Source organism: Mesorhizobium sp. IMUNJ 23033 (assembly GCF_044778005.1).
Classification (GTDB): Bacteria; Pseudomonadota; Alphaproteobacteria; order Rhizobiales; family Rhizobiaceae; genus Mesorhizobium; species Mesorhizobium amorphae_A.
Map to the genome: position 1 here is coordinate 1 of NZ_JBJACT010000039.1, position 49,020 is coordinate 49,020.

Below are 49,020 nucleotides of genomic sequence, written 5' to 3' on the forward strand. Positions count from 1 at the left end.
CGACAACTCCGCAAAAGGAGTGACAGCCGCCAACGCTGCGTCGATCATTTCTTCGGTAATTTCGGTGCCGGCCTGTCGAGAATCTGATGACATTTTCGGTCCTAGTACGTCAAGTATATAATTAGGAATTTATTCCTCTGCGATTGCGCGCTTAGCGTTGGCCGCCGAAGGCCAGCCGGGCCGCAAGCCCGGCAAAGACGGTTCCCAGCAGGATCTGAGGCGCCCGCTGAAACCGCGTGCGCTTGGACAGTGCCGCACCGATCCGGCTCGCGGTCAGGATGACCAGGCCATTGACCATCAGCCCGATCAGATTGAGGACGGTCGCCAGCACCAGGATCTGCGCAGCCACCGAACCCGCCTGCGGCTGCACGAACTGCGGAAAAAGCGCCAGCACGAACAGCGCCACCTTCGGATTGAGCAAATTGGTCAGCAATCCCTGCCGGAAGATGCGGGTTTGCGAGTAGCGCGGCAGGCCGGCGACCGGTGTCAGCGCCGTGCCGTCGGCACGGAACGCTTTCCAGGCGAGATAGGCGAGGTAGGCCGCGCCGACATAACGCACGATGTCGTAAGCGATGGGAGCAGCAAGGAACAGCTGCGACAGGCCGAAGGCGGCGGCCAGCGCATGGCAGTATGTCCCGGCGGCGATGCCGATATAGGTTGCCAGGCCCGCCGCGCGCCCCTGGCTGGCGCTGCGGGATGCGATCAACAGCATGTCCGGCCCCGGCGTCGCGGTCAAAGCGAGGCAGGCAATGGCGAAAAGTCCGAGTGTGGAAAGGTCCGGCATGAGAGCTCCTGATCCATGGCCGGAACCGACCCGTACGCGATTCCCCGGCGGTAGCAAAGGATCTGAAATACGAATTGCCGCTCATTTGCCTGGACCGGCGTGAAAGCCTATATGCCGGGATCAAAGGACAAAGCATGGCCCGCATCTACAAGACCCGCACCTGGCACGACCAGCTTTCGCCGTCGATGGAGGAGATGGAGTTCCTGGCGCTGGAGGCCTACGCCCATCTGCCGGAGGAATTCCGCAAGCTGACCGGCGAGATCGTCATCCAGATCGCCGACTTCCCGACCGACGAGATCATGGACGATCTGTCGCTGGAGACGCCGTTCGACCTGCTCGGCCTGTTCGAGGGCCGCGGCATCGCCGAGCGCTGGAACCCGCAGACCGGCGAGGGCCCGAACCGCATCACGCTCTACCGCCGCGCCATCCTCGACTACTGGGCGGAAAACGAGGAGACGCTGGGCGACATCGTCACCCATGTGCTGATCCACGAGATCGGCCACCATTTCGGCCTGTCGGACGACGATATGGAGCGAATCGAAGAGGCGGCCGAATAAAGCCCCGCATCCTTGTCGACATTCGCTGGCTTCCACCCTGTGCGGCTCAGGACGGGCCGCTCAGGCGCGGCGGCGCGGGCGGCAGCACATCATCGGCGGAAATCGTCCGCGCCTCCGAGGGCAGCATGATCGGGATGCCGTCGCGAACCGGATAGGCGAGCTTTGCCACCCTGGAGATCAATTCGCCGCGCTCCGGATCCCAAGCCAGCGGCCCCTTGGTCAGCGGGCAGGCCAGCAGCTCCAGCAGCTTCGGATCGACCTTCTTTTCCTCACGCCCTTCCGCCACCATCGTGTCCCCTTCCCAGCGAGTTGCAGACCCCAGGATGTGTTGAGATTCAGGTCAGGCCGAGTCGAAAATGGTGGCTTCCGAGAACCGGAGCGGAGCGTACCTAAAGTACGTGAGCACCGGAAGCGCAGGAAGCCGCCGTTTGCAGGCCGGCATCACCTGAATATCTGCACATCCTACTGAAGACTGGAGCCAAAGTCCTCGTTCTCGCGCGCCAGCGCCATCTCGGTGATGGCGATCAGCGTTTCGGCGCGCGTCTTCAAATCCGCCGCCTCGAGCAGCGCCTGTTTTTCCGCCGGTCCGTAGGGCGCCATCATCGACAGCGCGTTGACCAGCATGGCGTTTTCGGCGCGGCTGACGCTTTCCCAGTCGGCCTCCAGATCATTGGCCTGCAGATAGGCGCGAAACGCCTTGAGCAGCGACGGCCTGTCGACCTCGCCCCCGACCTTGTCCTCGTCGAGATCAGTCAGAAAGGGGGTGATCCGGCACTGGCGAAACGGCGTCTTGGCGGCGGTTTCATGCGCAATGCGGAAGCGGCACACGCCCTGCAGCGAGATCAGGTAGCGGCCATCGCCACTCTCGGCCAGCGAGATGATGCGCCCGGCGCAGCCGACATTGCACAGCTCCGGCTCGCCGTCGTCGCGCAAGGCGCCATCGAGACTGGGCTGGATGATGCCGATCAGCCGCGATCCGGCGATCGCCTCGTCCACCATCTGCAGATAGCGCGGTTCGAAGATGTTGAGCGGCATACGGCCACCGGGCAGAAGCAGCGCACCGGCAAGCGGAAACACGGGGATCGTCGACGGCAGATCCGCGCCACGCCGGTAGTGCGCATTTCCCACCTGCACGTCAGTCCTCCCTTCGCCTCGGCAGTCCCAGAGCGGTTCACCGTTTCACGGAAACGCAGAACCGCTCTATCCACGCAATTCCGGACGGAAAACCGCTACGCACTTTTCCTGGAATTGCTCTAATCTGGCGCGCCGGCCGCCGGCCGCAAGCCCACCAGGCAAAAACAGCTGGCAAAGCGCCTCAGGAAAACAGCAGCGACGACAGTTTGCGCCGCGCCGCGAGCGTCGCCTCGTCGGTCATGCCCCAGGCTTCGAAGAATTTCAGCAGCTGCGCCTTGGCGCCGTCGTCGTTCCAGGTCCGGTCGGCCTTGATGATCGCCAAAAGATTGTCGGCCGCCTGCGTGCGCTCGCCCTTGGCGTTCTGGATCATGGCGAGGTCGAACCGTGCCTGATGATCGTCCGGATTGGCGGCCAGGCGCCGTTCGAACTCGGCCGGATTGCCGAGCGAGGCCGCCTGCGCGGCCAGCGCCATTTTGGTGCGCAGCGCGGCAAGCGCCGGCGCATCCTTCTTGGCTTCCGGCGCGCGGGCCAGCATGGCTTCCGCGCCTTCCGCATCGCCGGCCTCGAACAAAAGCTCCCCCAGCCCGGCGATCGCCTCGATCGTCTCCGGCGCCTGCTCCAGCACAGCATCATAAATATCGGCCGCGGTCTGGATGTCGCCGGCCTCGCGCGCTTCCGCAGCCGCGGCAAGCGCCTCGGCCACTTGCGGGGCGCCGCCAGCCTTGCCGCCGATCTTCTTGATGAACTCGCCGATCTGGCTCTCGGGAATGGCGCCCATGAAGCCGTCCACGGGCTGGCCGTCCTTGAAGGCGATGACTGCCGGTATCGACTGGATGCCGAGCTGGCCGGCGACCGAGGGGTGCTCGTCGATGTTCATCTTGACCAGCTTGACCGCACCGCCGGCGGCTTTGACCGCCTTTTCCAGCAGCGGCGTCAGCTGCTTGCACGGGCCGCACCAGGGCGCCCAGAAATCGACCAGAACCGGCTGCCTGCGCGATTCCTGGACGACATCTACGGCAAAGCCGGCCGTCGTCGTATCCTTGATGACGTCCGCCGGCGCCTGGCCAAGCGCGGCTTTCGCGCGCTCTGCTTCAGTGCCGCCATATTGCACGGTCGTGGCATACTGGCCGGCATTGCTGCCGAATTGGCCGCCGAACGGATTGTTGTCGCTCATGTCGTCGCCCTTCCGGTCGCGCCGCCCACCAGCGGAGGGACGCAACGTCCTTCCTAGAGATCAGTTTTCGCCATCCATGTGGCGATCATGCCGAGACTTTCAAGATAACAGCATCGTGTCCGGTTGCCTCGACGAATTTAACGAGATCGGCGGCAGCTATCGAGGTCGTCGCCTCATTGGTCATCGGATGGGCATTGATGACATCATGCCCCATCAGCTCCTGGTCGAGCACCACCTTGACCCGCCGCTCGGTGTCGTTGATCAGTCCGAAAACCGTGACCGCGCCCGGCGTGACGCCGAGAAGCTCCATCAGCATCTCAGGCTTGCCGAAGGAGACCCGGCTGGCGGCGCCGATCAGCTGGTGGATCTGCTTGAGGTCGACCACAGCCTCCTCGCCGACGCTGACCAGGAAGAAATTGTCCTTCTTGTCCTTGAGGAACAGGTTCTTGGTGTGGCCGCCGGGGATCTCGCCGCGCAGCGCCTGCGAATCGGCGACCGTATAGAGCGGCGGGTGCCGCCGCGTCGAGACAGTGATGCCGAGGTCGGCGAGAAAGGTGAAAAGCTCGGCTTCGGTCTTCGGCATAGGTCTTCTCTTCATCTCCAGCAGGGCCATGCCGTTTACGGCCAATGGTACCCTCCCGGCAAGGCCGTCCTGGAACGGACCGGCGAATCCTCGGTACCGCAAAACGGAGTCGGTCGCACTTGAGAGCTAGGCCAAAAAGCTCGTCATTTCCCTGTTGCAATCGCCGCGCTCTTCAGCCATATAGGCGCGGCTTGCGGCCCTAAAGCCGCGCGAGCGGGTGTAGCTCAGGGGTAGAGCACAACCTTGCCAAGGTTGGGGTCGAGCGTTCGAATCGCTTCACCCGCTCCAGTTTCCTTCCGGGGATCAAGCATCGAAAAGCCGCGGTTCGCCGCGGCTTTTTCGCATTTGGCACCTGCGAGGAACCTGGATAGTCAGGCATCTGTCAGAGTGTAAGGTTACCAGCAGGTTACCACCCTGACCCCTGTACCCGAATATTCTCACAAGGCGCTTTCTCTCAGCCGTTGTACGGCCCCTTCTCTTTGATGTGACGCTTGAGCTTAGAGTACGCTGACCCGAGGCTGCCCAGTGGATCCTTGGGGTTGAAGGTGTAGGTGATTGTTGTCATGCCTAACGTGTCGCTCGGCAGTTTTATCCCTTCTCCCCGAGGCTCGACCAGAATCGCTCTTTCGCGACCAAGCCGGCCCATGAACAATCCCAGTTCAAGAATGACATTGTCACGAGGGGCCGGCCACTTCTTCTCCCGGCTCTCAACGGAGTCTTCGCCAGTCGCGATTGCAACGCCAAAGTCACATTCGTCCAGTTTCGCTTCCAGAGATTCGAGGGCGTACTCAGACAATCTGAACACTCCGTCAGTCCAGAGAGAGACCTCGATGCCGTCATCATGGTCAAATCTCTCCCTGAGCGCCTCGGCTACGTCGAGGCCCTCCTTGGATGAGATTAGGAATACACGGGTTATTTCGTGGTGTTTTCCCACGTGCTTGTTGCGTTCCCGAAGGCGCTTTGCAAGCGATCGGGCGATAGACTGATAGATGATCGGGTGCTTCTGCCCGAGGGCGGCAAATGCCTCGCCCGAAACTTTCAGTGCGACCGTCGACTCTAGCGCCCGGATGGTAGCGGAGCGCGTTTGCGAGGGCTCGATTGCAGCCATTTCGCCAACGGCGCTCCCTCGACCCCGCGATGCTATGCGCCGACCGTTTACGATGATCTCGCATGCACCGGAGACGATAAAAAAAAGATCGTCGGTTTCATCGTCTTGGACGATGATATCCTCGCCTTTTTCGAACGATTTCACTTGTCCAGAGTTTATCACAGCCTCGATTAGCGGGTCCGATCCTCGCAGAATTTCTTGATCCTGCAGGGCAGCCCGCAACCGCCGCTCACCATCTTTCGTGTCGAAGCGCGTTCCCAATCGGTGCCTCCTTAAGCCGCCTTCTTCAAAGGGCAATCGTTCATCGTTCCGCAGCATTCATGGCCGGCGAGCTGCCTGTTGAATTCCGCCTCGGCCTTTTCCATTTTCTGGAGAGACAGCACGAGCAATGCGGCAGCCGCCGCGTGCTCGCCGCAAGAAACCATGGCAAGCGGCCGCGCTTGGCTCTCGCAGATACATGGGCGACGCAGTGCCACTACTCGCTTTGTCTCCTCCCATATCGAGACAACCCGCCTTTTCCCCCGCAGCAACCGCAACGCCCGCCCATTTGCCCGGCGAGTGCCTTTTGCGACGCTGAGGTTGCCTTCCCGCATAGCGCGTTCAATCGTACCCCCGATGATATTCGCAGCTTCCTCAGCGGCATGCTGATAGTGGGCAGCGTCTCCGTGGGCGCGCCCGCGCCTATTTGGCCAGCGACGCAACCGTGCCGCGCGAGCCTGCAATTTCAAAAATGCCACGACTGTAGCCCACCATTCTAAGGCGGCATCCCGAGTCTCGATCGCAATACCATCGACCGGTTGCCAGTAAAGGCAGAAGGTCCCGTCCACATTGATATGACGTTCGGGGCAAAAGCCTGGCAGATTTGTCGGCGACACCTCCCTAACAGTCGCCGACTGCCCACCGACCTCTACGTGCAAACCGTAGGTGATAACATCGCCACCAGTTCGAGCAACCGGCAAGCTTACTTCGAACCCCGATTTGGATGTTGAAAGCACGGTGGCGTGAACTTCACTAGCGGTGCCAACGAGAAGATCGCCTACCGTCGTTCGGGTCGCGTTAAACGACATGCACGTGCGGACGAATTGAAACCTCGGCAGCCCTTTTTATTGCAGGCGCTGCGGATGCCAATGCTTCGCTCCGCGATGCTTTGGCAGTCTCGTCCCCGTCATCTGCAAGGCCGTCGACAGCCTCATCGTAGCCAAGGCCCCTAATCTTACGATTTGAGCCAAATAGAGTGCGGATGGCCTCGGTCCCACTTTCGTAGGCCACAGGACCAATTGCGGTTTCCGAACCTGTGCACCGCAGTTGTTCAGCCTCGGCAGCGAAGGTGCCCCTACTGATCGAGCAGCGAAGTCGATCGCCCTGGACGCCTAGTCGGGTCGCTGTCATCCAACCATGCTCAAACCCAATGGCAAGGCCGAGGCCGTCTACATCGACCTCGGCGTCCGTAAGTTTCGTAAGCGCCAGCTCAAAGCTAGATCGAAGCCCACCCGCGCACAACGTTGCGGTGCTGATCGTCTGCTCTACACCCGTTGATTGCGCTGTACCTTCACAAAGTAGGGCATGGATGCAGTCTCCAATGAAGCGAACTCGACGACCTTTGAATTCGGTCGTAACGACCCGATCCAATTCGGCCCGAAGGACATGAAGAGCCTTCACGATATCTTTTGGCGATTCATCGATGTGCCGATCCACAAACTTAGTGAACCCGTCGATATCAGCGTATATGTTGATGGCCTCCTGTCTACGAGACGTCTTTGGCCCCAGCTCATCAAAACGGAGATCGTCGAGAGGTGGCGTGTGCCGGCTGAATTGAAAATCGTTGATAGAAGAATTTTCGAAATCCTTCCTCCAGCTACGGACTATCTCCTCCTTTGAAACTTCCAGCTTGGCTTTCTGTTGAGCGTCTTCAATCTCGCTTCGGGTAAGCCGGGTCGCCGCAGGGTTGTCCACTTCGTTTAGGCCAATTGCAAGCCGCGCATTGTTAGTTAGGAAGATTCCCTGGCGAGATCCGCCGCCCGCCATTTTTGCAGCCTTGTTAGCAGGTGATCCCAAGAACAAAGGCTCACGGCTGCCACGGCGTCCATTATTTACAGCGAGCGCTTCCCCGGTGTCGATTCCGACCCGAACTTCGGCGCTATCAATATGCTCATCGGCGTCGCCCGTTTCGGCGAGTACGTCGATTATCAGTTGGCCAACAGCTACTGCACGTCTGACGCGTTTCGCTTCGGCATCAGTGTCCGTATTGTACGGCTTCGCCACCACGGCGTGCAGGCGTTGGTTGTGGAAGTCGACACGTTGCACCTCGCACTCGGTCAGAATGCGTCGAACGGCGCGTTGATGGAGATTGAGGAAGCGAAGAGTTCGACGATGGCAGGTGACGCCCTCCTCGTCTGTGCAGTTCAACATATCGCCTATGTTCAAAATGTCGGCGTAAACATGTGCCCCAAAGACCTTGTACGCCTTGTTTGTGGGGATAGCCTCCAGAGACTTGTCTTTGGTGTACTCCATGACCTCGACGTTCTCGACGTCGTCGATCTTAGAGCCAATATGCTTCTCCGCACGCCCCTGGTTCCACGTCCGCGCCATCGCTGCGTTCCTTGTTTGGTGCATCAGATATCTCAGATTCGTCGGAGCGATGCGACTCTCGGAGGGACATTTTCACGCTCTTCTGCTCTAGCCAGCAGATGGGGGGATGTGCCCGTAACTTCAAGTAATGGCGCTGGGGTTTATACGATTTTTTGTTTCGAGCTTTTAGCAACAGGGCCCTGCTACACTGTAAAATGGCGACCCTCTCAACGACCTATCGTCTAGATTGGCTGCCAGGCATTGGACGGCAGACGCGACGGGCGATACCCATTAAGCCCTAGGATCCCCCACGAGAGCCTCAAGCATTACAGCCACACGCTCAATGTCATCTGCACGCAGCGCATTGACGGCTGCTGTCGCACGCTGCCGCACGAGCTCGTCGGGACTTAATTCCGCACCTCTGGCCATTAGCAGCGCATTCGGTGTCGTCGCGAGCACCGAAGCTATTCGGACAAGAGTTGATAAGTCCGGCTCCCGCCGCCCACTAACATAATTACCGTAACGCCGCTCGCTTAGTCCCGCCCGACGAGCCACTTCCGCGTTGGAAAGCCCAAGCTCCTCGGCACGGCGCCGGAGATTCGTCGCAAACAACTCCATACGAACGAAATGTTCATGACATCCCCCACGGGTCTATGTACGTTATGGCGTGACGAAACACGTCATTTCGTGGGTGCGAATGAAGCATCAATACGTTGGGGACATCAGCGACTACCGAAAATATGCGTTGCTGCGGGCGCTGTCGTGGGGCGGCGCCAATCGCATCGGCGTGTGTTGGATGCTAACGCCTTCCGACGGAAGTGCCGACGGCGGGAAGCTTGCCTATCTCCGGCAACCCGAGCGGTATCGGCAATTCGATCCGCAGCTTTTCGACATCTTGGCGCACGCGGCCGATGAGCCGGATCGTCGCCGGTTGCAATCGATCGAAGAAAGCGGCGCTATTGCGGGAGCTGCGTACTTCAACGAGCTTTTGCCCGACCATACGCCGGGCCGCGCCGCTTTCATGGACCGATGCTTTTCCGCTTTCGAACGTGCCGATGTCGTCTTCTTCGATCCGGACAACGGTCTGGAGACATCGCTGCCAAAGGGCCGCAAGAATTCCTCCAAATACCTCTACCTGGACGAGGTGGCCCGCTTCTACGGTTCAGGGAAATCCATGCTTGTCTACCAGCACTTTCCCAGGGTGGAGCGGCGGGCATTTCTTGCCTCTTGCATCGAGCGTTTGCGAAGCGTTGCGCCTGAAGCCTTGATCTGGACATTCACCACCGCCCACGTCGCGTTCTTTCTGGCTGTCCACCCTGAGAGCCCCGCTCGACTTGCTGCGGCAGCCAACGAGGCATGCGGGCTTTGGGACGAGGGTTTTATTGCTGGCCAATATGTCCGCTCAACGCGCCACGGGCGTCCGATAATTGACAGCGAAATTCGCATGTGATTTTTCAAACATCGCAGCATTTTCAATGACATGGTCTAACCACGATGCGTTTTCATGCTACTCTTATGTTGTCGGCACTGACGCTCGCCGCCTGCACTCCAGTTGAGACAAAGACGTCCTTGCTCTCACCGGCTACCGGCGCAGTCCGTTCGGCAGGTCCCGGCGATATCGTGATGAACTTCCAGTCCAGGCGTTCTCTACCCAACATCGTCGGCAAGGCCGACCTGTTTGGCCGCACGACCGATGCCGGCCACATGACAGTCCGCTATATCGGCACGCGTGGCGCACAAGCAGTGTTCGAACGGTCTGACGTAACAGTCGAGAGCAACGCAACCACGATGAGCGAAACGCCGCTCATTCTCCCCAATACCACCAACACCAACGTGAACGGCACGATCGGTGGAACTCCTGTCTCGGCGACCGCGACATCAACCTCCTTCCAATACATTCCGCCGCGTGGCTCATCCCAATACGCAACTGCGACGCAGCCGATCCAGATCGCGCTCGGGAAGGGTCAAAGCGTAAATGTCGAAGGCAGAACGCTGCGAGTTATCCGCGTGTCGCCTACCTCTGTCGACTATCGGATCGAGTAACAGTCGGCGTAGTGCGTAGCGCGTATTCGCTGTCGACCCTGACGAGGGCCAAACGGGTCCCATCGATCCATTGTACTATTGCCGCTGCAAGGGGGGAGGGTCGAGGTGCGCGCCTGGAGATGATGCGCATATACGAAAATGCGGCGATCGAGAGACGACCGCCGCATCGGGGAGGCGCAGCTGTGGGGTGGTGGGGGCGGCTTATTCCGGCTCGATGGCGATGTGATCGACCGACTCACACTCCCCAAACTCTTCGAGCGCCCATTCGATCTCGGTTGGGTCCAGTTCCATGACTTTCGCAGCGGCTTCGAGCGGCATCCATTCCTCATTGCCGGTTCGCTTGTCCCTGATCAGGATGTGCATCGATCTCTCCTACTGTCCAACAGGACAGTAAAACACGGCGAGAGCGTAGGCACAATTATATAAGCAATATCAACGTGTTGGCGTGATTCTGCTTGTTGCGCGCCTGCACTACCTGCTGCGCCGAGGCGTGTGCGGTGAGGGCCGGCGCTGCCCGCCACGGCTGCAGGCGTATAGCCGGCGGCGCGGGGCGTAGCCATGCGTAGTCCTAGCCGCTGTAGGCGCGGTCCAGTGCAGCGATGGCCGCGCTGCCGTCGCGCACGGCCTGGGTGTAGTGGCCGAGCGTCACAGTCGGGTTCGCGTGGCCAGCGATCTGAGCAACCAGGCCGATCTCGATGCCCCGAGCCTGCAAGGTCGAGATGAAGGAATGTCGGGCAGAGTGCGGTGTAACGTAGGGCAGGCCAAGCACCTTGAAGACGGGTGCCCAGTAGCGCTTTCGAAAATTCTGGTAGAGCAGCGGACCACCCCCGCCGATGCGAGGCTTCGGCCATTCCTGTAGTCGGCCAGGGCCGGGGAAGACGCGATACAGTTCCTTACCCGCCCTTGGGCAACGAACCCGCCATGCCAGCAGCATCTCGCGAAGCACGGCGCTCATGGGGATCTCACGGGTGCCGGCCTCTGTCTTTGTCATCTCGGTCAGCGAGCCGTCCCGCTCCTGTATGCGACGGATGCGGATGACGTTCTTGTCGAAATCCACCTCGGACCAGAGAAGGCCCAACTGCTCGGAGGGCCGAGTGCCGGCGAGGAAAGCGAAGGCGTAGTAGATGCCTTGCTCCAGATCGTTCTTGGCCGCTACGATCAGCTTGGCGATATGTTCGGTGGTCAGGATTGCCTTCTTGACCTTGTGGCGCGCCCTCGCCAGCCCGGTCGGCATGGAGGGCGCGCGGATGGAGAAGTCTTCCTCTGCCAGCGCCAGGATCGATTTGAGGTGCGACTTCGCACGGTTGGCGGTGTAGCTTCCACACTGCTCCGTGACGGTCTTGTGCCAGACGCGGATCACCGCAGTTGTCAAATCCGACAGCTTGATATGTCCGAGCAATTTGATGAAGCGGGCGTTCTTGGGTGCAGTGCCGGTCTCGGTGAAGTCGGCACGTTCTTGCCTGGTGCCGATCAGCAACGGCCCCCGGATTGCACCATACACCACCACCTTGTAGCCCATCAGCGTCGACGACTTGACGTTGCCCTCCTTGGTCTGGAGCCAGTGCTCGATGGCCTGTGCAACGGTTGGAGCCTTGCGCTCGTCCCTGTAGCTGCCTTCCGCGACCTTCAGCAGCAGCGAGTTCCGGAACGCCTCGGCGTCCTTCTTGCGGTTAAAGGCGCGGCGGCGGCGCTTCCGGGTAAGGGGCTCGCGATACTCACAGTAATATTGTGGATAGAGAGCGACTTTGCCGTCGCGCAGCTTGCGGCGACGCGTTGCGGTGGTGATGGAAACGTTGAAGTCATTCATCGCGTTGCTCGTCCAAAAAGAAAAAAGCGGGAACGAAAACACGCGTCGGTAACCAGCACAAGTAATCGCCGGAGCGGCCAGCGAGCCCGTGAAACGGCCCTAACTGTAACCAGACGCGTAACCTCGACATGTTGGGAAGGCCGAAGCCGCGAGATAACGCGGCCCCGGATATCTCGGATTCCTCGACCACCGAGGTTGAAATCGCGGCGGGCGAAGACCTCAGGTCGGACGGACGGACGCCTGTAGGGCACCGGCATAGGGGGCTGCAGTACACACGGCAGGCATATACCTCTCTCCCTCCCATAGTGTGTAGGTGTCCGTCCGTCCGGGGCGATCAATACGGTGCGTCCACACTCGGCAGCGGCTCCTCGGGCAAATAGGAGAGCGGAATGCCCGTCGCTCGCTTCTTCCCAAGCATCGCGAACTGCACCGGGTTCCGAGGGATGAAGGCACCGTCCAGCTTGCGTAGGGCGCGTTCCCAAGCCCGCTGCGCCCACGGTGTGCCCTGAAACACTTGCTCCATCGCCGGAGCGCCGTTGACGATATAGAACCCTGCCGCCTCTCCCTCGGCATCTAGCCGCATGCCGTAGCTCGCGACGATCCGCTCTGCGTTCGCAAAATCGTTGAGGCGATTCCGCTGCTTGTCGCGGAGGCAAGCGAGCCAATGGCCGAGGGGATAGCCGTCCACGACATGAGACAGTAGGTGATCGAAGCATTCCTGCGCATCGTCCCGATAAACCTCAAGCGCATGACGCTCGATTGCCGGCGCATACTCAGCGGCAAGTGCTTGCGCTTCCTCGTCTTTGGGAATCCTGCCATTCAGAGCGACGAAGCCCGCCCCGATCAGAATGCTCATGTTCTGTCTATGCCGCCGATCTCCCGTCAGGTGAATGTCGATGGCGTCTGCGGCGGGCTGTACCAGATGGGCGAACCCGATCATGTGGTGACACCATGCCGAGCCCGTCGTGCGGAAATATGCCTCATCCTCGGCGATGCGCTTGGATGCCTCCCGGTCGTTGTCGTGCATCAGCAGTTCCAGCATGGTGATGCGCGACTGGTCGGCCGGCGACATACCACGCGGATTGATAGCGCTGAACAAGAAGGTGGTCCGCAGGCTGAAGCTCATCGCCTTACCTTCAGGCGTCCCCTTCAAGACCGGGGTGTCGGCTGACGAGGCGCTGCGGGCAAGCCGGAGGATGTTCCTCAGGGTCGAGCCGTTCTGGTCGCTTTCGAACTCGTCCAGCAGGATCGGCAGGCTATCCGGTCCAAGGGTCTGGCGGATACCAGCTTCCGTGCTTTGACCGTCGGCTGACACCGCGATCGGGTTCAGCACGATGGAAGCGATGGTGTGGATGGTTGTCTTGCCTGACCGCGCGGGGCCGTAGACGAAGGCATGGGGCCGCCACACCAGAGCGCCGCAGATCGGGGCCATCGCGAGCCAGCCGAACAGCAGGCCAGCGTCCTGAGGATTACGCCAGTTGTAGAGGTTGAGGTTATTCCTGAGACGCTGCGCATCGAAGGACTGTCCGTCGTCAAGCGGAATGTCCTCAAAGCAGAGGTAGAGGAACTTCGAACTTTCGACGGGCTGGCCGAGATTGGTGATGACCTTGCCATTCTCAAGCCAAATGCCCCGACCACGAATGCGCAACGGATTGAACGGCCCGGCCCTGCGGCAGGCTTTCATCAGCGCTTCACCGGCGGCACTGAAGTTGGTCGACCCTGGCTTCGGTCCTGGGAACCGCCGACGCCAGAACCCCGACTCTGCCAGTCCGAGCAAATATTGCCCGGAGAGAAGCTGCTGCGCGGATGCCAATATGACGATCTTGCGCACTGGGTCGAGCAGCGCAAAGTGCCCTTCCTTTGTGAAACCCAGCGGCTTCGGGCCAAAAGCACCAGGGTCGTATACGATGCCAAGCTGTATCGGTGATGTGATGCTGCCGCGATGCGGGCAGCTGTCACAGAAGCGCTCGTTGCCGAGTTCCGAGCGGATCGAATCACAGGTGCGGGGGCCAGCTTCCTCAAGCGCGCGCCTGAGTTTCTTGTCAGCCTCACGCTGGCTATAACCGGGGTGGTGACCGCTATATTGATGGAAAATCCGCTCACCGTCCTTGCAGCGCGCCGTAATCGAGGCGATGGCATACCAGTTGGGCTCATCAGCTGTTGCCGCGCCGTCCTTGGTGTAGTGATTGTACCAGGGACATTCTTGCCGAATCACCGAATATTGGCGCGCGCGCCGCGAGAGGGACTTCAGGTGGCCACGGCATATTGGACGGCACGGAAGATCAACAATCTGGCTACCGACGTCAGTTCTAATACGCTTAGACAAGTGCGGAAATCGGTAAACGGTGGAGTGATAGGTCTTGACCACACCCGGCTTTGGCTAGCCAGAGCCCGTCAAGCATTTGGCCCAGCATTGAGTGCTGCTCATCTCGAGTCTGCCGGGGTGGAAGGGGATGCTGCTTCCGAGGAGCTTGAAGCAGCGCGAGATATCCTCGGGGAGTTGGGCTTCCTCACCGTGCCGCAGGGCGCCTTGGAGGCCGCTGAAGAATTAGAATCGGCCGTAGACTCCGCGGTGAAAACTATTCAACGTTCCGAGGGTCTTCCTGACACGGGCCTTGAGGAGTCTAAGCTTGAGGGGGTCGACGTGCCGGCGTTGCCGGAGGAAGTACTGTACGACATTACAGATCCACAACTTTTGGCCGTGGATCCTGAAGAAATCATCGACGTTCCACCTCAGTAGCGGACCATACAGCTTATAATGTATACCGCCCCGTGGGATCCACTAGCGTCGCGACAATTTCAGCTAGTTGCAATTTAGATGCCAGCTGCGAGTTTCAATTGTTTGCGCTCCAAATAGCGTTTGTCGCATCGATTGCCATCCTAACGATATACGGATTCTGGCTTTACTATCGGTCAGTCGGTTTATTTCCAGGAGAGCCTCTAACGCGACGTCAACACTGGCTTCAAATATCCACTAGTATAAGCGACGCTGCTATATTGCTTCTGATTCCACCGTTTATTGCCGCCAATGGCACCGCACCATTCCTAGTCTCCTATTTTGTCGGGCGCCTGGTCATACCGGCGTTGGTACCACCAGGCTATGACAGCGAAGGGTCCTTGCTACAACGCGTCGCTCAAACTATCCAAGACTTCGTCTTTGACAGCGTCTTTTCAAAGGCTGCTGCGTTGATTTTTGTGGTCATAATCCCCTGGGTGATGGGACGCCTAATCGGCGAGCCACCACTGGTTCAAAGTCATCTGGTTTTCCTTGCGACACACTTCCCCCCGCCATCTTTACAGGCTTATTCGAATTTCAGTCCTCACTCATTCTCCATGAGCGGGTGGTTTTATGTTGCATTGATGGCATGGCTCCCGCATCGCTTCGTAGTACAACTCGGGCTTCGTCGTGCGATTATTGCCAGCATGGCTGGTATACTCATGATTGGGCGGATCGATCTCGCGACCCAAGCTGCTCTCGATATTGGCGGCGGTTGGTCCGTGAGCCCCTTGGACGTGGCAGTTGCGCTATTTAGGGTGCCTGTTAGCGTTTGTAGTTGACGCGGCAGTTCGATCAAACGGCACGCCGACAGGCGCCCCCCGTCATAATCCATAGGGGTTACTCCGGGTTGAGATAAGCCGCTAGCACAGATCGGGTACTCACTTGCACTCCGAAGTTGCTCAGCACACCGAAGTGAACTGTGACGACAATTCAATTTCTCGCTTGCCAAGGTTGGGGTCGAGCGTTCGAATCGCTTCACCCGCTCCAGTTTCCTTCAGGAAATCAAGCGTTTAAAGCGGCTGCCGAGAGGCGGCCGTTTTACTTTGGCGCCCGTGTCGCCACCATGTCGCCACCATGTCTGTTTTTGAACAATATTCTGTCCAGCGTCTTGCCTCCGCAAACTCGCGACACTGATTTAGGCCGAGAGCTCACGAAATGTTGCGAATTGTTACGAAAGTTCATGTTCGCACTCAAGCCATTGATTCATATCGTGAATCTTACAGCGACGAAGTTATAGGTTCTTTTAGGACTATCCTCCTATCCGCGCTGTTGCCAACAATCTGAAATCGGTACTTCTATCCCTCGGTGTCATGGAGAAACACTGATGGTGACATCGCAAACGCAACTTACCCGCCACATGCTGCGTACCGAGCACGTCGCTCGAATTACCGGGTTGTCCGCCTCGACACTCACGAAACTCCGCCTCACTGGTGGCGGACCGCACTACATCAAGCTCGGCCGCACGGTTGTGTATGACCCGGCGGACATAGAGGCCTGGCTCAGCGCCAATCGGCGTAGCTCAACTTCTGCTTCTCTGAGAGATCACAGCGGCCCGCCTCATTCTGACGCAAACAGAAAGGCCGGGCGTTCGGCAGAGCGCTCGTAGCTTCCCGCACAACAACTGTGGAGAAATCTTGTTGCCCAAGAAAAGACGTAACTTGCCGCCCTTTTTCACCGAACTTTACCTTCGCGCTTTGGAAAGAAAGAAAGATCAGAAAAAGCCGAGCAAGCCGGCCGTCCTCAACGTTGGCGAACCGTCGGCCGATAATAAAGCGCCGAAGCGAAGCCGCGTTAGACTAACTGATCACAAAGGCCGTCCATCATGAGCGGCCATTGCCGAAACGTAGACCTTCCATGGTTCGGGCAAGCGACAATCGGCTACGACCATATGCTGATTGGAACCGACACCAAATTTGACGACCTTGCGGCTGCGCTGCCCCTGCCTGAACTGAGTCCGGCATTCCACCAATTCCAGTTCTATCAGCATATGGAGAACCCTTACTACTGGTCCGAAATCAACCTAACCTGTTCCCCGGATCACGATGGTTTGTCGGTCTTGCAGCTGTACGAGTCGGCACTGGGCAGCAGATACGCCGCCAAGGAAGTCGAGGTCGCATTGGATATCGCTTGCGAGTCATTCGAACAGGTTGCCTCAACCTTGCTGCGACTGGTTGGGCTTGTATTCAAACACCACCACCGGCGACGCCACATGCGGGTGGCATATGAGAAAGATCAGGAAAGTCCGCCGCCGGGGTGCCTGCCGCTTCCGACATTCTACTTCGAGATGGGAAATCTGGTGTTTGCCTGAAGCTCTACTCGCGGGAAGTGAAACGGCTGGGCGACCAGTATGGCGGCCATATCGCCAGGATAGAATGGACGCTCAAAGGTCAGGCCATCACCCGTCAACTTGGCATCGCCTCAAGGCGGGTGAGCGACCTTATCAAGGCCGACCTGTTGGACTTCGTTCGGCGGAACCTTGTGGTTGCGGAAACTGATCATGCGCGCTTTGGTGCACTTTTGTTACCAGGGGCAAAACTGAAACGCTTGGCGGCGCGACCGCCCGACTCTCGATACATGCCACGTGGAGTGACTGCGAAAGAGTACTGGTCGCGGCGTGCAAGCTACCTGTACCTGTCCACACGAGCGGCACGAGACGCCGACCTGCTTGGCGGCGAGGAATGGCAACAACGGTATGTCAGGAAAGCCCGGCGCAGATCAGCAAAGAATTGCAGGCAGAGGAACAGGCCCGCCTACCGAACCGGCCGAAACACGGACCCAAGCCGAAGGTCCGTTTCTCAGACTACCAGCTGGGAAAAATCATCAAGAAGCGCCGTATCGTGCTCATACTTTAATAATAGAGAGCCACGATTCACAAAAAGCCTTATCATGCCCTTGCTAATCAGACACTTAGTCAATTTAAGACCGACTACGAACACGCGATAGATGACTTTCTAAGAACGACGGCCTAGGACATGACGCTCACCACAGATCGCCATCACCCACCGACGATTTTTGGTCGTGTGGGCGTCTGGAAATTCCCTTCCAAGGAAAAGAAACATCCACTGGAAGGGATTGTACCCTTCACTTCATGGGAGATTGCCCGGTCTCACATCACGCGCCGAAGCTCGCATTGAAGCATGCTCTTTTCTTACAGGTCAGAAAGAACTGACCGGCTATGGTAGGTAGGCTTGGGGGCTCGGCTGCCCTGTGGCAGCGACAAATGCCCTGACAGGGCGTTCGCTACTCGGCTGCTGCCTTGCAGGGTCAACGGCCCCTTCAAACTGCCTGGCGGGCTTGTATGAGCGCAGCGCCCGCTCGCCTTAGAACAACTCCCGGCGTGTGCTGCGTACCCCAACGGGGGTCTAAGACCATGCAGCGCAAGAAAGCACCAATGGATAGAACCACCAATGCCATGAAGACACACTGTCCGTCATCAGCCTTCGCAGCTTCCACGCTCCGACCTCAATGCCTTGTTGCGCCAACTGAGAGACCTCCACATGCTTACCCGAATGCACGGGGGGAGCACATGGCTGCTCAGCGGGAACACGCCGGCGAACCAACTCTTGGCTAAATCTGGAAACGGCTCGGCTACCCATTTGGATTGTTCTGTTGTCGTGCCAGCGCGGCGAGTGGAATTGCTGCACCGAAAAAACGATCACGCCTGAGGGGGCTTTCACGAACACCGGCGGCAATTCAACGACGCATCACCCCGGTCGTTCGCCTCGTTGATCAAGACCTATGTGCTTGATGCCACATGGCGTCGGGCACCACGACGAGCTTTCCGACGAAAGACTTCCTCATAAAATCTTCTTGGGCACGATGTAGGTTGGACAACCGATAGGTCGCCGCGACGACAGGCCGGAGACGGCCCTGCTCGATAAAGTGAATCACGCGGTCGAACGCATGCCGCGATCCTTGGGACGACCCGTGAAGTTCGAGATGCTTGATGTAGAGGGTTCGCAGGTCGAATTGGACCACCGGCCCTCCGATCGCCCCCGCCGTGGTGTACCGGCCGTGGGGTCGAAGTGCCCTAAGAGCAAGGGTGAAGAACTCGCCGCCTACGACATCGGCAACGACGTCCACGAGTTCGCCTCCGGTCGCCGCCAAGAGTTGCTCGAAGAGGTCGCCTGATCCCCGAGTGATGACCGCCTCGGCTCCGAGCCCAAGTAAGGCTTGCTCTTTGCCGGACGAGACGGCTGCGTATGGAACGGCGCCGCGTGCACGGCAGAGTTGGACGAGGGCCGACCCTACGCCGCCTGACGCGCCGGTGACGAGTACTCGTTCTCCCGCCGAGACCCTGGCCCGGTCGAGCATATGCTCGCCAGTATGATAGGCACAGCAGAAGGTCGACAATTCGACATCAGACATTCGGGTATTGACCTGACGCGCGTTGAGCGCTGGAACTGTCATGTACTCTGCATAGCCGCCATCCCTCCCATGGCCGATATAGTCGATGTCACCGAGATAATCGGGATTGGGTCCATACATGTTGAAGTCGACGAGCACCCGCTCTCCGACACGCGAGGAAGACACGTCAGGCCCGACTGAGACAATGGTGCCTACTGTATCGCAACCCTGAATGCGGGGGAACGGCAGCGGGGGTCCGTCGCGACGCCAGGACGAGGCTGCCGTTGGGTCGGCATCGGAACCGTATGCAGCCTGCCGGACCCATATATCTGTGTTGTTAACGGCGCAGGCCGATACCCTGATCAGCACTTCATCGTCGCCTGGTCGGGGAACTGGATGATTGTCGACATAGACCAACTTGTCCATTTCCCCGTGGCCCGTAAGAATCATGGCCTTCATCACGTCGGGCGTCGCAACAGGCATCGCATCTCCTCCTGCCCTTCTAAGGGTGGCCGTGCGCCCTACGTCACTCTTGCGGCGCAGCCACCAGTATCTTTGCATGGACCGGGTGATCTCGCAGCGTAGCGAGATCGGGGTCAAGCCGGCACCAATCGGACTCGTCCGATCCGAGTGGCCGCAGGTAGTCTGAGAGAAATTGCGCAGCCTTGTCGCTTTCTCCGAGCAGAGCATAAGTGCAGGCTGCATTGAACTTCGTGTTGTGGTCGTCCGGGTCGAGTGCCAAGGCCCGCTCGATCCATTCGCGGGCCCGGTCGGAGACGCCCAGGGCTGCCAGCCCGCAGGCGCCAACCTGCAAAGGAGCGGGATTATTCTTGTCCTCATCGAGTTTGGTGCCGGCACGGTCGACGATGATGTGGGCAACTGCCTTGGCCTCAGCGGTACGGCCCAGAGCCGAGAGGGCCTTCCTGAGGAGGTTGGGTGATCGGAAGTCGTCCGGGTGGAGTGTCACTGACCGTCGGAACAACTCTTCGGCCCGCTCATAGGCCCCGCGCGCAAAGGAGAACCTGGCAACCGCCAAGCAGACCTCGTGCGAATCCGGATCGATCGCAAGGGCACGCTCAAAGGCTACAGCAGCTTCATCTGGCCGACCGGCGAAGAAGAGTGCGTAGCCCTGGGCCGTATGAGCCTCGGCCAGACTTTCGTCCAGGTGGAGTGCGTAGCCGCAGACGCCCAAGATCGTTGCGACCAGGACGTCTTCTCCATGCCAAGACCGCAGATAGACATCGCAATCAGCGATCCCAGCAAAGGCCCGCGCGAACAAGGGGTCATGCTCGACGGCCTGACTGAACAGAAACCGGGCCATGCGGAGGGATTGATGGGTTCGCATGTGTAGCGATTTCCGGCCCTGCAGGTAGAGGTCGTAGGCTACAAGGTCGGTCGTAGGTTTCTGGACGAGCGTGCCCTTCTCGTGAGGCATAAGGCGCACCTTGAGCTGTTCGACAATCTTCCGAGCAATTTCATCCTGGATCTCGAAGATATCGGTAAGGTCGCGGTCATAACGCTCTGCCCACAGGTGGCTTCCGTCGCGGCCGTCGATCAACTGGGCGGTGATCCGGACTCGCGCCCCAGCCTTCCGGACGCTGCCCTCAAGGACGGCGGCCACGTCAAAGCGGCGGCTCACCTCCTGCACATCAACCGCCTTGTTCTTGTACGTGAAGACCGAGTTGCGTGCGATAACGCGAAGGCCGGCTAGTTTGGAGAGATCAGTGATGATGTCCTCGGTGATGCCATCGGAGAAGTATTCCTGTTCCGGGTCGCCGCTCATGTTGTCGAAGGGAAGGACCGCGATCGAAGACTGCTTGTTCCCTGTCGTCGATGTCTCGGATGCGGCCCGAATGGCCAAAGGGGTTTCGACGACGTGGAAAACACGTACGGGACGCTCAATGTTCTTAAGGGTCATGTCTCCCGCGTCCTCAAAGGTCGCATCGGTGCGGTTCCCAACGTGGTCCCGCACCGTGCCCGAGATGGCGATGCCACCTGGCCTTGCGACGCCTTCAATCCGAGTGGCTACGTTTACACCGTCCCCGAAAATGTCGCCGTCCTCGACGAGGATGTCTCCGAGGTTGATGCCAATACGGAAATCGAGACGATGGTCAGCCGCCGCGCCGACATTGCGCAGCCGCATGCCGCTCTGAATCTCCCTGGCGCAGGTCAGCGCGCTCACTATACTCGGAAACTCGACTAGTATGCCGTCGCCAGTTAGCTTGAATATTCGGCCCAGATGCCGAGCGACGCTCTCTTCGATGAGTTCGGTCCTGTGCGCTTTCAATGCGGAAAGTGTCCCGATCTCGTCATTGCCAACGAGGCGGCTGTAGCCGACAACATCCGCGGCCAAGATAGCACTGAGACGGCGTTCCATGATCGTCCCGAATAAGGTTCAGGCGATGGTAGCACATTTTGCGCCCTTGGGCGCTCCTGGCGAGTACACGATGTCTCTCGGGAGTTCGGTCTGACGATGGCACGTCATTGCACGCTGTTGCCAACCGCACCTACCGCAACGGCGCCCTTGCCCTCACTCGTCAACAGTACGATCCGCGCCCGCCAAACCACCTTCTGCGGCGTATTGCGACCACGAACCCAACCCTCAAGTCTTGCCCGGTCAGCGGCCGAGAGCCCTCGCTTGAAGCGTGTGGGAGACACGTCAAGATGCGCGCATCGTTCTTGCATTGTTGGCCTATCGCCCACACTAGCGCTTGAGGGTTCTCTGTGATCGCGACGACCAGTTGCACTGGAGCGTGGCCTATGGAACGTCCCTTCCAAGGAAACGAAACATCCACTGAAAGAGATTGTACCCTTTGTCGTGGGGATTGGCCGATCTCCCACCACGCGCCTGAGCCCACTTTAGAGCATGCTCTTTTCGTCGCGACTTCTGCGCTGCGGAGAGGAACGATACTGCACTGGTGGGCTTGGCGGGCTGTTGGCCTTGTCTTGGGCCGACAAATGAAATTCCGAGTGAAATCAGCTCTGACGGAGGCGACTCGCGCGGTGTGGTAGAGTCCATTTTGGGGCCGCCAAGGCTCATCTCGAAGTCATTTTCGAAGCTTCATCGAAACGGATCCTATCGGGCGTGATTGTGGCGACGACTAAGAAAATGGACAGCCCGCCGCCACCATCGGACGCGATCTGCTTAGCACAGGTGAAGGACGCGCGGACGGGATTTGGAAGGACAATCTTCTCGCACTGAATGAGTGCGGCTGAGACGGCGACACCCTCGTTACTATCGGGGCCTGCGCGGATTGTCGCGGGCCCCATTAGCGGGATTGATCCTCCGCGATTCGCATGAACTCGTGAAGATCCGCGCCAATAGCGCGACTAATCCAAATGAACTCGGCCACATCGAGTCGGCGCTCCACCCAATTCAAACTTCGAGACGAACGTCGGGCGACCGAGGCGCTCAGTGACGGACCTGCCGACGAGCAGCCTACAGCCTGCGCCCATCTCCACTCTACCCAATACTCACGACTTCCATTAGCATTCCCTAATGTCCGCTCTCTCGTTCAGCCCCAAGGTCCCTGTGAAGACCAATGCCGGTCACCGACTTCTGATCAGCGACGTACAGGCTGCGTCCAAGGAACTCCTGACATGGACCGAGCGTGGCCCGCACTGGAACCGAGCGGCACGCGTTTGCACCGCCGCCCTGACTGGCAATGCGACTCCGCAGGAGGCCAGGAGGTGCTTCAGGATTGCCGCCATAGAGAATGGTCGCCTCCTTCCCCGCATTGAAGAAGAAAACTGAATACCTATGCCGCCTCTGCCACCTTCGTCGGTCGCCGTTTTTTCCTGGCACTATGGTTGATTACGATGTTGGCCGTGCGGACGAACGACAAGACGGGCCCAACGGCCGCCGGCTGGCATATCCATAGGCCCTTCGCGCATCTTTGCTAATTTGCCAAAATGGCCATGGTCCGAGGCGATAAATCGGATGAACCCCGAGTCAAATCCGGTTGAGACAGAACGCTTGCGTCTGGCGCGGTAAACCCGTCAACGGCCGCAGGCATCTGCGCGGCGAGGAAGGCTTGCGACACGCCTCGCCGCAGGATTTCCGGGAGGTATCGGTGGCACAGGCCACTGGGCCATTTGGTCACGTCCTCACGATCCTCAGCCTCGAAGAACCCCATGGATCAGGACCAAATAGACGACCGGGGCAACGAGCAACCAGCAGATGGCCATTCCGATAACCACGGCAATGCCCAAGCGCTCCGCTCGCCTGGAGATGTCAGCGAAATCAGCCTCACTTGGGATGAGATCAAGGATGGAGCACTCACTGGCGCCAGGGGTATGATTGTCGTTTGCAGGTTGGCATGCGGCATCAACGTTTTGATTGCGCGACGAGATATGGTTCACACTTCGGCCTCGTTAAATCGGTGCCCGCCGCCGGGGGACAACAGCGGGCACCGCGGTTAACCGCCGATGAAGGGACTTCATACTCGGCAGTCCATTCCAATGTCTTGGCGAGGCATCGGTTTCCACCCTCAGGCCTTTGCCGCTGAAGCTGAGACTTCAGTCGGACCCTCATAGGACCGTAGCCCACAGGCGGAACGAATGGCCTTCAGGCGCCGTTTGCATCCGGTCTCAGGAACCTTTCATGCGCGAGCCGCTTTGTGTGCATGTCCAAAGCCGTCGAACCCCCCTTATTGCCAAAGGGTAGCCCAGATCGGGAGGCCAACTGCGAAGTCGCCATGGAAGCGGCATTCGCAGCGCTGGTGACTGCCTCAGAAGCGCAAGGCTGGACGCCGCGCGAGACGGCTGCATCCTTGCTGAAAATCGCTACGGAGCATGCCCGGCAGTTCAGGCTTGCGCCGGCTGAACCGCCAAGGTGGCAAACGCGAAGAGGTATATTGATCGCGTGTGCCGCGCTCGTGTTTTTGCTGTGTGCCGCCACCGTTTGGTGGATGCTTAGGTGAAATCGGAACAAATGGGATCGACGCCGGTTAACAATCGAAGGGACTGCGACGAGTGCGGGAAAATGGTTGATCTCTTGAACTTGGAATTGGCTAAGGCGAGACAGCGCGTGAAACGAGCCGAGAACTCTCTGAAGCGCGCGAATGAGTTGCTGGACGAGGATTGCGGCGTCGGAATCAACATCGCGTTGTGCAGCCGGATAAGGTCCGAGCAAAGGCGTGTGGTCGAGGCGAGGGAACGCCTGACGAAGATCGATCCCGTCAGCATTGACAGCGTCCGCGCGGGTTGAACCATCCGGTCGCCCAGGGGGCGACTGGCCCCAACCGGCCTGGCTGCCTCGACGCCCGGTGAAACTCTCCGTCTTTGTCGGCATGTTCGTCGACGACGGCAGTCTGGCGCGGCTGGCGCTGGTCCTGATTGCCGCGATCACCGCGGCGGTAAAGCTGCTGGCCTTGCCGCCGCTCGTCGGCGTCCTGGTGCTGGTCGGCTGCCTGGCCATCCTGCTGCACAGCGTTCGCCGCGCCGCGGAGCACAAGCCAATGATCACTGATCAATAGAGGGTGAAAAACACCGGCAGCATGGCGCATCTGTCACGCTCGAGGATCGCCATCCCGGTCGACGGTCGCTTTCCCCGAGCGCCGATCACTCAAAGCATGTCGTCGAGGCTCCAGTGATTGTTCCAGCGGGCATCGATCTCGTCGTCGACATTCTGGTAGCGGATATCGGTCGAAAGGCGGATGCGCCTGTCGGCGCTTCGATTGGTCGTCGAAGCGTGGATCATGAACGGTGAGTGCAGAACCACGTCGCCGGCCTCGTAGTCGGCGACCAGCCATCGCGTGTCGAAGCGCTCGGCCATGTCGGGAAGATCCTTGGACACCCAGCCGCCCTCGGTCATGTTGCGATTGAAGGCGCTGATCCGCTCCTGCGGCGCCAGAGCGGCATTGTCCTTTTCGAAGCGGGCCTCCATCGCCGTCCCGATCGCATGGGAGCCTTCCAGATAGGCAAGGCCGCCCATCTCGACCGGCGTATCGCCGATCGGTATCCAGGCGGTCACCACGCGGCTCGTGCCGCCGCGCAGATAGACCAGATCGTAGTGCGCCGGGGTTGCGGCCGGCGTTCCGGGCTGCGTGAACCGCATGAGCTTGCGCTTGTGCAGATAGGACAGACCGCCGAGGAATTGGTCCATGAAGCCGGAAAGGCGCGGCTGGGCGCAAAAACCTTCATAGGTGGCCGAGCGCACCAGTGACATCAGCCGACGGTCGGCGAGGCCCTTGTCGAGCATGCCGTCGGCCGCGTTGCCCAAGGCAGGTTCCGAGCCGGGCTCGATCAGCCCGGCATCGCCGAGGTGGGAAAAAACCCAGCCGCGAAAATCGATGACATCGGCCCGGTTGAGAAAACCCTTCAGCCAGACATAGCCGTTTGCCTCGTAGAGTGCGCGGATTGCCGCGACGCCGACACAAGGATCGGTCGGCACGAGATGGCCGAGTCGATCGGGCGCGCTTCGACAGCGTCTTGCCATTGGCGACGAGATTGGCCGGCGCGACGGCTCGAGATCCGAACATCTAGAGGACGGAATAGCCGGCGCTCGCACGCTCGCGCCTAAAATCCGATGGCGACATGCCGGCCAGCTTGCGGAACGACTTGTTGAAGGCGCTCAGCGAACCGAAGCCCGAGTCCATGGCAACGCGCAGCACATTGGCGTCTTCATGCATCAGCAGCGCCTGGGCGTAGCTCAGCCGCAGCAGGTTGACATATTCGTTGAGCGTCATGCCGGTCGACTTCTTGAAGATGCTCATGGCGTATTTCGGATGGATGTCCGCCGCCCCGGCGATGTTCACGCAGTCGATCTCGTAGAGGAAGTTTTCGGCGATGAAGTCGCACATGCGCCCGACATTGCGCGAGGATTGCTGGTCGAAGGGGCTGCCGGCGGCCTGCCCGGCTGGGTGTTCGGGCACCAGCCGGTAGGGCTCGAACCGCATCCGCTCCAGCCTGAGCAGCAGCTCGTTCACCGCGTGCTCGGCCTTTGCCGGATCGCCCGAGCGGACATAGCGGTTCCAGCGCTCGAAATTGTCGTCGTCCGACCGGTCGGTCGCATCGCTCACCAAGGTAGCACCCGTCATCAGCCGGTGCCGGACATCGGTCGGCAGATGCAGCCGGAAGAAATGCACCAGCGGCAGATGCGCGCCGGCATAGATGGCATCGTCGCTAAGATCGTCCATCTGGTGCGGCAGGCCGCCCCAGAACAGGCACATCTCGCCGGCCGACAGCGAAATCTCATGGTCGTTCATGCGGTAGTGCACGCTGCCGCGGACGATGAAATTCACCTCGACCTGGGCATGCCAATGCGGTTTGAGCATCACCAGGGGTTCTGTGTGGAACATCTGCAGCAGCAGCGGCAGGCCCTCCACGCTGCTGGCGCCAGGCTGATAAAATGGCCTTTCCGGCATCTTACTTTCCGCCAATTTCTTATTCCCTTTGTCGGGGACAAGCCTTCCGCGCTGCCTAATGTAGCCACGCTCACCAAAAGAGAGCAAATGAAATGGGAGGATTTCAATGCGCACCATACTGACCTGCGCCGCGCTCGCGCTTGCCCTGGGCTCCGGCCCGGCCATGGCGCAATCCGGCGAAATCACGATCTGGAGCTGGAACATCGCGGCTTCGTCGCTGAAAGCCACCGTCGCTGGCTTCAACAAGCAATTCCCCGATATCAAGGTGACCGTCGAGGACCTCGGCAACCAGCCGACCTATGACAAGTCGATCGCCGGCTGCGCCGCCGGCGGCGTCGGCCTGCCGGATATCGTCTCGGTCGAGAATGGCGAGGCCGAGAACTACTGGAGCCAGTTCCCCGACTGCTTCGTCGACCTGCATACGCTCGGCTACACCGCCGAGGACCAGAAGAAATTCCCCGATTTCAAGCGCACCGAGCTCGAAGTGGGCGACAAGGCCTATGCGATGCCGTGGGATTCCGGCCCGGTCGCCGCCTTCTACCGCCGCGACTTCTATGAGAAGGCCGGCGTCGACCCCGCCTCGATCAAGACCTGGGACGATTTCATCTCCGCCGGCAAGAAGATCCAGGCCGCCAATCCGGGCGTGACCATGACCAACGCCGATTTCAACGGCGACACCGAATTCTTCCGCATGATCGCCAACGAACAGGGCTGCGCCTATTTCGCCGCCGACGGGCAGTCGATCACGGTCAACCAGCCCAAATGCGTCGATACCCTGACCAAGATCAAGGAAATGAAGGACGCCGGCATCATGGCGTCGGCCGACTGGGGCACCAAGATCACCAACAACACCGCCGGCACCGTCGCCACCCAGGTCTATGGCGGCTGGTATGAAGGCACCATCCGTACCGAATCGGCCGGTGAAAACGGCAAATGGGGCGTCTATCTTATGCCGAGCCTGACCGCCGACGGCCCGCGCGCCGCCAATCTCGGCGGCTCCTCGCTGGCCATCACGTCAGCCAGCAAGAACAAGGAAGCCGCCTACGCCTACCTGAAATACACGCTGGCGACCAATGAGGGCCAGATCACCATGCTCAGGGATTTCGGCCTGGTGCCGTCGCTGATCTCGGCGCTCGACGACCCCTACGTCTCGCAAGGCCTGCCTTACTGGGGCGGCCAGGCCGTGTGGAAGGACATCCTCGCCACTCTGCCCAAGGTCGTGCCAAGCCGCGGCACGCCGTTCCAGAGCGACGCCGAGATCATCATGCGCGCCGTGCAGACCAAATATCTGGCCGGCGGCTATCCCGACGCCAAGGCGGCGCTCGACGATGCCGCAAGCCAGATCGCCTCGGCGACCGGCCTGCCGATCAAGTGACGAGACGGCGAGCTGAGTGATGCGTCCTGAAGGAATGTCGGCGCTGCCCCTCATCCTCTGCCGGGACCTTCTCCCCGTATAGTGACGGGGAGAAGGGAGATGGCCGCAACGACGCCGCCTTCCTGCGACGGCGGTGATTGGCGAAACCACCGATGACAGCGCCCCTCTCCCCGTCACTATACGGGGAGAGGATGCCGGCAGGCAGGTGAGGGGCCGCGCAAACATCGACGATTGAATACCAGTAACGCCACCTATCGGGCGTGACACAGAAGCAAAAAGGAGGAAACGATGCGCTATCAGAACGCCACGGCCTATCGTTTCCTGGCGCCCTATCTGCTGATCTTCTCGGTCTTCTGGGTCTGGCCGATCATCAGCTCGTTCCTGATCTCCTTCCAGGCGACCCGCACCGTGCCTTGGCGCTGGGCGCCGACCTTCAACTGGGGCCGGCTCATCGGCGACCCGGCCTTCTTCAATGCGCTGAAGAACACGCTGCTCATCCTCGTCATCCAGGTGCCGGTGATGATCTCGCTGGCGATCGTGATGGCGGTGCTCCTGAATTCGCCATTGCTCAAGGCGCGCGGCCTCTACCGCTTTGCCTTCTTCGCCCCGGTCGTGGTCGGCGAGGTCGCGTATTCGGCGGTGTTCCGGCTGATGTTCAACCTCAATTTCGGCATCATCAACAAGCTGCTGAACAGCGTCGGCCTGCCCAGCATCGACTGGTTCTCCAACGTCACGCCGGCGATGGCGCTGATCATGATCGCGGTGACCTGGCGCTGGGCCGGCTACAACGCCATCATCCTGCTCGCCGGCCTGCAATCGATCCCGGATGACGTCTATGAGGCGGCGACGCTGGATCGCGTCAGCAAGGTCAAGCAGTTCTTCTACATCACCCTGCCGCTCTTCAAGCCGATCATCGTCTTTTGCGCCGTGCTGTCGATCATCGGCACGATGCAGCTGTTCACCGAGCCCTTCCTGATCACCGAGCGCGGCGGCCCGGGCGGCGGCACCGAGACGCTCGGCCTGTTGCTCTACCGCCAGGGTTTTCGTTCGCTCAATTTCGGCTATGCCTCGGCCGTCGCCTACACCATGGCGGGGTTGGCGATCGCCATCACGCTGGTGCAGCTCTGGCTGACGAAGGAGCCGAAATGAGCTCGCGTTCGCAGGCAAGGCTCGGCCGCAGCATCGCGCTGCATCTCTTCCTGACGCCGCTGGCGCTGATCTGGCTGTTTCCGCTGTGGATGATGGTGGTGTTTTCGACCATGCCCGACAACGGCATCTTCAGCCCCGGCATCGAGCTTCTGCCGCACGACAATTTCATCGACAATTTCAACAATCTGCAGCGCGACACCAACTTCGTCGGCGCCATCGGCATCTCGGTTTCGGTGGCGGTGACCTACACCTTCCTGTCGGTGCTGCTTACCTCGATGGCCGGCTGGGCACTCGCCCGCTACAATTTCGTCGGCAAGGGCGTGGTCGTCGCCATCATCCTCGGCACCATCACGCTGCCTTATGCGGTGGTGCTGATCCCGCAATTCATCATGGTGGCGCGCGACTTCCAGCTCGCCAACACCTGGGTGGCGCTGATCGTGCCGCCGCTGTTCAATTCGCTCGGCGTGCTGTTCATGCGCCAGAGTTTTTCGATGATGCCGGGCGACCTGTTCGACGCCGCAAGAGTCGAGGGCGTCAAGGAATGGCGCATCTTCCTGTTCGTCGCGCTGCCTTTGGCGCGGCCGATGCTGGCGGCGCTTGCCATCATCCTCTTCCTTGCCTCCTGGAATAATTACCTCTGGCCGCTTTTGATCAACAGCCAGCCCGGCGCGATGACGGCGCCGGTGGCGCTTGGCACGCTGATCGGCCTGACCAAAGTGTCATGGGGCGGCATCATGGCCGGCGCCGTGATGCTGACCGTGCCGATGCTCGTCGTCTTCGTGCTGCTGCAGCGTCATTTCATCGCCGGCATCGCCGCCGGCGCCATCAAATAGGATAGGACGAGATGGCCGCCGTCACGCTTAGCAATGTCGTCAAGCGCTTCGGCGTCTATGAGATCATTCATGGCGCCAACATCGACATCGCCGATGGCGAGTTCGTCGTCTTCGTCGGCCCTTCCGGCTGCGGCAAGTCCACGCTGCTTCGGATGGTCGCCGGGCTGGAGGACATCAGCGGCGGCGAGATCGCCATCGGCGGCAAGGTGATGAACGACGTCGAGGCGGCCGAGCGCGGTATCGCCATGGTGTTCCAGTCCTACGCGCTCTATCCGCACATGACAGTCGAGCAGAATCTGAGCTTCGGCCTCAGGATGAACGGCAACCCGAAGGCCGACACCGAGCGGCGGGTGAAACGGGCCGCCGAGATCCTCTGCATCGACGAACTGATGCAGCGGCGACCGAAGCAATTGTCGGGCGGCCAGCGCCAGCGCGTCGCCATCGGCCGCGCCATCGTGCGCGAGCCGCAGGTGTTCCTGTTCGACGAACCGCTGAGCAATCTCGACGCCGAACTCAGGGTGCAGATGCGGGTCGAGATCTCCAGGCTGCACAAGGAGCTCGGCGTCACCATGATCTATGTGACGCACGACCAGACCGAAGCGATGACGCTGGCCGACCGGATCGTCGTGCTCAAGGCCGGCAATGTCGAGCAGATCGGCGCGCCGCTCGACCTCTATGACGACCCGGCCAACCGCTTCGTCGCCGGCTTCATCGGCTCGCCGAAGATGAATTTCCTGGCCGCGAAGGTGGTCGAGACCGGCGATGGCGCGGCAACGATCGAACTCGTCAACCATGCCGGCGCGCGGCTCAAAAAATCGCTCCAGACCACACCGCCCGCCGTCGGCGCCGATGTCGTGCTTGGCGTCCGACCGGAGCATTTCTTCGATGCCGGGCAAGGCGATTGCGACATCGCCGTCAAGGCCGATGTCGCCGAGCACCTGGGATCGGTGAGCTACGTCTACGCCGATGCCGGGGACACGGAACTGATCATCGAGCGGGAGGCATCGCGGCATCGGGCGAGCGGCGACCATCTGGTGGTGTCGATCAGGGCCGGCAAGGCGCTGCTCTTCGACACCAAGGGCGCACGCATTCGCTAGGCGCCAGGACCTTTCTTTGCCTGACCCGACGCGTCGAGGCGACCCCAAGGAGATTTGAAATGAGTTCCGAAGCCAGAAAAATTCGTTGGGGCATTCTTGGGCCCGGCAGCATCGCAAAATCCTTTGCCGGCGGCGTGGCGCAATCGCGCACCGGTACGGTTGTTGCGCTCGGCGCCCGCAACCCCGGCAAAGCGGGCCTTGCCGAGACCTTCCCCGGTGCCCGCATCCTCGACGGCTATGATGCGCTGCTCAATGACGCGGAGGTCGACGCCGTCTACATTTCGATACCGCACCCCGGTCATGCCGAATGGGCGATCAAGGCCGCCGAAGCCGGCAAACATGTGCTGTGCGAAAAGCCGCTGGCGCTGACCGCCTTCGAGGCCGACGCGATGATCCATGCGGCGCGAAAGGCCGGCACGTTCCTCGGCGAAGCCTTCATGTACCGGCTGCATCCGCAGACGCTGCAGCTGGTGGAATTGATCAAGTCGGGTGCGATCGGCGACGTCCGCATGATCAAGTCCAGCTTCGGCTTCGCCATGCCCGGCTTCATGCCGGAGCACCGGCTCTACGCCAACGACCTCGCCGGCGGCGGCATACTGGATGTCGGCGGCTATCCCGCCTCCATGGCAAGGCTGATTGCCGGCGCGGCATCCGGAAAACCCTTTGCCGAACCCGACAAGGTGACGGGCGCCGCGCATCTCGGCCAGTCCGGTGTCGACGAATGGGCCTCGGCGCTGCTGCATTTCCCCGGCGGCATCGTCGCCGAGATCTCCTGCAGCATCTCGCTGGCGCAGGACAATGTGCTGCGTATCTTCGGCACCAAAGGCCATATCGAGGTGCCGGATTTCTGGTTCGCCGGTGGCAACCGCGACGTCGGGCCGGGCAGGATCGACCTGATCCGGCCCGACGGGACCCGCGAAACCATCAGCGTCAACGAAACCCGCCATGTCTACTCCTTCGAGGTCGACGGTGCCGGCGACGCGATCCTTGCCGGCAACCAGGAATTCGCCTGGCCGGGCATGGGCTGGTCCGACAGCCTCGGCACGCTGCGCGTGCTCGACAGATGGCGGGCGGCTGTGGGCATCGAATACGAGATCGAAAAGCCGGCAAAACGCATCAACACGATTTCGGGCCGGCCGCTACGCACCGATGGCACCAGCATCCCGAAGCGCCAGATCCCCGGTCTGCCGCGACCGGCCTCGTGCCTGGCGCTCGGCTTCGAGGATTTCCGTACGTTTTCCTCGGGCTCGATCCTGCTCGATGCCTTCTTCGAGGCCGGCGGCAATCTGTTCGACACCGGCTATGTCTATGGCGGCGGCTACACCGAGGCGCTGCTCGGTCAATGGCTGAGGAGCCGCGGCGTACGCGAGCAGTCGGTCGTCATCGGCAAGGGCGCGCATTCGCCGCTCTGCTATCCCGATGTCATCGGCAAGCAGCTTGCCCAGACGCTCGACCGGCTGCAGACCGATCATGTCGACATCTATTTCATGCACCGCGACAATCCGGACGTGCCGGTCGGCGAGTTCGTCGACGCCATGGACGCGGAGGTCAAGGCCGGCCGCATCCGCGGTCCGTTCGGCGGTTCGAACTGGACGATGGCGCGCATGGACGAGGCGATTGCCTATGCCGAGCGGACCGGCAAGCAGAAGCCCGGCGCGCTCTCCAACAATTTCTCGCTGGCCGAGATGCTGGAGCCGATCTGGGCCGGCTGCGTCACCTCCTCGACAGACCAGTGGAAGGCCTGGCTGACCGCCCGCCAGATGCCGAACTTCGCCTGGTCGAGCCAGGGCCGCGGCTTCTTCACCGACCGTGCCGGGCGCGACAAGCGCGACAATGAGGAACTGGTGCGGGTCTGGTATTCGGACCGGAATTTCGGCCGCCGCGACCGCGCCATCGAACTGGCGAACAGATTGGGCAAGAGCCCGATCCATGTCGCGCTCGCCTATGTGCTGGCGCAGCCCTTTCCGTCCGTCCCGCTGATCGGCCCGCGCACGCTGGACGAACTGGAGGACAGTTTGCAGGCGCTGGATATCAAGCTGTCGGCGGAGGATGTGGCGTGGCTGGACAGTGGGCCGGAAAGGCGCAGGGCGTAGCAGTCAATCAGGCGAGGCAACAAACGCCTCATTCCTTCGCGCCCCCCTCTGGCCTGCCGGCCATCTCCCCCACAAGGAGGGAGATCGGATGTCACGCCGGCTTTCGCCAATCTCCAAGGTTGCAAAAGGAGAGCCGGCGCCGAAGCTGCCAATCTCCCCCCTCGTGGGGGAGATGTCCGGCAGGACAGAGAGGGGCGCTGTCCCGCCGACGTCTCAAGCCTCCGAGCGCCGCCCTCACCGATCGATCCTAGTCGACAAAATAATCGACGACGAAGTCCGCTCCACCCCGTCCATGGCGCCGATCTGGTCGAGCAGGGAATCCAGATCCCGGATCGACGGGGCGTCGACGATGACGATCATGTCGAAATTGCCGCTCACCGAATGCAGCGTCCTGACCGGCGGCAAAGCCTGCAGGCTGCGCACCACCTTGTCGGCGAGCTTGGGCGTCACGGTGAGCAGCACATGCGCCCGCACCAGGCCTTGCTCATAGTCCGGTGACAGCCTGACACCATAGCCGGCAATGATGCCGCGCTGCTCCAGCCGCTCGATTCGGCTCTGCACGGTGGTGCGCGACACACCGAGCTGGCGCGCCAGTTCGGCGGTCGATGCGCGCACGTTGGCACGCAGCAGGGAAAGCAGGGCCTGTTCGGCATCACTGATCATTTCGACGATTTCCTTCGGCATATTGTTCAAAGAGTGGTTTCGTTCCGAACAATTTCACGCTTCCTTTCGACAGGCAAGCTGCGATTCTACGGCTCGTAGTTGACATTCGGGCGAGGGAACCGGTCATGAAGAAAATTGTTGTCGTCGGCGCCGGAAAGATCGGCTCGACCATTGCCGAGATGCTCGCCGCGACCGGTGACTATCACGTCACCCTCGTCGACCGCGCGGCAGCACAGCTAACCGCGGCCGAACTGCCGGCCACGGTTGCGACGCTGGAGCTCGACATCGCCGCCCCGGGCGCCCTCGAAGCGGCCCTGGTCGGCACATTCGCGGTGCTGAGTGCTGCCCCCTTCCATCTGACCACCCGCATCGCCGAGGCGGCGGCCAGCGCCGGCGTGCACTATCTCGACCTCACCGAGGATGTCGCCAGCACCAGGCGGGTCAAGGAACTGGCTCGCTCCGGCAAGAGCGCCTTCATCCCGCAATGCGGCCTGGCGCCGGGCTTCATCTCGATCGTCGCCAACGATCTCGCCAGCCGCTTCGACACGCTGGAGAGCGTGCGCATGCGCGTCGGCGCCCTGCCGCAATATCCGTCGAATGCGCTGAACTACAATCTGACCTGGAGCACCGACGGCGTCATCAACGAGTATTGCGAGCCTTGCGAGGCGATCGTCGAAGGCGAGTTGATCGAGGTGCCACCGCTAGAAGAGCGCGAGGAATTCTCGCTCGACGGCGTCACCTATGAGGCGTTCAACACCTCGGGCGGGCTGGGCACCTTGGCCGAGACCCTGAAGGGCAAGGTGCGCACGCTGAACTATCGCACCATCCGCTATCCCGGCCACGCCGCGATCATGAAGGCGCTGCTCAACGATCTTGGCCTGCGCCACCGCCGCGACGTGTTGAAGGACATCTTTGAAAGCGCCCTGCCGGCGACGCTGCAGGACGTGGTCATCGTCTTCGTCACTGTCAGCGGGCTCAAAAACGGCCGCCTGCTGCAGGAGACCTATGCCAACAAGATCTACAGCCAACGCGTCGGCCAGACGGTGCGCAGCGCCATCCAGATCACCACGGCGTCCGGCATCTGCGCCGTGCTCGACATGCTGGCCGACGGCAGCCTGCCGGCGACAGGTTTCGTCAAGCAGGAGGACATCGCGCTCGACGTTTTCCTCGCCAACCGTTTTGGTCGCGCCTATGTACAGCACGAAATGGTTAGCCGGCTGGCGAGTTGAGTTGGCACCCTTTCCCTTCTCCCCTTGTGGGAGAAGGGGAGCCACCGCTCCAAATATGCAGCGCCTGCCCGGCGCCTTCAGCGCCGCTTCCCGGAGGTGGCCGACGCCCGCGGCACGTCCACCTCCCTATTTGCGCAGGATCATCGGCCGCCCGAGCAGAAACCGGACAAAGTTTCCCACTGTTCGCGAGGCCTTGGCTGAAGTGTGAGACAGTTGCGGCGGCCTCTCCTTTCGCACGGGCTCCCGCCTTTCGATCTCGATGCCATGTCGACCCACCGTGAAGGACGGCTCCGCGACCGGCTTGCCCCTGAGCACATTGGCGGCATTGTTGTCATGTATCACGATGCACCATTGCGCGCCCTTCGATGCCGCCACGACGGTGTTGAAGCGCGTCGCCATCTTGGCGTGATGGTCGCTATAGACACCTTTCATTTCGGCTGATCGCTTCTCGACCAGGGTGCCGAACGCCGACGTGACATATTCGTGGTGCGTATAGCGGCCGGTCGCCGTGTCGAAATTCTGGCCGTCCGGAAAGGCGATGTAGAGCGGCTGCTGGCTAACCGCGCCTTTTTCGATCTCCCGGCGCGCGTAATAGTCGATCCGCTCCATGAAGCCCGGCGCCAGCGCGTCATCGCTGTCGAGCCGCGTCAGTGACACGAACTCGGCATCCGTATCGCCTTGGACGAACGCGTTGAAGCGAAGACTGTAGGTCTCATGCGCTTCGACGCGGACCGGCCTGACGTCGATGCCGGCCACGCAATTGCAGACGGTCCTGACGTAGTTCTCGTGCGTCTCGGCATCGAAGGCGATCAGGACGGTAAAGTCCTTCAGCGACTGTGCCTCGAGAGAAGGCGCGCAATATCCGTCAAACAACGCCAACCGCTCGACCAACCAAACAGGATCGAGATTGGCGCGACCCTCTCCGTTCCACTGGCTCGGTTTGAAACCGGTGGGGGCGTTGTAGCGAATCGCAATGTATTTCTTCAGTTCCATCGCCACGGAAAGACACCAGTCTGTCCCGTTACGCAATCCGTGAGCGCGGCACGACCGCCGCAGCTAGATATGCAGAGCGTGGCCGAGCGCCTTCAGCGCCGCTTCCTGGAATCCTTCGCCCTGCGTCGGATGGGCGTGGATGGTGCCGGCGATGTCCTCCAGCCGCGCGCCCATTTCCAGCGCCAGGCCAAAGGCCGTCGACAGCTCCGACACGCCCTGCCCGACCGCCTGGATGCCGAGCACCAGATGGTTGTCCGCGCGCGCCACGACGCGGACGAATCCATCCTCGCCGTGCTTGGTCATGGCGCGGCCGTTGGCGGCGAAGGGAAACAGGCCGATCTTGATTTCACCGCCGACGGCCTTCGCCTCCTCCGGCGACAGGCCGGCTGTCAGCAGCTCCGGATCGGTGAAACAGATCGCCGGGATCGCCCGCTTGTCCCAGCTGCGCTTGTGGCCGGCGACGATCTCGGCGACCATTTCGCCCTGCGCCATCGCCCGGTGCGCCAGCATCGGCTCGCCGGTGACGTCGCCGATGGCAAAGATGCCGCGCATCGAGCTGCGGCACTGGTCGTCGATGCGGATGAATTTGCCTGACATATCGAGATCGATCTGCTCGAGGCCCCAGCCTTCGGTCACCGGCTTGCGGCCGACCGTGACCAGGATGGTGTCGGCGGCGATTTTGGCATTCTTGCCGTCTGATGTCTCGACCAGCAGCGCATCGCCCTTGGTCGACAGCCCCTTGGCCTTGGCGCCCGTCATCACCTCGATGCCGAGTTCGGCGAGCCGCTTCACCACCGGCCGGGTCAGCTCGGCATCATACTGCGCCAGCACGCGCGGCAGGGCTTCGACCACGGTCACCGCGGCACCCATCTTGGCGAAGGCGGTGCCGAGCTCCAGCCCGATATAGCCGCCGCCGACCACGGCGAGCTTCTTCGGCACCTCGCCCAGCGCCAGCGCTTCCGTGGACGAAATCACCGGCCCGCCGAACGGCAGGAACGGCAGCTCGACCGGCGCCGAGCCGGTGGCGATCACCACCGCCTCTGCCCGGATCACCTGCGTCCCCATCTCGGTCTCGACCGCGACAGTCTTGCCGTCGCGAAACGTCGCCCACCCTTGCACGGTCTTGACCTTGGCCTTCTTGAGCAGGCCGGCAACGCCACTGTTCAGCCGGCTAACGATGCCGTCCTTCCAGGCGACGGTCCTTGTCAGGTCGAGCTTCGGCGCGCCAACCGAAATGCCGAGCGGGCTTTTGCCGCCGGCCATATGCGCGACCTTCTCGAACTCTTCCGCAGCGTGGATCAGCGCCTTGGACGGGATGCAACCGACATTGAGGCAGGTGCCGCCAGGCTTGCCGGCTTCGACGATCACCGTATCGACACCGAGTTGGCCGGCGCGGATGGCGCACACATAGCCGCCGGGACCGGCGCCGATGACGAGCAGGTTGCAGGAGATTTCTTTCATCTTGGCACCTTGGTTGGTCGTCGCGATGGACAATCCGCTAAGTAGCGATCCTTCGCGCCCCCCTCTGTCCTGCCGGACATCTCCCCCTCAAGGGGGGAGATTAGATGTTGCCGCGCTTTCGCCAATCTCGAAGGTCGCGAGGATGGGCAAGGCGCTGACGCTGCCAATCTCCCCCCTTGAGGGGGAGATGCTTGGTAAGGCAGAGGGGGGTGCTGTCCCGCCGGCATCTCAGTAGATCCCCTCAATCCACAAAAATCAGCGCCGGCGTCTCCAGCAGCGTCTTGATGCGCTGGACGAACACGGCGGCGTCCCAGCCGTCGATGACGCGGTGGTCGAAGCTGGACGACAGGTTCATCATCTTGCGCGGCATGAACTGGGTGCCGTCCCATACCGGCCGCACCATCATCTTGTTGACGCCGATGATCGCCACTTCCGGATGGTTGATGACCGGCGTCGTCGCCACCCCGCCCATGGCGCCGAGCGAGGTGATGGTGATGGTCGAGCCGGACAGCTCGTCACGCGTCGCCGTGCCCGACTTCGCCGCCTCGGCCAGTCGGTGGACCTCGGCGCCACAGTCCCAGATGTCGCGCGCCTCGGCATGCTTGACCACCGGCACCACCAGCCCCGACGGCGTTTGCGCCGCGATGCCGATATGCACGCCGCCATGCTGGTGGATGATGCCGGCCTCGTCGTCGAACAGCGCGTTGAGATTGGGCTGGTCGGCGATCGCCTTGACCATCGCCCGCATCAGGAACGGCAGCAGTGTCAGCTTCGGCCGATCAGCACGCTTCTCCTTGTTGAGCGCGGCGCGCAAGTCCTCGAGCGCGGTGACGTCGATCTCCTCGACATAGGTGATATGCGGGATGCGCGATTTGGCGATCGTCATCTTCTCGGCGATCTTGCGCCGGAGCCCGATGACCTTGACGTCTTCGACGCTGTCGTTGCGGGCGAGACCCGATATCTTCGCGACCTGCGGTCCGCGCGCCAGGAAGGCATCGATGTCCTCATGGCTTATGCGGCCGGCCGGACCACTGCTGGCGACCTGGCGCAGATCGATGCCGGCCTCTCTTGCCCTGAGCCGTATCGCGGGCGAGGCCAGCGGCTTTTCGCCTTCAGCGCGCGGCGCGCCGGAGACCGACAACCGTCCCGTTGCTTTCGGACTGGCCGGCGATGGTGCCGGTTTCGCTTTCGCCTCGTCAGCCTTCGGTGATGCCTTCGGGCTGGGCGGCGCAGCCTCGGGCTTCGGCGTTGCGAGCTTCGCCGGAGGTTCGGCGTTGATGGTTTCTGCTGGCGGGCTGCTCTCCGGCTTCACATTGCCCTCGCCGGCCACTTTCAGCCGCACGATCGGCGAGCCGATCGCTACCGTGTCGCCGATCTCCGCGCCGAGCCACAGGATCTCGCCATCGACGGGTGAGGGAATTTCCACCGTCGCCTTGTCGGTCATGACGGCGGCGAGCACCGTGTCCTCGCGCACGAGGTCGCCGACCTTCACATGCCACTCGACCAGTTCGGCCTCGGCGACACCTTCGCCGACATCGGGCAGCTTGATGATATGTTCGCCCATCTCAAGCTCCCATGGTTTCAATCAAGGCGCGGCCGACCCGGGCAGGCCCGGGAAAATAATCCCACTCCTGCGCATGCGGATAGGGCGTGTCCCAGCCGGCGACGCGCGCCACCGGCGCTTCGAGGTGATAGAAGCAATTCTCCTGCACCAGCGCCGAGAGTTCGGCGCCAAAGCCGGAGGTCAGCGTCGCTTCGTGCACGACCACGCAGCGCCCTGTCTTCTTCACCGAGGCGACGATTGTGTCGAGATCGAGCGGCAAGAGTGTCCTCAGATCGATGATCTCCGCGTCGATGCCGGTTTCCTCGGCGGCGGCCTGCGCGACATAGACCATGGTGCCGTAAGCCAGCACGGTAACGGCAGAGCCCGGCCGACGGATGACCGCCTTGCCGAGCGGGACGGTATAGTGGCCGTCGGCGACCTCGCCGAGTTCATGCTTCGACCACGGCGTCACCGGACGGTCGTGATGACCATCGAACGGGCCGTTGTAGAGTCGCTTCGGTTCGAGGAAGATCACCGGATCGGGATCCTCGATCGCCGCGATCAAAAGCCCCTTGGCATCATGCGGGTTCGACGGCACCACCGTCTTCAGCCCGGACACATGCGTGAACAGCGCTTCCGGGCTCTGGCTGTGGGTCTGGCCGCCAAAAATGCCGCCGCCGGTCGGCATGCGCACCACGATCGGACAGGTGAAGTCGCCGTTCGAGCGGTAGCGCAGCCGCGCCGCTTCCTGCGTCAGCTGGTCGTAGGCCGGATACATGTAGTCGGCAAACTGGATCTCGACGCAGGGCTTCAAGCCGTAGGCCGCCATGCCGATGGCAGAGCCGACAATACCGGACTCGTTGATCGGCGCATCGAAGCAGCGGCTCTTGCCGTACTTGGCCTGCAGGCCTTGCGTGCAGCGGAAGACGCCGCCGAAGAAGCCGACATCCTCGCCGAACACGATGACGCGTTCGTCGCGCGCCATCGACACGTCCATGGCATCACGAATGGCCTCGATCATCGTCCGTCTTGGCATGGTCAGACCCCCGCCTGCTGGCGCTGGCGCCTGAGATGCGGCGGCATCTCGGCATAGAGGCCTTCGAACATGTCGCGCGTCGACGGCTTGCCGCCGGCATGCAGCGTGCCGTGGCTCTCGGCTTCCTTCTGCGCCGCGATCACCGTTTCGAGGATTTCGGATTCGGCCTGGGTGTGGCGCTCGTCCGACCAGACGCCCTTGTGGATCAGATGGATCTTCAGCCGGATGACCGGGTCGCCGAGCGGCCAGGCGTCGGATTCGGCCTTCGGCCGGTAGGCCGACGGATCGTCCGAGCTCGAATGCGCGCCGGCCCGGTAGGTGACATATTCGATCAGCGTCGGCCCGAGATTGGCGCGGGCCCGCTCCGCCGCCCATTTGGCCACGGCATGCACCGCGAGATAGTCATTGCCGTCGACGCGCAGCGCCGGAATGCCGAAGCCGAGACCGCGGGCAGCAAAAGTGCCGGAGCCGCCGCGCGCAATGCCCTGAAAAGTCGAGATCGCCCACTGGTTGTTGACGACGTTGAGAATGACCGGCGCCTTGTAGGTCGAGGCGAACACCAGCGCCGAGTGAAAATCGGACTCGGCCGTCGAACCATCGCCGATCCAGGCGGCGGCGATCTTGGAGTCATTGGAGATTGCCGAGGCCATCGCCCAGCCGACGGCCTGGATGTACTGCGTCGCCAGATTGCCGGAGATCGAGAAGAAGCCGTGCTCCTTCGATGAATACATGATCGGCAGCTGGCGGCCCTTCAGCGGATCGGCCTCGTTGGAATAGATCTGGTTCATCATCGTGACCATCGGATAGCCGTCGGCGATGAGCAGGCCGGCTTGTCTGTAGGTCGGAAAGTTCATGTCGCCGGCGGCGAGCGCCTTGCGGAAGGCGCAGCTCACCGCCTCTTCGCCGAGATGCTGCATGTAGAACGAGGTCTTGCCCTGGCGCTGCGCCATCTGCATGCGCGCATCGAAGCTGCGCAATGTCATCATGTGGCGGAGGCCTTCGAGCAACTCCTCATCGGAAAGCAGGCCGGCCCACGGACCGACCGCCTCGCCATCGCGGTTCAGCACGCGGATGATCGAAAACGCCATGTCGCGGATCGTGCGCGGATCGACATCGATCTCCGGACGCGGCGCCGAACCCGCCTTGGGGATGGGCACGTTGGAGAAGTCAGGCGTCCCGCCCGGCCGCACCTCCGGTTCGGGAACATGGAAGCGCAACATTCCAGCATCGGCCATGACCTTCGTCCTCCAATGTTGCCGGCGCGATATTTGCACATCCTCGCCGCCAGACCAGTGCCAATTCGTCGGGTACGTTTTTTGATTGGCCTGCTGCCACCTGGCCTCAGCCAGGCGACGCCCCCTCGCTGCGGCGTAAAATGACGACAAGCAGCCGAAATTTCCTATCTAACTTCGGCCGCGATGCGCAATTTGGGGCAAGGTTGCGCCGGGTTTCCCGCCAGATACGATAAGTCGCGGATCGAGGAGGCCTCGCGCGGCCTCCCTTCTCCCCTTGTGGGAGAAGGTGTCGCCGAAGGCGACGGATGAGGGGTGTTCCAGGGAACGCCAGCGTCTCACTCCGCTGGAACACCCCTCATCCGTCTCGGCGCTAACGCGCCAATCCACCTTCTCCCACAAGGGGAGAAGGAAAGAGCGGGCGTTCACCCAACGCCCACACCATGCTAACCAAACCCCATGACACAGAAGAAAGCATACGAGGTCGATTCCTGGCTGGCGCGCCCCGACGCCCGTATCTCGATCGTCCTGCTCTACGGTCCCGATCGCGGTCTGGTCGCCGAGCGCGCGAAGGCCTTTGCGGTCAAGACCGGCCTGCCGCTCGACGATCCGTTCTCGGTGGTCAGGCTGGATGGCTCCGAGGTCGACCGCGACGAAGGCCGACTGCTCGACGAGGCCCGCACCGTGCCGATGTTTTCGGATCGGCGCCTGCTCTGGGTCCGCAACGCCAGTGGCCAGAAGGCGCTGGCCGATGACGTCAAGGCGCTGACATCGGAGCCCGCGCCGGATGCGATCATTCTCATCGAGGCGGGCGATCTGAAAAAAGGCGTCGGCCTGCGCGCCGTGGTCGAGGCGGCGGACAATGCCATGGCCCTGCCCTGCTACGCCGACGAGGCCAGGGACATCGATACCGTCATCGACGACGAATTGCGCAAGGCCGGCATGTCGATGACGATGGAGGCCAGACAGGCGCTGCGCCGCAATCTCGGCGGCGACCGGCTGGCCTCGCGCGGCGAGATCGAGAAACTCGTGCTCTACGCCCATGGCCAGAAGGAGATCGGCCTAGATGATGTGAGGGCGATGTCCGGCGACGTCTCCGGCGCCTCCTTCGACGACGCCGTCGATGCTCTGCTTGAGGGCAAGATCGGCGACTTCGACACCGCCTTCACCCGCCATTGCCAGTCCGGCGGCCAGCCCTTTCTGGTGCTGTCGTCGGCGATGCGGCAATTGCAGGCAATGCAATCCATGCGTGGCCAGATGGAGGCAGGCGGCCGCAACGCGGCATCGGTCGTGGCCAGCGCCCGTCCGCCGGTGTTTTTCTCGCGACGCAAGCTGGTGGAAAAGGCACTGGAGCGCTGGAGCGTCGATGCGCTGGGCCGGGCACTGAACCGCCTGCAGGCTGCCGTGCTGCAGACGCGCAGGAGGCCGGACCTGTCCGTTGCGCTGGCGCGGCAGGCGCTCCTTGGTATCGCGGTCGAGAGCGCGAGGCTGGCGCAGCGGTAGGAGAGCGATCCTCCCTTTTCGGCGCCGAGCGCTGCCTCCATTGGTTAATTCATTATCATGGCGCCCACCGGCTGGAAGGTTGGCAGCGCCTGTGGAAAGACCAGCACCGCCGCGCCATAAAGGAGCAGAGCGACACCCGACACCTTTGCGATCCCATCTCCTGACGGGAGGGTCTTTTCCGCAAAGATTAGCAAGGTGACCACGGCCATTGCGGCGACGTTCATGATCCCGAGAGGAAAGAGGGCGAGAAACAAAAGCCAGCAGCAGCCCAGGCAAAAAAGTCCATGCTCCAGGCCCATGCGAACCGCGCCCCAGTAACCATCGCGCCATGAGGTCAGAATGAAGCCAATCGGCGTGCGGCATTTGGCCAGACACAGATCTTTCAGTGGGGAGAGTTGATAGGCGCCGCCAATCATCAGCAGCGCGCCGCCGATACGCGCGGCCGTCGCCGTGGACAATCCCACATGCCGGGCAAGCATCTCCGCACCCGCCGCACCGGCAAAGGCCACAACGCCCATCACGCTCCAAACGAGCATGTACCCGGCCACGAACACCCAGCTCGAGACAAAGGTCTCGCCCCGGCCCTGTTTGCCGGCCTGGACCTGGTGAAACGTCAGGATCATGGGTGCGGCCGTCGGAAACATCATGGCAATCATCATGATCATCCAGACGGCAAGAAACAGCGGCGCCTGCATGCCCATGGTGAGTGAGTACATTTCCATGCGCATGTCCGCGTCCATGCCCATCTGCTGCCAGATGAGCAGGGTCCACGCCGCCGCAGCGATAGCGATCAGCAGTGCGAGAATGATGTTTCGCTGCAACGTCGACGCCATGGACGAGTACGCTCCGTACTGTGCGGCCAACGGCTACTGCTGGCCGGACCAATTGATCGGGGCGTAATGTCCGTTTCGGCGGGAATTGTCCCAGCTCATGCCATGGTCGCTGAATGTACTGCCTTCCGCCCCCATTGCCAGGGCGAGCCAGTCGGGATTGATAGGATGGCCGGTGGCCGCCCACATCTGCCCGTCCTCGCGCATTGTCGGCAGCGGCTCGACCGCCATCTGCATGACGCCCGCAATCTCCGCCGACCGCTTCTTGCCGTCTATCCGATAGCTTATCGGCACCTTCTTGGCGCCGAGATTCGTGCCAATCATGGGTGCCAACACCGCCATAGGGCCACCGGCGGTGCCAGCGAAGATGGCACCTAGCGCCTCTGTTTGCCTGTCATCGGCCCGTTCGTCGATATAGGCGGCGGCCGTCCAATTGCCGTTCGCCATCGGACCCGGCGTGTGAGCAACCATCGCGACACTGAGCCCATCCAATCGAACGTCGCCGTAATTGCCCGTATCGATATGAAAGACCAAGCCGACGTCGCAAACGCCTCTCGTCGGCTTCGATGTCAGCTGCGCGTTGGTGGACAGCAGGCAAGGACATACGACATCGCAGCTACAATTTTCGAAGTAGCTTCCGGACAATTGCCAACGGACTGCCATTTGCACCTCCCACTTGCGTCAGGCGCGTCGGCATATCGCTTTGGCGAGGCAATGCCATTTCACGACTATTGTAGGAATGGCAAATAGCCCTCGCCGCGGCTGGCCGGCACGCTAGGGCAGATAATTTAAGCCATATCTAATTCAGGCTACGCCGTTGCACGGCACTGTCAAGCCGCGAGCGCCAGGGCTGGCGACAGGCGAAAGCGATGGTGCCGGGCATTCTCGCCCTTTGGGTGCTTTTGGGGAGATTGGCAGCTCGACCGTTTTCGCCTGCCGCCAGCGCGGCAAAAGCAGAAGGGCCGGCAGCAAGCCAGCCCTCTATCGTGCTCTCATGCGAATGCCGAACAGCTTCATTGGGTCCGATTTAAGCCAAAAGATAATTTGCCGGCTAAATACATTGCTGCCTCAGGCGCCTATCGCTCCTGCTTCAGCCGCCGGCAGAGCTCATCAAGCTGGTCCAGCGTCCGATAATTCACCCGCAGCACGCCGCCGCGTTCCTTGTGCTCGATGGAAACGATCATGCCGATGGTGTCGGTCATCAGCTTTTCCAGCGCCAGCGTGTCGGGATCCTTTTCCGGCGCGCTCGGTGCCGGCTTGGCCTTGGGCGGCGTAGGCCCGGCCGGCATCTGCGCCAGCGCCTCGGCCTGGCGCACCGACAGCCCTCCGTCAACGATGCGCTTGGCGAGTCCGGCCGGATCCTCGGCCGTCACCAGCGTGCGGGCATGCCCCGCCGACAGTTCGCCATCGACCAGCATGTCGCGGATCACGTCGGGCAGCTTCAAGAGCCGCAGCGTGTTGGCGACATGGCTGCGGCTCTTGCCGATCACCTGGCCAAGATCGGCCTGGGTATAGCCATGCTCGTCGATCAATTGCTGATAGCCCTGCGCCTCCTCGACCGGGTTGAGGTCGGTGCGCTGGACGTTTTCAATGATCGCCAGTTCGAGCGCTGTGCGGTCGTTGACGTCGCGTACGATGATCGGGATCTCGGTCAGGCCGGCGCGTTGCGCCGCGCGCCAGCGCCGCTCACCGGCGATGATCTCATAGCGGCCGGCTTGAGTCGGCGACGGTCGCGTCACCACCGGCTGCACCACGCCATGTTCGCGAATCGACTGGGCAAGGTCGGTAAGTTCGGCCTCACCGAAATGGCGGCGCGGATTCTTCGGGTTGGGGCTGACGAATTCGATCGGCACCTTGCCGTCGGCCGCCGGGCTCTGCTTTTCCGGGATCGCCGGACGATCGATTTCGCCGATCAGCGCCGCCAGGCCACGGCCCAGTCTTTTTCTCGAAAGGTCTTCAGTCATAATCTGTCCAGATCGTTACGGTATCGAATCGGCGTCAAAATGGGATCGGTGTCAGGCGGCGCGCAATTTGCGCTCGCGGCGGATCACTTCGGAAGCAAGCTGCAGATAGGCCTGGCTGCCCGAGCATTTGAGGTCGTAGAGGATCGCCGGCTTGCCGTAGGACGGCGCCTCGGAAACGCGGACATTGCGCGGAATGATGGTCTCGTAGACCTTGTCGCCCATATGCTGCCGCACATCCTGCACCACCTGGTTGGCGAGGTTGTTGCGGCCGTCATACATGGTCAGCACGATGCCCTGGATGGTGAGATCCGGATTGATCGAGCGGCGCACCTGCTCGACCGTCTCGAGCAGCTGGCTCAATCCTTCGAGCGCGAAGAACTCGCATTGCAGCGGCACCAGCACCGAATCGGCCGCAGCCATCGAGTTCAGCGTCAAAAGGTTGAGCGACGGCGGGCAATCGATCAGCACATAGCCGAAAGGCGCCGCGCGCTCGGCAGCGGCGCGCAGCGCGTTGCGCAGCCTGAGCACCCGGTCCGGCGCCGAGGCGATCTCCATCTCGATGCCGAGCAGGTCGAGCGTCGACGGCACGATCGACAGGCCTGGCACCGCCGTCGGTATCGCCGCCGCCTCCAGATCGAGCTCGCCGGTCAGCACGTCGTAGGACGAGACGGTGCGATCCTTGCGGTCGATGCCGAGGCCGGTGCTGGCATTGCCTTGCGGGTCGAGGTCGACGATCAGCACCTGTTCGCCGATAGCCGCCAGCGCCGTGGCCAGATTGATGGCGGTGGTGGTCTTGCCGACACCGCCCTTCTGGTTGGCGACGGTGATGATACGCGGTCCAGTTTTCATGGGTCTATGCCAGTAATTCATTGCGGATCGCCGGGCGCAGATTTGACAGTTCGAGGACGACCCCGTGCGGGTCGGTCATGCTCGGATGTTCTACCAGATCGAATGCCCATCGGTGAGTGCTTTCTTCCACCTCGGCTCGGTAATCCCGGCCTTTGTGGAACAGCGCGCAAGCCCCCTTGGTCAGCCAGGGTGCCGAGAGATCAAGCAGGTCCGGCAATGAGGCCAGCGCTCGCGCCGTAACGATTTCCGGTGCGGAAACAAGCGGATAGCTGTCATCGATGCGCCGCGCGATGACCCGCGCCGGCAAACCGAACTGGCCGATGACCGCCTGCAGGAACGACGCTTTCTTGCGATTGCTTTCAACCAGGTCGATCGAAGCCCCTTCGCGTTCGACAAGCAGAAACGCCAGCACCAGGCCAGGAAAACCGCCGCCCGAACCGAGGTCGACCCAACGCTTCGCCTGGGGTGCGATTCGGCCTAGTTGCGCGCTGTCGAGGATGTGGCGGCCCCAGACATCGTCCAGCGTCGATGGCGCCGCAAGGTTGATGCTTCGGTTCCATTTCAGGAAGAGCTGTTCGAACGCGACCAGGCGATCGAATGTTTCACGTGAAACCGGACCCGCGGCCTCTTGCAGGCTTGTCCATGAGGCAGCGCTCACGCGACATCTCTCTGCGCGGCGGCCTCGGCATTGCGGACATGGGCAACGATGATCGCCAGCGCCGCCGGCGTCATGCCCTCCATCCGCTGGGCATCCGCAATCGAGCGCGGCTGACGCACCAGCATCTTCTGCTTCAACTCATTGGAGAGACCGGGCACATTGGCGAAATCGATCGAGGCCGGGATCAGCCGGCTCTCCTCGTGTCGTATCTGGGCGACATCCGCTCGCTGGCGGTCGAGATAGACAGAATATTTCGCTTCCGTTTCGAGACGCTCGGCGGTCTTGACGTCGATTGCGGCGAAGCTGGGTTCGATCCGAGCCAGCCAGGCGATGTCGACGCCGGGATAGGCCAGCAATTCATAGGCGGTGCGGCGGACGCCGTCCCTGTTAATCTCAAGTCCGTGTCGAGCCGCTTCGGTGGGCGTGAAGCTAACGCCTAGCACCAGCTCGCGGGCCTTCTTAAGGTCCAGCATGATGTCGTTAAAGCGATGCATCCGCTCTGGCGACGCGATCCCCAGCCTCTCAGCGAGCGGCGTCAGCCGCTCATCGGCATTGTCTGCCCTGAGCGACAGCCGGAACTCGGCCCGCGAAGTGAACATGCGATAGGGCTCTGCGATGCCGCGGCTGGTCAGATCGTCGACCATCACGCCGATATAGGCTTCGGTGCGGCTGAGCACGACCGGAGCGCCGGCGGACGCCTTGCGCGCCGCGTTGAGGCCGGCGAGCAGCCCCTGAGCGCCGGCTTCTTCATAGCCGGTGGTGCCATTAATCTGCCCGGCAAGGAACAGGCCGCCGATGCGCTTGATTTCCAACGTCGGCTGCAATTCGCGCGGATCGACATGGTCGTATTCAATCGCATAGCCGGGCTGCAGCATTGTCGCCCGCTCCAGCCCAGGAATGGTCTTCAGAATATCGAGCTGCACGTCTTCCGGCAGCGAGGTCGAGATGCCATTCGGATAGACGGTGTCGTCGTCGAGGCCCTCGGGCTCGAGGAAGATCTGGTGTCCTTCGCGATCGCCGAACTTGACGATCTTGTCCTCGATCGAGGGACAATAGCGCGGCCCCACGCCTTCGATCGAGCCTGAATACATCGCGGAACGGTGCAGGTTGAGGCGAATCAACTCATGCGTCGCAGGTGTCGTGCGCGTGATGCCGCAATGGATCTGCGGGTTCTGGATAGCCTCGGTCATCAGCGAGAACGGGACCGGGTCTTCATCCGCGGCCTGGCTTTCGAGCGACGCCCAGTCGATGGTCCGGCCATCCAGGCGCGGCGGCGTCCCGGTCTTCAGCCGCCCCAACTGGAAGCCCGCGCGGCTCATCGTCGCCGACAGGCCCATGCTGGCCTGCTCGTTCATGCGGCCGGCAACGATTTTCCTCTCGCCGATATGGATCAGCCCGCGTAGGAAGGTGCCGGTGGTCAACACCACCGCGCCGCAGCCCAGCCTGCTTCCATCGGCCAACAGGACGGCCGATACAGCTTCTTTGGCAATCTCGAAATCGAGGACCTCGCCTTCGATCACCTCGAGATTGGCCTGCTCGCGGATCGCCGCCTGCATCGCCAGCCGATAGAGCTTGCGGTCGGCCTGGGTGCGCGGGCCGCGCACGGCGGGCCCCTTGCGGCGGTTGAGCAAGCGGAACTGAATGCCGGCTGCATCAGCGATGCGGCCCATCAGCCCGTCCATGGCATCGATCTCGCGCACCAGATGCCCCTTGCCGAGGCCGCCGATGGCAGGGTTGCAGGACATGACGCCGATCGTGTCGAAACGCAGCGTCACCAGCGCCGTCCTGGCACCGGCGCGCGCAGCCGCACTGGCCGCCTCGCAACCGGCATGGCCGCCGCCCACCACAACCACATCATAGTGATCGTTCATTTTATGATTCCAGATTCTGAAGTTGCCGGAGACATGTCCCCGAGAGCCTCCGCTGTCAAGGTTGCAAGGCGACTTCGTTTCACGTGAAACAATGGAGGATAAGGTTAGCTTCGTCATCCTAGGGGCGAAGCAAGGAGCGAAGCGACGCGGCGCAGACCCTAGGATCCTGTGTGTTCGTTCAGTGCTATGTTTGAGGTGGGAAGGAGGCCGAGAGGATCCTGGTCGTCCCTGTTGGGACAGGCCGCGGCATGGCTCGGCCCCTTCCGGTGTCTCCAAGATCACCGCCCTCTCTCTGCTGGCGCACTTACCCGAGCTCGGTCAGCGTTCACCCAAGTCGATCGCAGCCCTTGCCGGTCTTGCGCCCTTCGACAATGAGAGTGGCAAGTCCAA

Annotated in this window: 46 protein-coding genes, 1 tRNA gene and 1 pseudogene; 20 read left to right on the forward strand and 28 right to left on the reverse strand. The window is 61.6% G+C overall.

Annotation, left to right across the window (positions count from 1 at the left end):
• Positions 1-151: 151 nt before the first annotated feature.
• Positions 152-784, reverse strand: coding sequence for a LysE family translocator (locus ACFX5Q_RS30420; RefSeq protein WP_404283818.1), 633 nt, complete (start codon positions 782-784; stop codon positions 152-154).
• Positions 785-918: 134 nt separating this feature from the next.
• Here ACFX5Q_RS30420 and ACFX5Q_RS30425 point away from each other — a divergent pair, with 134 nt between their 5' ends.
• Complete coding sequence (locus tag ACFX5Q_RS30425) at positions 919-1,341, forward strand: metallopeptidase family protein (protein WP_404283819.1); 423 nt, start codon at positions 919-921, stop codon at positions 1,339-1,341.
• Positions 1,342-1,387: 46 nt separating this feature from the next.
• Here ACFX5Q_RS30425 and ACFX5Q_RS30430 read toward each other — a convergent pair whose 3' ends face one another.
• The 4 genes from ACFX5Q_RS30430 to ACFX5Q_RS30445 form a co-directional block, all read right to left on the reverse strand.
• The gene (locus tag ACFX5Q_RS30430; RefSeq protein ID WP_404283821.1) at positions 1,388-1,630 is read right to left on the reverse strand and encodes a Trm112 family protein; all 243 of its coding nucleotides are present in this window, start codon (positions 1,628-1,630) and stop codon (positions 1,388-1,390) included.
• 173 nt (positions 1,631-1,803) lie between these two features.
• Positions 1,804-2,475: an LON peptidase substrate-binding domain-containing protein gene (locus tag ACFX5Q_RS30435; RefSeq protein ID WP_404283823.1), complete on the reverse strand. Its 672-nt coding sequence runs from the start codon at positions 2,473-2,475 to the stop codon at positions 1,804-1,806.
• A gap of 181 nt (positions 2,476-2,656) precedes the next feature.
• Positions 2,657-3,649 carry a thioredoxin gene (gene trxA / locus ACFX5Q_RS30440; protein ID WP_404283824.1) on the reverse strand — a complete coding sequence of 331 codons (993 nt, stop codon included), beginning with the start codon at positions 3,647-3,649 and terminating at the stop codon, positions 2,657-2,659.
• Positions 3,650-3,734: 85 nt separating this feature from the next.
• A complete protein-coding gene (locus ACFX5Q_RS30445; RefSeq protein ID WP_404283825.1) occupies positions 3,735-4,232 on the reverse strand; it encodes a prolyl-tRNA synthetase associated domain-containing protein in 498 nt (165 codons plus the stop codon).
• Positions 4,233-4,445: 213 nt separating this feature from the next.
• Here ACFX5Q_RS30445 and ACFX5Q_RS30450 point away from each other — a divergent pair.
• Positions 4,446-4,520 (forward strand) — tRNA-Gly (locus ACFX5Q_RS30450).
• A 166-nt stretch (positions 4,521-4,686) separates the two neighbouring features.
• Here the strand turns inward: ACFX5Q_RS30450 and ACFX5Q_RS30455 are convergent.
• From ACFX5Q_RS30455 to ACFX5Q_RS30470, 4 genes are all read right to left on the reverse strand, one after another.
• Positions 4,687-5,601, reverse strand: coding sequence for a TIR domain-containing protein (locus tag ACFX5Q_RS30455; RefSeq protein WP_404283826.1), 915 nt, complete (start codon positions 5,599-5,601; stop codon positions 4,687-4,689).
• 11 nt (positions 5,602-5,612) lie between these two features.
• Complete coding sequence (locus ACFX5Q_RS30460) at positions 5,613-6,335, reverse strand: E2 domain-containing protein (RefSeq protein WP_404283828.1); 723 nt, start codon at positions 6,333-6,335, stop codon at positions 5,613-5,615.
• A gap of 61 nt (positions 6,336-6,396) precedes the next feature.
• Complete coding sequence (locus ACFX5Q_RS30465; protein ID WP_404283829.1) at positions 6,397-7,929, reverse strand: adenylate/guanylate cyclase domain-containing protein; 1,533 nt, start codon at positions 7,927-7,929, stop codon at positions 6,397-6,399.
• 270 nt (positions 7,930-8,199) lie between these two features.
• Positions 8,200-8,526 (reverse strand): helix-turn-helix domain-containing protein, encoded by a 327-nt coding sequence (locus tag ACFX5Q_RS30470; RefSeq protein ID WP_404283831.1) that lies wholly within the window; start codon positions 8,524-8,526, stop codon positions 8,200-8,202.
• Positions 8,527-8,605: 79 nt separating this feature from the next.
• Here ACFX5Q_RS30470 and ACFX5Q_RS30475 point away from each other — a divergent pair, with 79 nt between their 5' ends.
• Together ACFX5Q_RS30475 and ACFX5Q_RS30480 are read left to right on the forward strand one after the other, a co-directional pair.
• Entirely contained in the window at positions 8,606-9,358 is a 753-nt protein-coding gene (locus tag ACFX5Q_RS30475; protein WP_404283833.1) for a hypothetical protein, read from the forward strand.
• A gap of 173 nt (positions 9,359-9,531) precedes the next feature.
• The gene (locus tag ACFX5Q_RS30480; protein ID WP_404283835.1) at positions 9,532-9,951 is read left to right on the forward strand and encodes a hypothetical protein; all 420 of its coding nucleotides are present in this window, start codon (positions 9,532-9,534) and stop codon (positions 9,949-9,951) included.
• Positions 9,952-10,152: 201 nt separating this feature from the next.
• Here ACFX5Q_RS30480 and ACFX5Q_RS30485 read toward each other — a convergent pair whose 3' ends face one another.
• The 3 genes from ACFX5Q_RS30485 to ACFX5Q_RS30495 form a co-directional block, all read right to left on the reverse strand.
• The gene (locus tag ACFX5Q_RS30485; protein WP_404283836.1) at positions 10,153-10,314 is read right to left on the reverse strand and encodes a hypothetical protein; all 162 of its coding nucleotides are present in this window, start codon (positions 10,312-10,314) and stop codon (positions 10,153-10,155) included.
• 205 nt (positions 10,315-10,519) lie between these two features.
• On the reverse strand, positions 10,520-11,800 hold the full coding sequence (locus tag ACFX5Q_RS30490; protein WP_404283838.1) for a tyrosine-type recombinase/integrase: 1,281 nt from the start codon (positions 11,798-11,800) through the stop codon (positions 10,520-10,522).
• A 292-nt stretch (positions 11,801-12,092) separates the two neighbouring features.
• Positions 12,093-13,973, reverse strand: a complete 1,881-nt coding sequence (locus ACFX5Q_RS30495) for a hypothetical protein (RefSeq protein WP_404283840.1) — start codon at positions 13,971-13,973, stop codon at positions 12,093-12,095.
• A gap of 36 nt (positions 13,974-14,009) precedes the next feature.
• Here ACFX5Q_RS30495 and ACFX5Q_RS30500 point away from each other — a divergent pair, with 36 nt between their 5' ends.
• The 5 genes from ACFX5Q_RS30500 to ACFX5Q_RS30520 all read left to right on the forward strand — a co-directional run bounded on the left by ACFX5Q_RS30500 (position 14,010) and on the right by ACFX5Q_RS30520 (position 17,389).
• A complete protein-coding gene (locus ACFX5Q_RS30500; RefSeq protein ID WP_404283842.1) occupies positions 14,010-14,498 on the forward strand; it encodes a hypothetical protein in 489 nt (162 codons plus the stop codon).
• Positions 14,499-14,755: 257 nt separating this feature from the next.
• Complete coding sequence (locus ACFX5Q_RS30505) at positions 14,756-15,316, forward strand: hypothetical protein (RefSeq protein ID WP_404283844.1); 561 nt, start codon at positions 14,756-14,758, stop codon at positions 15,314-15,316.
• A gap of 578 nt (positions 15,317-15,894) precedes the next feature.
• Positions 15,895-16,143: a helix-turn-helix transcriptional regulator gene (locus ACFX5Q_RS30510; RefSeq protein ID WP_404283891.1), complete on the forward strand. Its 249-nt coding sequence runs from the start codon at positions 15,895-15,897 to the stop codon at positions 16,141-16,143.
• 282 nt (positions 16,144-16,425) lie between these two features.
• Complete coding sequence (locus ACFX5Q_RS30515; protein ID WP_404283846.1) at positions 16,426-16,845, forward strand: hypothetical protein; 420 nt, start codon at positions 16,426-16,428, stop codon at positions 16,843-16,845.
• Positions 16,846-17,215: 370 nt separating this feature from the next.
• On the forward strand, positions 17,216-17,389 hold the full coding sequence (locus ACFX5Q_RS30520) for a hypothetical protein (RefSeq protein ID WP_404283848.1): 174 nt from the start codon (positions 17,216-17,218) through the stop codon (positions 17,387-17,389).
• Positions 17,390-18,266: 877 nt separating this feature from the next.
• Here ACFX5Q_RS30520 and ACFX5Q_RS30525 read toward each other — a convergent pair.
• Both ACFX5Q_RS30525 and ACFX5Q_RS30530 read right to left on the reverse strand, forming a co-directional pair.
• Positions 18,267-19,367: an alcohol dehydrogenase family protein gene (locus ACFX5Q_RS30525; protein WP_404283850.1), complete on the reverse strand. Its 1,101-nt coding sequence runs from the start codon at positions 19,365-19,367 to the stop codon at positions 18,267-18,269.
• Positions 19,368-19,410: 43 nt separating this feature from the next.
• Complete coding sequence (locus tag ACFX5Q_RS30530) at positions 19,411-21,261, reverse strand: tetratricopeptide repeat protein (protein WP_404283852.1); 1,851 nt, start codon at positions 21,259-21,261, stop codon at positions 19,411-19,413.
• Positions 21,262-22,383: 1,122 nt separating this feature from the next.
• On the opposite strand from ACFX5Q_RS30530, the gene ACFX5Q_RS30535 reads away from it, so the two are divergent.
• The 3 genes from ACFX5Q_RS30535 to ACFX5Q_RS30545 all read left to right on the forward strand — a co-directional run bounded on the left by ACFX5Q_RS30535 (position 22,384) and on the right by ACFX5Q_RS30545 (position 24,361).
• Positions 22,384-22,638, forward strand: a complete 255-nt coding sequence (locus ACFX5Q_RS30535) for a DUF982 domain-containing protein (RefSeq protein WP_404276048.1) — start codon at positions 22,384-22,386, stop codon at positions 22,636-22,638.
• Between the two features lie 1,230 nt (positions 22,639-23,868).
• Positions 23,869-24,093: a hypothetical protein gene (locus ACFX5Q_RS30540; RefSeq protein WP_404283854.1), complete on the forward strand. Its 225-nt coding sequence runs from the start codon at positions 23,869-23,871 to the stop codon at positions 24,091-24,093.
• Positions 24,094-24,151: 58 nt separating this feature from the next.
• Positions 24,152-24,361 carry a hypothetical protein gene (locus ACFX5Q_RS30545; protein ID WP_404283856.1) on the forward strand — a complete coding sequence of 70 codons (210 nt, stop codon included), beginning with the start codon at positions 24,152-24,154 and terminating at the stop codon, positions 24,359-24,361.
• 89 nt (positions 24,362-24,450) lie between these two features.
• Here the strand turns inward: ACFX5Q_RS30545 and ACFX5Q_RS30550 are convergent, their stop codons facing one another.
• Positions 24,451-25,323 carry a phytanoyl-CoA dioxygenase family protein gene (locus tag ACFX5Q_RS30550; protein ID WP_404283858.1) on the reverse strand — a complete coding sequence of 291 codons (873 nt, stop codon included), beginning with the start codon at positions 25,321-25,323 and terminating at the stop codon, positions 24,451-24,453.
• Between the two features lie 43 nt (positions 25,324-25,366).
• Positions 25,367-26,251, reverse strand: coding sequence for a helix-turn-helix domain-containing protein (locus ACFX5Q_RS30555; protein ID WP_404283859.1), 885 nt, complete (start codon positions 26,249-26,251; stop codon positions 25,367-25,369).
• Positions 26,252-26,357: 106 nt separating this feature from the next.
• On the opposite strand from ACFX5Q_RS30555, the gene ACFX5Q_RS30560 reads away from it, so the two are divergent.
• The 5 genes from ACFX5Q_RS30560 (at position 26,358) to ACFX5Q_RS30580 (ending at position 32,798) form a co-directional block, all read left to right on the forward strand.
• A complete protein-coding gene (locus tag ACFX5Q_RS30560; protein ID WP_404283861.1) occupies positions 26,358-27,626 on the forward strand; it encodes an ABC transporter substrate-binding protein in 1,269 nt (422 codons plus the stop codon).
• Between the two features lie 288 nt (positions 27,627-27,914).
• The gene (locus tag ACFX5Q_RS30565) at positions 27,915-28,775 is read left to right on the forward strand and encodes a carbohydrate ABC transporter permease (protein ID WP_404283863.1); all 861 of its coding nucleotides are present in this window, start codon (positions 27,915-27,917) and stop codon (positions 28,773-28,775) included.
• Positions 28,772-29,608, forward strand: coding sequence for a carbohydrate ABC transporter permease (locus tag ACFX5Q_RS30570; RefSeq protein WP_404283865.1), 837 nt, complete (start codon positions 28,772-28,774; stop codon positions 29,606-29,608). The genes ACFX5Q_RS30565 and ACFX5Q_RS30570 overlap by 4 nt, the downstream gene beginning before the upstream one ends.
• A gap of 11 nt (positions 29,609-29,619) precedes the next feature.
• Positions 29,620-30,705, forward strand: a complete 1,086-nt coding sequence (locus tag ACFX5Q_RS30575) for an ABC transporter ATP-binding protein (protein WP_404283867.1) — start codon at positions 29,620-29,622, stop codon at positions 30,703-30,705.
• Positions 30,706-30,764: 59 nt separating this feature from the next.
• The gene (locus ACFX5Q_RS30580; RefSeq protein WP_404283869.1) at positions 30,765-32,798 is read left to right on the forward strand and encodes an aldo/keto reductase; all 2,034 of its coding nucleotides are present in this window, start codon (positions 30,765-30,767) and stop codon (positions 32,796-32,798) included.
• Between the two features lie 234 nt (positions 32,799-33,032).
• On the opposite strand, the gene ACFX5Q_RS30585 is transcribed toward ACFX5Q_RS30580, so the two are convergent.
• Positions 33,033-33,461, reverse strand: a complete 429-nt coding sequence (locus ACFX5Q_RS30585) for an Lrp/AsnC family transcriptional regulator (protein WP_404283871.1) — start codon at positions 33,459-33,461, stop codon at positions 33,033-33,035.
• 125 nt (positions 33,462-33,586) lie between these two features.
• Between ACFX5Q_RS30585 and ACFX5Q_RS30590 the strand changes: the two genes are divergently transcribed.
• Positions 33,587-34,690 carry a saccharopine dehydrogenase C-terminal domain-containing protein gene (locus ACFX5Q_RS30590; RefSeq protein ID WP_404283872.1) on the forward strand — a complete coding sequence of 368 codons (1,104 nt, stop codon included), beginning with the start codon at positions 33,587-33,589 and terminating at the stop codon, positions 34,688-34,690.
• Positions 34,691-34,816: 126 nt separating this feature from the next.
• On the opposite strand, the gene ACFX5Q_RS30595 is transcribed toward ACFX5Q_RS30590, so the two are convergent.
• The 5 genes from ACFX5Q_RS30595 to ACFX5Q_RS30615 all read right to left on the reverse strand — a co-directional run bounded on the left by ACFX5Q_RS30595 (position 34,817) and on the right by ACFX5Q_RS30615 (position 40,958).
• Complete coding sequence (locus ACFX5Q_RS30595; protein ID WP_404283892.1) at positions 34,817-35,683, reverse strand: glycosyltransferase; 867 nt, start codon at positions 35,681-35,683, stop codon at positions 34,817-34,819.
• Positions 35,684-35,746: 63 nt separating this feature from the next.
• Positions 35,747-37,144 carry a dihydrolipoyl dehydrogenase gene (lpdA, locus tag ACFX5Q_RS30600; RefSeq protein ID WP_404283874.1) on the reverse strand — a complete coding sequence of 466 codons (1,398 nt, stop codon included), beginning with the start codon at positions 37,142-37,144 and terminating at the stop codon, positions 35,747-35,749.
• Between the two features lie 241 nt (positions 37,145-37,385).
• A complete protein-coding gene (locus tag ACFX5Q_RS30605; protein WP_404283875.1) occupies positions 37,386-38,708 on the reverse strand; it encodes a dihydrolipoamide acetyltransferase family protein in 1,323 nt (440 codons plus the stop codon).
• A gap of 1 nt (position 38,709) precedes the next feature.
• Positions 38,710-39,723, reverse strand: coding sequence for an alpha-ketoacid dehydrogenase subunit beta (locus ACFX5Q_RS30610; protein ID WP_006205302.1), 1,014 nt, complete (start codon positions 39,721-39,723; stop codon positions 38,710-38,712).
• 2 nt (positions 39,724-39,725) lie between these two features.
• Positions 39,726-40,958, reverse strand: a complete 1,233-nt coding sequence (locus ACFX5Q_RS30615; protein WP_404283877.1) for a 3-methyl-2-oxobutanoate dehydrogenase (2-methylpropanoyl-transferring) subunit alpha — start codon at positions 40,956-40,958, stop codon at positions 39,726-39,728.
• Between the two features lie 456 nt (positions 40,959-41,414).
• Between ACFX5Q_RS30615 and holA the strand changes: the two genes are divergently transcribed.
• The gene (gene holA, locus ACFX5Q_RS30620) at positions 41,415-42,458 is read left to right on the forward strand and encodes a DNA polymerase III subunit delta (protein ID WP_404283879.1); all 1,044 of its coding nucleotides are present in this window, start codon (positions 41,415-41,417) and stop codon (positions 42,456-42,458) included.
• A 44-nt stretch (positions 42,459-42,502) separates the two neighbouring features.
• Here holA and ACFX5Q_RS30625 read toward each other — a convergent pair whose 3' ends face one another.
• The 6 genes from ACFX5Q_RS30625 to mnmG all read right to left on the reverse strand — a co-directional run bounded on the left by ACFX5Q_RS30625 (position 42,503) and on the right by mnmG (position 48,630).
• Positions 42,503-43,291 (reverse strand): DUF2182 domain-containing protein, encoded by a 789-nt coding sequence (locus ACFX5Q_RS30625; RefSeq protein WP_404283881.1) that lies wholly within the window; start codon positions 43,289-43,291, stop codon positions 42,503-42,505.
• Positions 43,292-43,324: 33 nt separating this feature from the next.
• On the reverse strand, positions 43,325-43,951 hold the full coding sequence (locus ACFX5Q_RS30630) for a DUF1326 domain-containing protein (RefSeq protein WP_404283883.1): 627 nt from the start codon (positions 43,949-43,951) through the stop codon (positions 43,325-43,327).
• A gap of 413 nt (positions 43,952-44,364) precedes the next feature.
• Positions 44,365-45,252, reverse strand: a complete 888-nt coding sequence (locus tag ACFX5Q_RS30635) for a ParB/RepB/Spo0J family partition protein (protein ID WP_404283885.1) — start codon at positions 45,250-45,252, stop codon at positions 44,365-44,367.
• A gap of 51 nt (positions 45,253-45,303) precedes the next feature.
• Positions 45,304-46,101, reverse strand: a complete 798-nt coding sequence (locus ACFX5Q_RS30640) for a ParA family protein (protein ID WP_404283887.1) — start codon at positions 46,099-46,101, stop codon at positions 45,304-45,306.
• 4 nt (positions 46,102-46,105) lie between these two features.
• Positions 46,106-46,759 (reverse strand): 16S rRNA (guanine(527)-N(7))-methyltransferase RsmG, encoded by a 654-nt coding sequence (rsmG, locus tag ACFX5Q_RS30645; RefSeq protein ID WP_404283888.1) that lies wholly within the window; start codon positions 46,757-46,759, stop codon positions 46,106-46,108.
• A complete protein-coding gene (mnmG, locus tag ACFX5Q_RS30650) occupies positions 46,756-48,630 on the reverse strand; it encodes a tRNA uridine-5-carboxymethylaminomethyl(34) synthesis enzyme MnmG (RefSeq protein ID WP_404283890.1) in 1,875 nt (624 codons plus the stop codon). The genes rsmG and mnmG overlap by 4 nt, the downstream gene beginning before the upstream one ends.
• Before the next feature lie 265 nt (positions 48,631-48,895).
• Here mnmG and ACFX5Q_RS30655 point away from each other — a divergent pair.
• Positions 48,896-49,020: pseudogene (locus ACFX5Q_RS30655) on the forward strand (transposase); the annotation flags it as partial.

Excerpts from the sequence above, each read along its gene's own strand:
- ACFX5Q_RS30420 (WP_404283818.1), bottom strand. The coding sequence starts at position 784 with ATGCCGGACCTTTCCACACTCGGACTTTTCGCCATTGCCTGCCTCGCT.
- ACFX5Q_RS30425 (WP_404283819.1), top strand. The coding sequence starts at position 919 with ATGGCCCGCATCTACAAGACCCGCACCTGGCACGACCAGCTTTCGCCG.
- ACFX5Q_RS30430 (WP_404283821.1), bottom strand. The coding sequence starts at position 1,630 with ATGGTGGCGGAAGGGCGTGAGGAAAAGAAGGTCGATCCGAAGCTGCTG.
- trxA (WP_404283824.1), bottom strand. The coding sequence starts at position 3,649 with ATGAGCGACAACAATCCGTTCGGCGGCCAATTCGGCAGCAATGCCGGC.
- ACFX5Q_RS30445 (WP_404283825.1), bottom strand. The coding sequence starts at position 4,232 with ATGCCGAAGACCGAAGCCGAGCTTTTCACCTTTCTCGCCGACCTCGGC.
- ACFX5Q_RS30465 (WP_404283829.1), bottom strand. The coding sequence starts at position 7,929 with ATGGCGCGGACGTGGAACCAGGGGCGTGCGGAGAAGCATATTGGCTCT.
- ACFX5Q_RS30470 (WP_404283831.1), bottom strand. The coding sequence starts at position 8,526 with ATGGAGTTGTTTGCGACGAATCTCCGGCGCCGTGCCGAGGAGCTTGGG.
- ACFX5Q_RS30475 (WP_404283833.1), top strand. The coding sequence starts at position 8,606 with ATGAAGCATCAATACGTTGGGGACATCAGCGACTACCGAAAATATGCG.
- ACFX5Q_RS30480 (WP_404283835.1), top strand. The coding sequence starts at position 9,532 with ATGAACTTCCAGTCCAGGCGTTCTCTACCCAACATCGTCGGCAAGGCC.
- ACFX5Q_RS30485 (WP_404283836.1), bottom strand. The coding sequence starts at position 10,314 with ATGCACATCCTGATCAGGGACAAGCGAACCGGCAATGAGGAATGGATG.
- ACFX5Q_RS30510 (WP_404283891.1), top strand. The coding sequence starts at position 15,895 with ATGCTGCGTACCGAGCACGTCGCTCGAATTACCGGGTTGTCCGCCTCG.
- ACFX5Q_RS30515 (WP_404283846.1), top strand. The coding sequence starts at position 16,426 with ATGCTGATTGGAACCGACACCAAATTTGACGACCTTGCGGCTGCGCTG.
- ACFX5Q_RS30520 (WP_404283848.1), top strand. The coding sequence starts at position 17,216 with ATGGCAACAACGGTATGTCAGGAAAGCCCGGCGCAGATCAGCAAAGAA.
- ACFX5Q_RS30525 (WP_404283850.1), bottom strand. The coding sequence starts at position 19,367 with ATGCCTGTTGCGACGCCCGACGTGATGAAGGCCATGATTCTTACGGGC.
- ACFX5Q_RS30530 (WP_404283852.1), bottom strand. The coding sequence starts at position 21,261 with ATGGAACGCCGTCTCAGTGCTATCTTGGCCGCGGATGTTGTCGGCTAC.
- ACFX5Q_RS30535 (WP_404276048.1), top strand. The coding sequence starts at position 22,384 with ATGTCCGCTCTCTCGTTCAGCCCCAAGGTCCCTGTGAAGACCAATGCC.
- ACFX5Q_RS30540 (WP_404283854.1), top strand. The coding sequence starts at position 23,869 with ATGGTTGATCTCTTGAACTTGGAATTGGCTAAGGCGAGACAGCGCGTG.
- ACFX5Q_RS30550 (WP_404283858.1), bottom strand. The coding sequence starts at position 25,323 with ATGGCAAGACGCTGTCGAAGCGCGCCCGATCGACTCGGCCATCTCGTG.
- ACFX5Q_RS30555 (WP_404283859.1), bottom strand. The coding sequence starts at position 26,251 with ATGCCGGAAAGGCCATTTTATCAGCCTGGCGCCAGCAGCGTGGAGGGC.
- ACFX5Q_RS30560 (WP_404283861.1), top strand. The coding sequence starts at position 26,358 with ATGCGCACCATACTGACCTGCGCCGCGCTCGCGCTTGCCCTGGGCTCC.
- ACFX5Q_RS30565 (WP_404283863.1), top strand. The coding sequence starts at position 27,915 with ATGCGCTATCAGAACGCCACGGCCTATCGTTTCCTGGCGCCCTATCTG.
- ACFX5Q_RS30570 (WP_404283865.1), top strand. The coding sequence starts at position 28,772 with ATGAGCTCGCGTTCGCAGGCAAGGCTCGGCCGCAGCATCGCGCTGCAT.
- ACFX5Q_RS30575 (WP_404283867.1), top strand. The coding sequence starts at position 29,620 with ATGGCCGCCGTCACGCTTAGCAATGTCGTCAAGCGCTTCGGCGTCTAT.
- ACFX5Q_RS30580 (WP_404283869.1), top strand. The coding sequence starts at position 30,765 with ATGAGTTCCGAAGCCAGAAAAATTCGTTGGGGCATTCTTGGGCCCGGC.
- ACFX5Q_RS30585 (WP_404283871.1), bottom strand. The coding sequence starts at position 33,461 with ATGATCAGTGATGCCGAACAGGCCCTGCTTTCCCTGCTGCGTGCCAAC.
- ACFX5Q_RS30590 (WP_404283872.1), top strand. The coding sequence starts at position 33,587 with ATGAAGAAAATTGTTGTCGTCGGCGCCGGAAAGATCGGCTCGACCATT.
- ACFX5Q_RS30595 (WP_404283892.1), bottom strand. The coding sequence starts at position 35,683 with ATGGAACTGAAGAAATACATTGCGATTCGCTACAACGCCCCCACCGGT.
- lpdA (WP_404283874.1), bottom strand. The coding sequence starts at position 37,144 with ATGAAAGAAATCTCCTGCAACCTGCTCGTCATCGGCGCCGGTCCCGGC.
- ACFX5Q_RS30605 (WP_404283875.1), bottom strand. The coding sequence starts at position 38,708 with ATGGGCGAACATATCATCAAGCTGCCCGATGTCGGCGAAGGTGTCGCC.
- ACFX5Q_RS30610 (WP_006205302.1), bottom strand. The coding sequence starts at position 39,723 with ATGCCAAGACGGACGATGATCGAGGCCATTCGTGATGCCATGGACGTG.
- ACFX5Q_RS30615 (WP_404283877.1), bottom strand. The coding sequence starts at position 40,958 with ATGGCCGATGCTGGAATGTTGCGCTTCCATGTTCCCGAACCGGAGGTG.
- holA (WP_404283879.1), top strand. The coding sequence starts at position 41,415 with ATGACACAGAAGAAAGCATACGAGGTCGATTCCTGGCTGGCGCGCCCC.
- ACFX5Q_RS30625 (WP_404283881.1), bottom strand. The coding sequence starts at position 43,291 with ATGGCGTCGACGTTGCAGCGAAACATCATTCTCGCACTGCTGATCGCT.
- ACFX5Q_RS30630 (WP_404283883.1), bottom strand. The coding sequence starts at position 43,951 with ATGGCAGTCCGTTGGCAATTGTCCGGAAGCTACTTCGAAAATTGTAGC.
- ACFX5Q_RS30635 (WP_404283885.1), bottom strand. The coding sequence starts at position 45,252 with ATGACTGAAGACCTTTCGAGAAAAAGACTGGGCCGTGGCCTGGCGGCG.
- ACFX5Q_RS30640 (WP_404283887.1), bottom strand. The coding sequence starts at position 46,101 with ATGAAAACTGGACCGCGTATCATCACCGTCGCCAACCAGAAGGGCGGT.
- mnmG (WP_404283890.1), bottom strand. The coding sequence starts at position 48,630 with ATGAACGATCACTATGATGTGGTTGTGGTGGGCGGCGGCCATGCCGGT.